Raw genomic sequence first — 57671 nt, 5'->3', positions numbered from 1 at the left:
TGAGCGATGCGATGGTGATCGATCACAGGCCTCGATCGCTTTGGCTCCGGACCTATTACAAGTGTGTGCACAACGTTCCTCAACTCTACCGCGAGCGAGGGACGTCAAGAAGCCGATGCGGCTGCGCTTGACGAGGCTCTTGCTTGAAGTTGCGCAAGCTCGTGCCGAGCTCAAGGTCAGGGGAGAGAACGGTTTACGCCAAGGAATATTAGCGCGGCTGTCCCGTCCCGTCGCCAACTTGCTCTGGGTTGCAGCTTACTGGCCCCGGATAACCAGAAGGGCTGCACAGGAACAGTCGTCGCGAACGTGCTCGTCGTCAGCGGAGCAGAACATGAGTGGAGGAAGGTCAGCTCGACCACGCTCTGACCCGGTTGTCTTCCTGACGCATAAGGTCCCCAAGAGCCTTAACGAAGCCAAACCCATCTGGCAGTAGAGGTGAAAGCGCCTTATTGCTTGGTCGACGGCGCCAGTTCAGCCCGCAAGTTGCGTATCGCCTCGTTTGCCAGATTCAAAGTATTCCGTTCGCCGTTTCTTATCGAACACTCAAGAAAAGTACGCAACCGGCTATGAAGGACCGTTTTGAGATTGTGCGCCAGCAACGGATCCTTCTCGACAAAGCGCCAAGCCTTATCAAATGCGACGCTCACGATAGCATCTGGCGCCTGCACTTGCTCGGATAAGAACTGATCCATCTCAACACTCCTCGACGTCCTGATACAAGGAAGTACCTTGCCAAAAGCGAACCGAGAGTCTGTGGCCTGTCCTAGCAAGTAAGACATTAGGCCCCAGCCCGCTTGCGTGTCGAGCTGCTCTCGGCGTTTCAATGAAGTCTATATAGATGTTTGTTGAAGTTCCGATGACCGAACGTCGTATTGCCAGGCGCAATTCGAATAATGCTGAAACGGTTGAAACGAGCACGCGTTGTTCGCGCGATTCGTAGCCCAAGTGCTCTTGTTGCTTGGCATCGGTCAATCGTTGTGGCTCTTCTTCCTGCAATCGGAAGATCGGCGCCATGCCAATCGCGACTAAAGCCGAACATGACGAAAATGGACCGTTCAGCTCCTTTCGAAGTCTCAAGCTAACAAGCGCTCTAATCGCAACTTCTTGTCATGTCGTTTCTGGAATCCTGTGGCGTTTTCCGAACGGGTGCTTGTTTGCTATCTGACATGTGTTCGTGGCTGGTCGTCCTCTTGTTTGACCCTGCGCGTGGCCTCCTGGTCAGGTGAGTCGCACTAGAGAAGGGAGCGAGATGCAGCGGCAATTGCGATGCTCTCCTGCCGAATTCACTGTCGCCCAGCAAAGGAATGTGGGTGCCCTTCGTTGCGCGTTTGTAGGAGACAATGCCGCAACAGGGTCGAACGCATTGAGGGATCACAAGCGGCGATAGCCGTGCGATGTCTCGCACGCATGTGTTGGGTTGCGCGTCCCCGCTATCAGGCCTTGGAGTTGGCCGCAGGCGTTTAAGATACCATAGGTATCAGGTACTCGAAGAACAGCAAGGTCTAGCTGGATCGAATGAAACTGTGCCATGTCCGGCGCGAGCTGGTTTAATGGGGCGAGCCTGCTTTCGAGCATGGTGGCGAACAGTTGCGATATGGAAAAGCCAGCGGAACCGGCGCGCTTACGGGAAGGTGAGCCCATAAACGCCAAGTCGTCGATCCCTGGTGCGTACGGCCGTAGCAGTCAGTCCAGCGATAAACGTTCGATAAGCGCGCCATCAATCGCAGAAAAAGCCAAATGAAATCTCAGTCTGCTGCTGCACGTGACAGAATTAGCTTGGCGATCTTCATTTGGTTGGCGGGAGTTCGCAGCTCTGCCGGTAATGCCGCCACTGCCTGATCGAGAAGGCGTCCCAAAACCTGAAGGTCTTCTGGGTGGTAAACGCCACGGTCTCGCGACAGCCGCGCTGTTCGCCGGTCGCCGGCGCGGCCACCGGTTCTCGTATCGCCGAGTGGGCCGAGCTCCAGTTCCGCCGCAATCATTTGGTTTGTGAGTGCGTTAAGCAGTCGGATCGCTTCGAGCTCGTTGCCTTCTTCGCGTATGAGGGCGGCCACGATGTCAAGTTGCAGGTCGATGCGATCCTCGAGGTCCGGTATGCGTGAATTGGAAGGGTCAAGTTTCACGGTGTTGCTCCAAGTTAAATGCAGGGCAGGCTGAGTAACGGTTGTGTCGTGCTTCCCCGTTCGCGAGACGGCAGACGCGCCGCTAGAACGAATGGCTGCTGCACAAGGCAAGGTGCGCACGCATGGTCGCCGAGGAGAGAGGGGGCAGGCATTCTGCCGCGAAAGCACCGCAAAGGCGGAATCGAGGGTATAGAGCGCTGCGAACAGCGTTGTGGATGGCCCGTCATTTGATTGCACCGTCGAGTCGGTCCAGCGCGTCGAGCAATGGCAGTGACTCCAGCCAGCGGGGACGCCGCTGATAATGGCAACGAGAAGCGGGGGCCCGAACTTCTGTGGGATTGCTTGCCGCGCGTCATAGCGATCCAGACGTGACAAGAGGGATCGCCAGGCAGAGTGCCATACAGAGCGCTCGGCGCTGGACAAAGCTGTCACTGAAGATGCGCCGTGAGGCGCCCGCCGACGAAGACTGAGCACACGAGCGGAGTGAGAATCCACGATCATACGACGTAGGGGGGGCAGTAAGATCGCGAGGCTGGTCTCATCACACGGATCGACATCAGTGCCTCGTCCTGGCCGGAGGATATGTGTCTTGCACTTAGGGTAGCCAGAGAGCTGACGGCAGTGCTTTGCTTGCAGGCCGCGACAGCGACGGATTGACGACGCTGTCCGCCTGGTCAGGGCGACAAGTCCAGCCCGCACCGGTGCAGAGGGCAGTTCGCCTGCCCCAATTCTATGCAGTGCACGCATTTACTCTGGCCAAGCAGTGTGCGTGAGCGCCGATCTTCTTCGAGGCCTCTAGTCTGATGGCAAAGGGGGAGGCGACAATGCGATAAATTGCGCGCCAGACGTTGCGACTGGCCATCCGACCGCTTTTGCGCCGCACGTGCGTCGATTTGAAAGATTGAGGGGTGTCGTTGGGGGAGCAGCCAGGAAAAGCATGAATTGGCCTGCGACTATGCTGAAAGCAAAAAGGATCCATTGTCACACGACATTCGTGAAATGTGCTTTCCGGAAACCGGCGATCGACTTATGGGTATTTAGCTGAAATTGGTAAAATCGAAAGTGTTGATGGGATGCATCCAGTTCGTGAATAGCGCACGTGAGTAATCAGATCGCCTCACATCAAAAGCGGGTAATTAGTTTTTTCCCACCGTCTTGGTTCAGTGAGCTTAAGGGCGTTCAGGCGAGCCTGCTGATCGTTGATGACCGGCCATGATTGAGAAGACAAAAAGGTCGCAGCGTTGACGCTTGGCAAATACCGTTAAATTGGACCCCCAGATGTCACGAAGTTCCAAACTCCTCGATCGCCGCAAGCCGAAGAGAAGGCCATGGAATCTCGACGGCGACTATCCACCAGCTCTCCGGCCTCCCGCAGATGCAGGATGACCCTGAGCAATCGCGGGCCTTCATTGAAACGGCACCCGCTATATCGGAGGTGAGTCCGAACCCGCGCGCGTACTGGTCGCCGGCCATGGTGATGTCTGGTTCATCAATGGGCAGCCGCTGGCTCATCTCGCCGGGCTCATCGCAGACGTGGCGGCACGTCCGCGTTCTGGAGCGCTACCGCTGAGGTTCGGGCTTTCCGCCTTCGTCGTGGCCCGTGAGAGCAGCGAGCAGGCTCATGCCGAGCACGAGCGCCTGTCGGCCCTTTCGGCAAAGGACGCGCCGATGAAGGCGATCCAACGCCAAAATACCGATCCGAAGGTCGATGATGCAGACGAAGAAAGATACGCAAGCCAAATGTCACGGGTAGGCGACCTCAGTGTTGTCTTTTTGCATCGGGAAGCCAATGCTGTGGGTGATCTTCTCGTCCCTTCGGCGACCACCCTCCGCGACAGCCCGTCCCATGAACTGCTTACGGCACGCGAGATCGACAATCTGTACGATTGCAGCGCGGCGGACGATCAATATTGCAATTGGCGCCTGAGGATATCGTGTCCGCCGCTAGGTACTGTCGATCGCGAGAGCCGAGAAATGATGGAGACTGGATTCGTCCCCCGCCCTTGCACTGACCAATCCCGAAGATCGGAAGGTCGTCCTTCTAGGAAGTTGTCCTTGATCGTCTCCCAACCCGCATCCGTTGTCTTTGCAGGAAACGATCATGGACTCGCGATCTTCACGCATGCGAATAAATTCGACGTCGATTTCAACCAGCGTGTCCGTTTCAGAGGCGTCCTCGTGCTTGCGGATATTCTTAAGGACAATCGACTTCGATACGAGAAGCCTTGTCGCCATTGACGGTCCGTCTTGTCATTTTGAGCTCTGTCCGCTTCAAGACATCAATGTCCCAAGGTCGACAGTTGGATGGCAGTATTCCGCGAGCGAGGCGCGAGGCCCATTCTTCCTTCAGGAAGATCTTGCAGGACATCTCTGGCACGCTAGTTGCTAAGAGGCGTCACACCACAATCTCGCTGCCGTGGCTAAGAGTTCAGATGAAACTTGTTCGATTGATCCAGATCAGTGCGATGCTGATGCTGCCGCAGTCCGTGGCACGCGCGGTGTTGCGAGGTTTCTCACATTCTGATGTCGCTTCGATTCCAGGCAATCGATCGGTTCGGCCGGCTGGATCGAGGTTCGCGATGAAGGCAGCGTGCCGGACGCCGCGCGTGAGCAGATAATCGAGCCTTTCCAGCGTCTGAAACAAGATGGGCGGGTGCAGGGTTGGGCCTCGATCTGGTCCGCAAGATCATGGTGTTGCATCACGGGCGGATAGAGTTGGTCTCGGGTGAAACGACCGGCGACTACGTCTGGTTGATCTTCCCATCCCCTGGGTAGCCAAAGGGGGGGCAGATAGACGCCCCTCCCGAACAATCCAGATCACTTTCAACAACAACATCGGGCGGCACGAAGCCGACCTTGAGCCGATGCCGTTCGCCGAGGCTCGCGCAAAGGAGCCTGTTCATGATCGGGTTTAGGAAAGTCGTTATCGCCATTCTCGGCGGAGTGATCGGCGTTTCGTTGGTGTCCTGGCAGCCATGGAAATCAAAAGTGGCGAACGCCGTGCCAACGGGGGTTGTGAAGACCGGCTCCGTTACTGCCACGGTGTCCGCAGTTGGTGTCCTTGAGCCATCGCAGATTGTGCAAGTTGGCGCGCAGGTCAGTCAGTTGAAAGCCGTGCATGTCGCGCTTGGGGGTGAGGTCAGGGCCGGCGACCTCATCGCCGAAATCGACTCGCTCAAGCAGGAAAACGAACTGAAGCTGGCTGAGGCGTCACTCGCCGAGGCAGAAGCGTCCAAGCGTTCCCGCGAGATTCGGCTCCTGAAGGCCAACCGGATCTTCGCACGTCAGCAAGGACTCTACGAAAAGAATGCCGGCTCCGGTGCCGACCTTATGGAGGCTGAGGCCGACGCGAAGACAGCGCGCGCCGAGTTCGATTTGGCTTCCGCAACAGTCCAGAAAACCCGGCTCGCCGTGCGGAAGGCCAGAACCGATCTTGGCTATACCCGTATCGTTGCTCCTATCGATGGCCGAGTCATCGCTCTCGTGGCCAAGCCGGGTCAGACCCTCAATGCTGCGCAAATCACGCCCGTGATCGCGGTCATCGCCAATACTGACCTGATGAGGATCAAGGCTCAGGTTTCCGAAGCCGATATGGGCCAAATTCAAGTAGGGCAAAAAGTTCGCTTCACGACCTTCGGTGACAGGAAAACGGTGCGAGAAAGCGTGCTGCGTGAGGTCGAGCCAGCGCCGACATCAATCTTAACTTCCGGTCAACCCGAACAGCAGCGCAGCTCCACTACATCGCAGGCTGTCTACTACAACGCCCTGTTTGACGCACCGAACGAGGACGGGCGCCTGCTGTCTCAGATGACTGCACAAGTCACCTTCATCGTTGCCAAGGCGGAGAACGTCCTGCTCGTGCCCTTCCAGGCACTACAGGCGACTGACAAGGACGATACATTCGCAGTCGCCGTCAGAATGCCGGACGGCTCCACAAAATCCAGAAAGGTTACAATCGGCGTAACCGACCGGATCAATGCCGAAGTCTTGTCGGGTCTGGTCGAGGGCGATCAGATCATGTTGCACATGAGCGGCGCGGCCGAGGTGACCCAATGAGGGCCGTTTCGCTGCAAATCGATGGTATCAGCCGATATTTCCGCAATGGCGACGAAACAACCGCGGCTCTTGCGAACGTCCATCTCATCATCGAACCCGGCGAATTGGTGGCTATCGTAGGCACATCCGGCTCGGGCAAGTCCACCTTGATGAATGTACTCGGCTGTCTCGACAAGCCCAGCATGGGCACCTATCGGGTGGGCGGCGTCGATGTCTCGACCCTTAATGACGATGAGCTTGCCCGTCTGCGTCGCGAGAATTTCGGCTTCATCTTTCAGCACTACCATCTCATCAACACACTGACCACGCTCGGCAACATCGAACTGCCCGGCCTTTACACCGGCATTTCTGCCGAGGAGCGCAGCAAACGCGCGCAGGGCTTTGCGGAACGGCTCGGCCTGTCGGAGCGCCTGGAACACCGCCCAATGCAGCTTTCCGGCGGACAGCAGCAGCGCGTGGCGATTTCCCGAGCGTTGATGAACGACGCAGGCATCATATTAGCCGACGAACCGACCGGAGCACTCGACAGTCAGACCGGCGCAAGCGTCCTGCATTTGCTGAAGGAGCTTCATTCGCAGGGACACACGGTCATCATGGTGACGCACGACAGGGATGTCGCCGCCAATGCCGAGCGCATCATCGAAATTGCCGATGGTCGCATCGTTTCCGACAGCCGCGCGACGGGGATCGCTCAATCTGCGTTCGCTGGCAAGACAACGCAGCCTTCCAGTGGTTCGTCGGCGACCTTCTGGTCCGGCGTAGGCAACTCGGTTGCCATGTCCTTGCGCTCAATGACGGCCCACAAGATGCGAACCTTTCTGACCCTGCTCGGGATTGTGATCGGCGTCGTCTCGGTGGTGGCCGTTCTGGGTCTCGGCGAGGGCGCGCAGCGCCAAGTGACAGGTGAGCTCGACCAACTCGGAACGAGGGTCGTCAGCGTATTTCCCGGTCAGGGGTTTGACGATCCGAACGCATCCAAGATCACCACGCTCTCATCGGCCGACGCCGATGCTCTCGCCGCCCAACCCTATGTGGAAAGCGCCGCGCCGGAGAGGACTACGAGGTTGTCCGCTCGCCATGGTGCGTCGGTCGCTGATGTTCAGGTTACGGGTGTCGGGCGGGGTTTCTCTCGCACCGCGGGTCGGAGTGTCATCTCCGGCCGGTTTCTCCTCGATGACGAGATCGAGAACGGATACGCATTCACTGTTCTCGGACAACAGACGGCTCTCACCCTTTTCAAGGGCGATGATTCTGTCGGGAAAACCATTCTGCTCGGCAACGCCCTCTTCACGGTCGTAGGGGTCATCGCCGCTAACGCATCAGATGGCAGAACACTCGCAGCTTATGTGAGCATTGAGGCCACGAGCGTGCGTCTTGTCGGAAACGCACCGCTCGGCAGCATATCCATTCGGGTCAAGGATGGTTTTGACACCGCCGCTGCCGAGCAGGCCATAGCGGGTCTTCTGGAAAACCGACATGGCGTGAAGGATTTCCATATCTTCAACAGCGACCAGGTCCGAAAATCGGTCGAGCGGGCGCTGGCGACCCTGCGCCTTCTCATCTCAGCACTCGCAGGTGTCGCACTTGTCGTCGGTGGAATCGGTGTGATGAACATCATGCTGATCTCCGTCACCGAGCGGACACGCGAGATAGGCCTGCGCATGGCGATTGGCGCGCGCCGCTCCGACATTATGACTCAATTCGTGATCGAAGCCATTTCAGTCTGCCTGATTGGTGGAGTCATCGGGATATTGATTGCCGCTGGAGCAGCAGCGCTCTCCAATCTTATGGGCCTCCCCATCCAGATAATCATTACTTTCAGCGCCGTTACGCTTGGAACCGCCTCAACAACACTGATCGGCCTGGTGTTCGGCCACATCCCTGCACGCAAGGCCGCCCACCTCGATCCGGTGGAGGCTCTTTCAAGTGAATAATATCCTCTTCAAAACCTCCGTGCCGTTGGCAATCGCATTGATGCTTGCGGGCTGCGTCACTCCCGCATCTTTTACGCGACCGGATTTACCGTCAGATATCGACTGGCAGGTTGATGCCGCAGCTATACGCAATCCATCTACCATCGAGCCATGGTGGCAATCATTTGGCGATCCGAGCCTCGACAAGCTCATCCCGGTTGTTCTTGCTTCAAACAACGACCTTCTCGCGGCCAGTCTTCGTGCCCGGCGGGCTATGCTCGAGGCCGACATCATATCTGACAGGCACCAGCCGAAGTTTTCTGGTGATTTCGGTGCCTCACGAACCGATCAGCTCGAAGGCGGGCAGGCATCTTCCGGGCGATCGTCCATCAACCCCAAGGTTTCCTACGAACTCGATCTTTGGGGCAGGCTAGCCGCGCAGCGCGACGTAGGCGCGCTGAAAGCAAATGCAACGATCGAGGACATTGAGGCTGCCAGACTGACGGTTATCGCAAGACGTAACCTCAGCCTGGTGGCGCCTTGCCCATACGAACCAGCGGATTGCCAACACTGAAAGAGCCTTGGCGTCATCACGGCGGATCGGGCGGATCATACAGGCAATGCGCGCGGCTGAAACCGTGACGGACCTGGAGACGCTTGAGATCACGGCTACGATTCAGGGCCATCTTGCGAACCTCGAAAGGCTGAAGAGCGAGCGGGAGACGCATCGGGCCGTACTCAAGGTTCTTCTCAACGGCACACCCATGCCCGTTGCAGAGCCGACCCGCTTGTCTGGGCGCGCGCTGCCACAGATTGCGGCAGGCCTACCCGCAAGCGTGATCGGCCGCAGGCCGGATATGAAAGCAGCGGAACTTCGGCTTCGTGCCTCCCTGCGCCACACTGACGAACAGCGCGCCAACTTCTATCCGAGTATTACGCTGACGGGCGCGCTGGGGACGAGAGGAGAAGGCCTTGCCGATCTGCTTGCCAATCCGGTCTCCACATTGGGAGCCAACGCAATACTGCCACTCCTCAACTACCGGGAAAATCGCTTGCAGTTGCGCGTCTCCGAGGCGCGCTACGAGGAAGCTGTCGTTGATTTCCGAGGCAAGATGCTGACGGCTCTGACCGAAGTCTCGAACGGTCTTTCGTTGCGTCAAGCACTAGCCGCTGAACGCGTCCGCATTCAGGCCACCCTGGATGCGCGTCGAAAAGTTGAAATTCTCTACGAAGCGCAGCTCCAGGCAGGCACGATTCCGTTGCGAACACTGATCGAAGCCCAGGAGCGATCGCTTAGTCAAGAAGACGCGCTGATAGACAACCAGCTCAAGCGGCTACTTAACGAGGCAACTCTCTATCGCGCCCTCGGAGGATCACCAAACGCTGAAATTGGCAACTAACAGTCGTATGTAAGACCGCGTTTTAAGGGGGATGACATGCGGCGGCGGATTGGGAAGCCGAAGGACGTCGAAACAATATCCTCGCGGAATGGACGAATCCCCATGACGACTGTGGTGCAGACTCTGGCTGTTGCCGAGGATCTCAGCTTCCATCGCGCCGCTCTGGCGCTCGGCACGAGCCGGTCGAGTGTCAGCTCACGGATCAAGGCACTTGAGAATGACCTTGGAATCAGCCTCTTTGACCGCAATACGCGCGGCGTCCGCCTGACCGAAGCTGGACCCCGCTTCGTCGATCAGGTCCATGACGCCATCGGCATTCTCGACCGCGCAATCAAAGCAGCCGGGATGCAGGCGCGCGGCGAGGAAGGCGAGCTTCGGATCGGGGTCCATGCCCTTACGGCAGCTGCTTCCGCAACCGCCTGTTGGCACGGCTCCGTCGGCAGCATCCGGGCGTTCGCCTTCACATCACCGAAGGAACCGCGCGGGATGCGCAACTGATGCTGCGCGAAGGCAAGCTCGATGCCGCATTCATGGTCGGGGCTCACGAAATTCCCGACCTCAATTCCCGCGTGATCTGGCGCGACCGCCTGATGGTGGCGTTATCGGCGCGGCATCCGTTGACGGCCCGGCAAGATGTCCAATGGCGGCAACTTGCAGAGGAAACCTTCCTCGTCCGCCATGGTGGCACCGGCCCGCAGGTTCATGACTTGATCGTGGCGCGTTCAGCCGGAGATGGCTGACACCAGCAATCCAGCGCGTCGACGTCGAACGCTGCACGTTGATATCGATGATTGCCGCCTGACGCGGCATTCTCGCTTTTCGTCGAGGAAGGAGCGGCAGCAGGGATAACGGATGTCGCTTTCCTGCTGATCCGCGAGGAGCCTGAAACCATCCCATTTTCGGCCGTCTGGTCGCCGCGAAATCGCGATCCCACACTTTTAAGCCTGCTGAGGCTGGCGAGGAAAATGGCCCCCCACAATCGAGCGTCAGGCTCCATCTGCTGTCTGCCGGTACTTGAGTGAAGCGTACCGCCGGTTGGCGCATATAGGTTGACAGTCTCCTTCATCCGACCGCCTTTCTCGATGTAGTTGCCACTATAGCGAAGGCTTCCAGCGTCGATTCCGACAATCTTGCCGTTGCCGACGTAGACGGCACCGCCGCCAGTTCCGGCCATGCCGACAAAGTTCATTGCGTAAAGCGCGCTCGCAATGAAGAATTCCCTTCAAAAGCAGAGTTTCATGTGTGTCCAAGTAAGAAGAACCACAATCAAAAGAATTGAATGCTTGATCGCTGCCATTGGGCTGACGATTGCCTCCCAGACAAACGACCGCCAATATCGCAACCAGCTTCGGATAGAAGCTGGGTGCGCCGGTCTAGCTTGCCAAGTATATGAGTCCCCAATGTAGACATTATCCGCCAAAGCTATCGAGAATTTCAGTTTTGATTGCGGCTGCGGTGTACAGCGAAATCTCCAGCGGAAGGTTTCCGAATGCAAGTTGGCAAAGCAAGTAGTTGGCACCTGCCTCTTCCATCTGGTTAAGAAGGAGCTGTCGGACGGAAGCTGGCGTTCCGACGACGCACAATTCGCTCTCAAGTGCTGCATCGAAGGTCAGCGGAAGGGCGGGCGGTGTCGGAATGGCATTCAGCTCGTAAACAAACTTGAAACTCTCCAGCCATCGTCCGTACGCAGTTTCGGCCGCCGCATGAGCGTCCTGGTCAGACTTCGCAATCACGACCATGCGGGTCAACCCGAGAAACGGCTCGCGGCCGTGTGCGGTTATATTGTGGTCTCGATGGGAGCGGTAGGCATCCGTAACTTTCCGGACAACAGAGGCGGGGCCTATGCACGCCAGATTGGCGCCATTTGCAGCGGCCCACTGGGCCGACTCGGCCCGATTGCTCGCGATCCAGGTCGGCGGATATGGACGTTGATGAGGCCTCAAGGTTAAAGGTATTTCGCTCAGCTCAAAGTGGTGCCCCTGATAAGATAGCGTATGTCCCTTCAGCGCAATATTCAGGATTTCGCCGGCTTCCGTATAACGGCCTGGCGCGGCGTCTGCACTGATGCCGAAGTAGCCCCATTCAATCGGCTGGGAGCCGCGGCCGATCCCGAGCTCGAGCCTGCCGCCGCTCAGTTGGTCAAGCATGCAGATCTCTTCGAATGCGCGCAATGGATGATAAAGGTTGAGCAACAGGACGAGCGGACCAAAGCGCAATCGCCGGGTGCGCTGCGCGACGCTTGATAGAAACAGGTTTGGCGAGGGCCCTCTGCCATGAGGTGTGCAGTGGTGTTCGGCCAGGTGATAAGCGTAGAAGCCGAGAGAATCGCAGACCTCCGTCAGCTTGAGACGATCTTCATATTGTCGTGCGGCATCGCGGCCGTCGTCATCCAAATGGTCGAAAATGCCGCACGTTAGTCTTAAAGGAAGGCCACTCTTCACTCGATCAATCTCCGATTATGGGCCAGGTGGCGAGTCCTGGCTGCTTTGCGCCGTCGCGCTCAAAGAGGTCTCGTTCGTCATTTGACCGGTTAGAGCGTTTCTCTTTGGGGGCGTGGATTTGTGATTGGGTCACGAGAATGCGCAGATGGCGGTCCGGCCGTTGCTTGGACAGCAGCTGGCGAAGCGCCTCTACACCGAGCATGTGCTCGACCAGAAGCATCGTCAGCTTCGCGCTCTCCTCTTCGCAGGGCCTTCAACCGCTTGGCCGCAGAAACGTCCATGCCGCCAAACCTAGTACAATTGTAGATGGCCGCCTCAGAGGTCCTGTGCCTGCCAGCCAGATCAGCTCCGCACGGCTACTATTTGTCTATTGTCAGACGTAACGTCTCCTTCAGGTCGACATCGGGTAGCTCTGCGAGCGCCGCAGCGAACGCGAAAAACGCTCCGAAAGCTGCAAGTATAAGAGAGCTTGCGAGTATCGCTGCTCCAACGACCTCAGGGCGTCTCATCATCCATGTCACTTTGGTTTGGCCAGACGGCGTTGATGCCAATCAGTTCTGCTCGACAGTTTCAACACGGCCGTCGCGCCAGCGGTAAACCAGAAAACCAGGAGCCGCGTTGTCTCCCTTTGTATCAAACCGGACTGGGCCAATCACGGTATCGATCGGCCGTGAACGTAGTGCACTGGCGATGCGCGCAGCATTGAGGGAGCCGGTCAGCTTCACCGCCTCTGCCCAAGCTTGCACGGCTGCATAGGCGTAAAGCGTGTAGCCTTCAGCGGACAGGTTGGAGGCTTTGAGTCCGGCTACCACGTCGGCCGCATTGGCATTCCTGGCGGGGTCCCGCATGAAGGTAAACAATGTGTCATTCCCAGCGCTGCTGGTAATGGCCCAGAATTCAGAGGTCATCAACGGATCGTTCGCCATGACGATGAGTCCCGCTTCTGCTTCTGATGCCTGGCGTACGAACAATCCTATTTCGGTATGATAGCCGCCGATATAGACGACGCGCACCCGATCCTTCTTCATTCTTGAGACCAGCGCCCTGTAATCCTTTTCACCGGCTACATAGCTTTGCCGAATGACTGGTTTACCGAATCTTTGAAGCTGTGCCTCCACCACGTCGGCAATACCCTTGCCTGCGGTGCTCTTGTCGTCGAGCACCGCGATCTTGTCGTTAGGGTAGTTCGTGTGAAGGTACTCAGCGGCAACGGTGCCCTGTTGGTCATCGCGGCCGCAGATCCGAAAGACGGTCTCAAGGCCGCGTTCTGTTAGCTGAGGATTGGACGAGCCGGGTGACAGCTGAACGATGCCTGCTTCGGCGTAGATGTCGGAGGCCGGGATCGACGAAGAGGAACAGAAATGGCCAACGACCAACCGGACCCGCTCTGTTGTGAGCTTATTCGCGACTGCGACAGCTTGCTTCGGATCGCAGGCGTCGTCGGCGACACTCAATCTCACCTTGGTATCGGGAAGTAGGCCCGAAGCGTTCAACGCCTCGACCGCCGCAGCCGCACCATCGCGCATTTGCGCGCCGAACGCAGCGCTGCTTCCGCTCATTGGGCCAGCCACGGCAATATTGACCTCGGAGCCGCGCGCAGCCGAGGCGAGGGCGCAGAAGAGAAGTGCCGCACTCGCAGCAGAAGCGTAACGCCCATTTAACATTGTAGAGCTCCCAATGCTCACCTGAAGTGGACCGCCGGCAGCTGTGATCAGACGTGCCTGCAGGTCGAGGCTACCTGTCAAGCAAAGCGTGCGTTAGGTCGGCCAGATGGTGACCACGGTAGAGCCTACAATTTGACGTTACGTGCGGTTCAAGCCCTTTTGAAGGGAGCCTCGATCAATGCGTCAGGAAGCGCGGATCGGTGAGACGCTGACGATCTGTCCGGTTGAGTGCGTAAAACTGTCGGCCCGCATCAGAGCCGCCGATCACCAAGCGTCATCGCGTTTTCACCTTGCCAAGGCCGATCGGCAATCCTGTGCGGAGCCGGCCATGAAGGCGTCAGTATGGCTGATCCTCCAACCCGCCAAGGGCGAGATCGAGATATTGCATGAGGCAGGGATCCCAGCCAGCCAGACTACGGGGGGCGCTTAATCGTGCAAGTACCTTCAGGATCATCGAAACGCGTGAATCGGCCCCGGCGATTTCGCTGATCAGCAAGCGCGCTGCAGCTGCGACAGCCTTTGCCCGCTCGCCGCAAGGGTGCTCGCCCCGATCCATACAATCACGCAGGTCGTCGCGGATCCGCCGCCACCGCTCCTCGCGATCTGCAGCTAACTTGCAGGTGCATCGGGACGTCTGACTACGAGTCTCGACCCGCGACATGGCATTCAGGGTGGCAGGCAGCTCATCCACACTTACCTGGATCTCGCTGTCGATGGTCATGTTGCGCAAACGGTCTCGCAACAGAGTTGCTCGAGCGACTTGAAGTTCTATCCGCTCTAGATGTTTGCGCAGCAGGTCGGTGAGTGAGGTCGTACCCTCCATAGCTTTACGAATCTCGACAAGCGAGAAGCCAAGCTCACGTAGCGCGCGAATCTGGTGAACCCGTTGCACGCTTTCGCGGTCGTACATCCGGTGGCCGCCGTCAGTACGCTCTGAGGCCGCTAGGAGGCCCGTGTGTTCATAATGATGCAGCGTGCGCACCGTTACTCCGGTCGCCTCTGCAAGTTCGCCAATGCGCCATCGACGCCTTCGTGGTGTAGCTTTGCTCATGTTGTTCAATTTCAAAGCCTACAACCTGACGTCACGTATGGTTCAAGCTATTTAAAAGCTCTAGCTAGATCGTCTTCCGTTCCAGCGCGAGAATGGTGACTATCCTCAGAACGGCGGGGGATCAACCCTGAGAGGAAATGGTGGTCAATAAGTTCGTCAGGCTGGCCAGTTGAGCCTCGCCAGCCGCTGTACGCTCCAGGATGAGTTTGGCGATTGCTGTGCGATTTTCCGGATTTCGCATCGATGGGGGTAGCGCGGCGACCGCGCCATCATAAAGTCTTCCCAAGACGGAAAGCTCCTCCGGATCGAACACCCCGGTGCATTGCTCCAACGTTTAGCTCCTTGTTTGTCATTGCGTCAGGGCGGCGCACGTGGTCAAGACGTTTGGCTGCGGTAGGGCCAAAAGAAGTCAGACCGGCGGCGCAGAGGGACGAAGACGCGATGTACTCCAGGGTGATGCGACAGGGCAACACGCATGGTCGCTTCGACAGCGCAAGAGATCATGGTCATATGCAATGATCGATGATCACCACGCTGACTCTGCGTGGTGGTAGGACCCCGAAGAAGCCGAATCGTCTCCGCTCATCGGGAGCCACTACTGATTCGGGGAGTTGACGACGACAGCCCCGTGCCGAACCTGCTATTTTGAGGCAGGTGCGCCCGGCGGCCGGGGTTGCACCGTAAAGGCTGGCTTGGCAGCGAGCGGGTCACTCCGTCCTTGTCGCTAAAACCAGCCAATAGTCTGAGCCGCCGCTCGCATGGTCGAGCCTAATGCCAACATGCGAAAGAGCTACACAACGTCATGATAGCCGTCCGCTGCGAGGATTGTTATCCGGCGACAATGAGTTCGAGCGAGGCGAGCCTGAACTGTATGCGTCGAGACATGCGTTGGGAGTTCGCAGAATTTGCGAACGTCCTTCGACAACGGCGAGACAGATCACGCGAAATCTCCAACAGTATCGGCTTGTTCCGAAGCGCAGATGATGGAGGGCTCTTGTGCAGCTGCCATGCGGTTAGCCTCCTGCAACAATATCTCTCGCATCCAGAGGCTTTCCGGGTCGCTGTTGTGAAGCACGGGCCATTGGACCGCCTCAGTGAAGGTGGGGAATGGCTGCGGAAGCTCGGCAATCCGAAGGGGCGTCGTTCTTTGGAAATGCTTCACGAGCCCTAATGGCATCGCCCCTATGCGGTTCGTGCCTACCAGCAGGGGCGGGATCATGCTGAAGCTCTGCACGAGAATGTCGATGCGCCGATTGAGGCCGAGATCGAGTAAAAAGGATTCCTCGACCGGCGTCTTGCGCGCACCGCCGAGCTTAACCGCAACGTGGCGCATCGACATATACCGTTCAAATGTAAGCCGCCGTTGTAGGTGACTGTTCGTGGGGCAGCCTACGCAGACGAGTCTCTCCTCGAATAGGGCCGCCCTGGGGTGCGCGCTGGACATGAATAATTCCGGCAGGATAACAAAATCGACTTCGCCGCGGCGCAGAAGCTCATCGTGCTCATCGGTGAGCGCCACCAGTTCGAAGCTGACGGCGGGTGCTTCTCGCGCGACGCGCTCCACGACATTTCGGAAGAATACGACTGTTATAAAATCAGAAAGGCCGATCCTGAATCGCCGGTTCGATCGAGCCGGGTCGAACACGTCGCGCGCGATAATGGAGAGCTCAATGTGCGTTAGAGCCTCGCGCACAGGAACCGCGAGTCCTTCCGCGCATGAGGTCGGGACAAGTTCCCGCCCCCTCATCCCAAACAGTTCATCACGGAAATAGGAGCGCAGCCGGGCAACGGCTGCGCTCATGGCCGGCTGACTAAGGTTAATTTTGCGGGCCGCTGCGGTGAGGTTGCGCTCGGTCATTAGAGCATCCAGCGCGACGAGAAGATTTAGATCCAGGCCTTTGAAACGCATGTCTTCTTATCCGGCACAAACGTGATTGCGGCGCATACAAACGAGCGACGCGGCGCGTCTGAAGCGGTCCTATGGGCTCGCCCGAATGGAGATCGGTTCCATCGCGCGATCGCGAAAAGACGCTCGCGAAATGACCGCAAGAATGCAGAGCAAGGCGGTAGGCCGACCAGCCACGGCCGGAAACCGTCAGGAGTCCCGAAGCTGATCAGTCTCGCCGCTTCCGGCGAGCCACCCGGTCAGTTCGTTAATGCAACCCGGTGTCGGGCCAGCGCCGTGAGTTCGCCAAAGCGCCCCGTCGACGGCTGCGTAGCCCAGCATCAGCCACGGCGGTCAACCTACAACCTGACGCAGTGTGCGGTTCAAGCGATTTTATCGGGGAAGCTAAACATTATTGTACTGGAGGAGGCGTGTTCTGCCGCGTAGTGCCGGGCCTCATCTGTTTGCAGTGCAAGCGCGTCAAACCACACCTGCGAGATCACCACGCTCACCACCCGGCAAGTCTTCGCAACCGATTGCCGACTCCCTGCGGCCTCTAGCAGCTTCGCCTCCGAGACGTTGAAATGATAAACCGGCCGAGCACATCGAAGGATTGAATAGCGTATCTGGAACGTGCCGAGCGGCTTGGTGACCCTAGCAGCGCCTGCGAGTTGGAGGCTCCTGATGCCCAGATGCCATGTTGGATGCCTCCTCCAGCAATATCCGCCTCATCCAGATGCTCGCCGGGTCGGTATTGTGGAACGCAGGCCACTGCACAGCCTCAGTGAATGTGGGCAGGGGAAGCGGTGGTTCGACGATCCGCAGTGGCATCCGCTTTTCAAAGTGTCTGGCGAGCCGTAACGGCATTGTGCCGATACGGCCCGTGTCTAACAATATCGGCGGAATCAGGCTAAAGCCCTGCACAACGACCTCAATGCGTCTCTTGAGGCCGTGCTCAAGCAAAAACCATTCCTCTAGGTTTGGCCTCAGCGCCCGTCCGAACTTGGCCGCAACGTGCCCCATCGAACTGTATTTCTCGAACGTAAGCTGCCGCGATAACTGCTTATTCGCGCGGCATCCCACACATACGAGGGTCTCGTCGAACAGCGTCGCCTTAGGGTGCGCGCTCGACATGAACAATTCCGGCAGAATGAGAAAGTCGACCTCGCCGCGGCGGAGCAGCTCATCGGGTTCATCGGAAAATGGCAGCAATTCGAAGCGCACCCCGGGAGCTTCCTGTGCCATACGGTCCACAATTCTGCGAAAAAAGACGATTGTCATGAAATCGGAGAGAATGACCCTGAAGCGTCGGCTCGACTGAGTCGGGTCGAAGGTGTCCCGTGATATGATCGAGAGTTGGATGTGCAGCAGGGCCTCGCGAACCGGACCTGCAAGCGTCTCTGCGCCAGGTGTAGGGACGAGCTCGCGACCTCTCATGGTGAATAGTTCATCGCGGAAATAGGTGCGCAGCCGCGCGATCGCAGCGCTCATAGCGGGCTGGCTCAGGTTAATTTTACGCGCCGCCGCTGTGAGGTTGCGCTCCGTCATCAGAGCATCGAGCGCAACGAGAAGATTTAGATCAAGTCCCTTGAACCGCATGTTGTGAGTCTATCCATCGTGTGGATGTGTTCTATCGAAACAATCGATTTTACCAAATCGCGGGATGTTGGATAGCAAACATCAGTTTGGAAAAGTAATCAGGCATACCACGATGACTGCTGGTCGTTCGCGCGGGCTCAGAGAAAAACTCCTGGACGTGCGAGCCCCCCGCCGCATCCGTTTCGAGGGCGGCTATGGCCGCGCCGTGCGAGCCGCGTCGCTTCTTCTCAGTGCCAAGCTCGCTCGATCGGACGCAAGGCGGATTCCGATAAACCTCCGTATGCGTATTTCATCCGTTTCCATACTGGAGGTTTACCCGCGTACACTTGAGAGCGCGTTCAGCCTCATTCTAGTGTCGCGAAATAGCGGCAGGCGCAGATTGCGGATGTCAAGCATTTCAGGCGAGCCTTCAAATGGCTTGCCTGTCCACCGCATTCAGGGCGTGTCGAAGATGTATAAATACCAGTTTGATCTGATGCCGCTTCGATGCGCCATCGATGAGGCCCGGCGCATCGATGGCGTGCCCTCAGACGTCAAAACGTCGACAGCGATGCTGGACGAGGCCGAAGAGCTCCATGGTGCAGACAGGTTCTGGCTAGTCCAATCGCCTCGTCGGCATCTTCCGGCATGTCTCGCGCAGCGCCTTGGCCGGATGACGAGCGCGAACCATGCGATCGCTTCGTCGCGAGCGAAAGTGCGAGGCGCGGAGCAGGTGAGGGGTGCCGGGCTACGACGGGGCATGGCAGTGCATTTCACTGTTGACCAGCGCTTCGGCGGGTAGCGAGTTCACGTGACCATCTCCGCTCTTAATTCCACTGGCGCAAGGAAGCCCGCCATGAACATTGCCGTATCCCGGACTGTGGAAGCTCCGTCTGCACGCGCTCAAGTGCAGTGGAGTCGTCGCTGGGAAAACGAATTGCAGCTCACCGATCATGCCGAACTCGCCGAGTTCTTTCGCAAGAGTTACGGGCCGACCGGTGCGTTCAATGCGCAGCCATTTGAGGGCAACCGAAGTTGGGCCGGGGCGAGGCCTGAGGTCCGCATTATCGGTTACGACGCACGTGGGGTAGCGGCTCACGTCGGGCTACTACGCCGCTTCATCAAGATTGGTGGGGTCGATCTACTCGTTGCCGAACTAGGGTTGTATGCGGTGCGTCCGGATCTCGAAGGCCTGGGCATCAGCCACGCAATGCGCGTGACGTATCCGATACTGCAGGAGCTTGGGGTTCCATTCGGCTTTGGTACGGTTCGGCCTGCGCTTGAGAAACATATGACCCGACTGGTCCAAAGGCAGGGGCTCGCCACCCTCATGTCTGGCATTCGCGTCCGCTCCACGCATGCGGATGTCTATCCCAATTTATCGCCGATCCGCATCGAAGACGTGATCGTGGTGGTTTTCCCGGTTGGACGCTCGATAAGCGAGTGGCCTGCCGGGACGATCATCGATCGGAACGGGCCTGAGCTGTGAAAGAGCTTGTACCCCTCTCTGCTGTCCGTTGCGACTACGCTGACGTGAGCGGAAGTCGCCCTGTCTATTTGACCTTTGACGATGGGCCAAATCCATTTTGCACGCCAGAGGTGCTCGATGTGCTGGCCAAACATCGGGTTCCGGCGACGTTCTTCGTGATCGGCGCGTACGCGGCCGATAACCCTGAACTCATCCGACGAATGATTGCAGAAGGGCACGAGGTTGCGAACCACACGATGACGCATCCGGATCTATCCAGATGCGGACCTGCGGAGGTACACGATGAAGTGCTGATGGCGAGTGAGGCGATCCGTTTGGCGTGCGCGCAGGCCTCGCCCAGGCACATGCGAGCACCTTACGGCATATGGACACAACAGGTGCTCGCTACGTCAGCGAGCGCTGGTCTCACAGCTGTGCACTGGTCGGTAGATCCGAGAGATTGGTCCCGCCCCGGGGTTGATAGAATTGTGAATTCAGTACTGGCGAGCGTTCGCCCGGGTGCAATTGTGCTCCTGCACGACGGATATCCTCCTGATGAGGAGAGGCTGTGCACAGCTGCCACGCTGCGTGATCAGACCACGATCGCGCTGTCTTATCTGATTCCGGCATTACAACGGCGCGGGTTTGTAATCCGTCCACTCCCTCAAATTCACTGAAAAAAACTGACACCCTATGGACCTGCTCGCTACAACCAGTGCTGTCGCCGTTTCGTCTTATGCGCTGCTCTCGACTATCTACAAGAGCGCGCAAGCGCTTTATGCCCAGCCGGCGATTACCTCATCGTTGCAGGACAACCTGGGACAATCCGAGGTGATCCTTCCCACTGTGGACGTCATAGTGCCGTGCTTCAACGAGGATCCAAACACGCTCGCCGAATGTCTGGAGTCCCTTGCAAGTCAAGACTACGCCGGAAAGCTACAGGTCTATGTGGTCGACGACGGATCTACAAATCGCGACGTTGTCGCCCCTGTACACAAGATCTATGCGAACGATCCGAGATTCAGCATCATCTTGCTGGCGAACAACGTTGGAAAGCGCAAGGCGCAGATCGCTGCAATACGCAGCTCATCCGGGGACCTTGTCCTCAACGTCGACTCCGATACGATACTTGCTGCTGACGTTGTGACGAAGCTTGTATTGAAGATGCATGACCCGGCAATCGGTGCGGCCATGGGTCAGTTAATAGCGAGCAATCGCAGCGAAACTTGGCTGACCAGGCTGATCGATATGGAATACTGGTTGGCGTGCAACGAAGAGCGGGCGGCACAGGCTCGTTTCGGTGCCGTCATGTGCTGCTGCGGCCCATGTGCCATGTATCGTCGCTCCGCGCTCGCCTTGCTTCTTGATCAATACGAGGCGCAATTCTTTCGTGGCAAGCCGAGCGATTTCGGCGAAGATCGCCATCTAACGATCCTCATGCTCAAGGCGGGGTTTCGAACCGAATACGTCGCGGACGCGATCGCAGCAACAGTCGTGCCGGACAGTCTTGGGCCATATCTGCGTCAGCAACTCCGCTGGGCGCGCAGTACCTTTCGGGACACGTTTCTTGCATTACGCCTACTACCGGAGCTCGATGGCTATCTGACGCTAGACGTTATCGGGCAAAATCTCGGCCCGTTGCTTCTCGCCCTTTCATCACTGGCGGCGCTCGCACAGCTCCTAATCGGCGGCTCTGTACCCTGGTGGACGGGATTGACGATTGCAGCAATGACAATGGTCCGGTGCAGTGTGGCAGCCCTTCGTGCTCGCGAACTGCGGTTTCTCGGCTTCTCGCTCCACACACCGATCAATATCTTTCTCTTACTTCCGTTGAAGGCCTATGCGCTTTTTACATTGAGCAACAGCGATTGGCTGTCGCGCAAGGTCGCCAATGTGCCGGCCGAAGGGAAAAAGCAGTCTGTCATCCTGCACCCGAACGATGGACGAAGTGCTGCAAGTATAGGGGGAATGTCTAGTACAATTCGTGAGGCGGGGTTATCGCACCGTCCATCGAGCCTGGTGGCGACGGAGAGTGTTTGCGGTCGCGATCGTTCGACTTCCTACAAATAGGTGGTTGGCTCATGACGCTGGAAACGAACCATCAGTTATTAGAGCGAGAGTTGGCTGTCGACGATCCATGGCGCCTCGAAGGCAGTTCGTTCGAGCAGGAGCGATACGCGCAAATGCTCCGGATGTCGCGTTGCAACGGAAATGTTTCGGATGCCCTCGAAGTAGGATGTGCAGCCGGTGCATTCACAGACATGCTGGCGCCGCTATGTGAGCGACTCACCGTCGTCGATGTCATGCCGCAGGCGATCGAGCGAGCGCGACTACGGACCAGGAAGTGGTCACATATCACGTGGGTGACCTGCGACATTCAGCGGTTCTCGACCACTGAGCAGTTCGATTTGATTGTCGTGGCTGAGGTTCTTTACTACCTCAGGGATATTGTCGAAATGCATGCGGCTATCCGCAACCTAGTGAGTATGCTTGCGCCGAATGGAACTCTGATTTTCGGGTCCGCACGTGATGCCACATGTCAGCGCTGGGGTCATGCTGCTGGTGCCGAAACGGTGATCGCCCTCTTCAATGAGAGCCTATCGGAGGTCGAGCGTCTGCACTGCCACACCGAGTCGGTCAACGAAGATTGCTTGATCGTTCGGTTCCGGAAGCCGGGTCACTCGTCAGAACAATCAAACGTCGGTCACTAGGCCAGGGGGGCGTATGCGCATCTGCGGCATCAAGTTAACACATGACGGGGCAATTGCTGTCGTCGAGGACGGGCGGCTTGTCTTTTGCACCGAGCAAGAGAAGCGCGGCAACAGTCCACGCTATCAATCCGTCGACAATCTCGATGCAGTCGTGCTCGCCTTGGCGGAGCATGGCCTGGATCCGAGGGACATCGATCAGTTTGTCATTGACGGCTGGGATGGGGAGATTGAGTCGCAGTTCCAGGTCCTAAGTGGAGCTGTGCCGATCGCGCTTAAAGGGGCGCCATATGTCGAGCGCCATGCTGAGGGCCTTCTTGATTCCGTCGACGGCTTTGGGCTTATCCTCGGCGGCAAGGTGTTTCCTTATATAAGCTACCCGCATGTTACGGGCCACGTCGCGTCAGCATATTGCACCAGTCCCTTTGCCAGCGCGGGAAAACCCGCTTTCTGTCTGGTATGGGACGGCTGCATCTTTCCACGTCTCTACTATGTCGAACCTCGGGGGGCACGGCTCATTGGGTCCCTGTTTCCGATGATCGGCCATGCCTATGCTGCCGCGGGCCTTCACTTCGGGCCTTACAGGCAGCCGAACTGCTCCGGTTGGGATTTGGGCATCGCCGGCAAGCTGATGGCCTACATCGCGCTTGGCTCTGTCGACGAGAGCATCGTGGCAGTGTTTCAGGAGCTCTATGAAAAGCGCTTCGCGGCCGACACGGAGCAGGCTCGGCGCTACCGCGCGGACATCAACAATGCGGAATCCTCTCTTGCAGCTATGCACGACTTCTTCGAGGCAAGCGCATTGCGCCTGACGGCCAAGCGAGCGGAGGACGTGCTTGCGTCGTTTCATGTGTTCCTGGAACGTCTTCTTGTCAAGGAAATCGCGATGGTTCTGCTGCGGCACTCGTCGCTTCCGGGAGCACGAAATCTATGTGTCGCCGGAGGTTGCGGTCTCAATATCAAGTGGAACAGCGCGCTTCGTGCGACGGGACTGTTCGACGATGTCTGGGTGCCGCCGTTTCCGAACGACAGCGGCTCGGCCATCGGCGCTGCTTGCGGTGCGATGGCGGCGCAAAATGGCTTCGGGCCATTGGAATGGTCAGTCTACAGTGGTCCGTCCCTGCAGGACAGCGAGCTTCCGCCGGACTGGGAGGCCGCGCCGTGCAGTCTGCGTGAACTTGCGGCGATTCTCGCCGACAACAAGCCGATTATCTTCCTTTCCGGGCGCGCGGAGCTGGGGCCGCGGGCGTTGGGCGGCAGAAGCATTCTTGCAGCCCCGTCCTCCCCTGCAATGAAGGATCATCTCAACGACATTAAGCGTCGCGAGCACTTCCGACCGGTGGCGCCGATTTGTCTGGAGGATCGGGCCCCAGAGATCTTCAGCCCAGGTACACCAGATCCTTACATGCTGTTCGATCATCAGACCCGGGCGGAATGGCGCGACAAGATCCCCGCTGTCGTCCATCTGGACGGTTCGGCTCGGCTGCAGACAATCTCCCGCAACTCTCCGCACAAAATCGCCGAGCTTCTCGTCGAATTTGAACAACTCACCGGCATTCCGCTGCTCTGTAATACGAGTGCCAACCTCCACGGACGTGGATTCTTCCCCGATGCTGCCGCGGCCTGCCAGTGGGGACGCGTTGAGCATGTGTGGTGCGACGGCCTGCTCTGGACCAAAACGGTCGTAAAGAAGCCATCGTCGGCGGAGCGACTTCTGTCAGCCTGAGAGTGACCATGTCCACCGTAGCAATCGACCTTGCCGGCGTAAGAAAATCATTTGGCGACAAAGCCATCGTCAATGAGCTGTCGTTCTCGGTTGCGCGCGGAGAATGCTTTGGCCTTCTCGGGCCGAATGGAGCTGGCAAGAGCACAATTACACGCATGCTGCTCGGCATGATCTCGCCGGACGCAGGCAAGATTACGGTCCTCAATGAGCCTGTGCCTGCACGCGCTCGTGTCGCACGTGTGCGTATCGGCGTGGTGCCACAATTCGATAATCTTGAACTCGAGTTCACCGTACGAGAGAATCTGCTCGTGTTTGGCCGCTACTTCGGCATGAGCGCTCGCAATATCAAGGCGGTCGCCCCCTCGCTGCTCGAGTTTGCACGCCTCGAAAGCAAGGCGGACACGCGCGTTGCCGAGCTGTCCGGTGGCATGAAACGGCGGCTGACGCTGGCGCGGGCGCTAATCAATGACCCGCATCTGCTCGTGATGGACGAGCCGACGACTGGTTTGGATCCGCATGCCCGTCACCTGATTTGGGAGCGTTTGCGAGTTCTGCTTGGGCGGGGCAAGACGATTCTCTTGACCACTCACTTCATGGAAGAGGCCGAACGCCTGTGCGATCGGCTGTGTGTCCTCGAGCATGGACGCAAGATCGCCGAAGGCAAGCCAGACGCCCTGATCGATGAGCATATTGGCTGCAACGTCGTTGAAATCTATGGGGAGGATCCACATCAGCTCTGCGAACTGGTCAGGCCGTATGCTCGGCACATCGAAGTGAGTGGAGAGACTCTCTTCTGTTATGCGCCACATCCGGAGCAGGTACGCGTGAAACTGCGAGGGCGAGCGGGCCTTCGTATTCTGCAGCGCCCGCCGAATCTCGAAGACGTGTTTTTGCGGCTCACCGGGCGCGAGATGGAGAAGTGAGCGATGGGTGAAAGCTATGCGGCGGTAATGCCCGCTAACGCGTACAACTGGATCGCGGTGTGGCGTCGGAACTTTCTAGCATGGAAGAAAGCCGCACTTGCATCGATTCTCGGCAATCTCGCAGATCCTATAACCAATCTGCTTGGCCTCGGCTTTGGCCTTGGGCTTATCGTGGGGCGCGTTGAGGGGACGTCGTACATCGCGTTTCTGGCGGCGGGCATGGTCGCGACCAGTGCCATGACGTCTGCGACCTTTGAAACCATGTATGCAGCCTTTGCGCGCATGGATGCAAAGCGCACCTGGGAAGCGATCCTCTCTACTCAGCTCACGCTCGGCGATATCGTTCTGGGTGAACTGGTGTGGGCGGCCAGTAAGTCCGTTCTGGCGGGAACAGCGATCGGGATCGTCGCTGCCACGCTGGGTTATGCATCCTGGCCATCCATTCTGTATGCGATGCCAACAATCGCCCTTACTGGCCTTGTCTTCGCCAGCCTGGCGATGGTCGTCATATCTCTTGCGCCAAGTTACGATTACTTCGTGTTTTACCAGACACTTATCCTCACTCCTATGGTGTTTCTGTGTGGCGCGGTCTTTCCGATGAGCCAACTGCCCGGCTCATTTCAGCACTTCGCCGGCTTGTTGCCGCTCGCACATTCGGTCGACCTTATTCGCCCGGCGATGCTTGAGCGCGGCGCCGACAGTGTTGCCCTCCACGTCGGTGCGCTTTGCGTTTACGCGGTATTGCCCTTTTTCGTGTCGACAGCACTTTTTCGGCGCCGCCTGCTTCGTTGACGTGAGTTGAGCGATAACGGAGAAAGTCAAATCGATGCAGGCTCACCATGCTTTCTGCGGTAGCTCGGGAAGACCTGGTCTGTCGCGGCAGTTGCTGAATGGCCTTACGAGCGCCGCGATCGAGCCAGGTCTACGGCCGCCTGTTCAGTCGATTGGTGCGGACGCCAGCACCGTTATTTTCTGAGCGCCTGTCGCTAGCCGCCGAGACGGATTGTGGAAGATCCTGGTTGTCCTGTCTGGCCCGTGCAGCCGACGGAGCGTGACTGTACAGATAGATGGAACGGCAGTTGGCCTTCCCGTCATCATCGAATGGAGAATGAGATGTTGTGCCTGGGAATTAGTGGCGGTCTTGACCGAATCTATGAAAGCTCGCCGGAGCTGCCGAATACATTTCTTCACGATGGCGCTGCGGTCCTTGTGCGCGATGGACGCGTGATCGCCGCTGTCGAAGAGGAACGCCTCAATCGCGTCAAGCACTCCAACAAGCTCCCGAGCAATTCGATCCGATACTGCCTTTCCACCGCAGGAGTTGAGCTCGGCGAGATTGACCGTATCGCGTTCTACGCGACTGAAGCCTACTGCAATACCATGCTCGAGCGTCTTTCTGTTTCTCAGCCCGTTCCGCTGGACGCCAAACTGTTGCTGCGGCAGCTGCTGGCACGGGAGTTCGGCGCCGAGATCGATCCGTCCCGGCTTTCCTTCGTGAATCACCACGAGGCGCATGCCGTGAGCGCGTTTGCCATGTCTGGGTTCGAGCAAAGTCTCATTTTTACGATCGACGGCGGGGGCGATTTTCTCTCAGGCTTATTGGCGGTGGGGTCTGGCGCCGAAATTACGCAACTTGCAACCTTCCCGGAACATAACTCCCTGGGACTGTTCTATCTCGAGACGATCCGGTATCTCGGCTACGGGTTATTCGACGAGTACAAAGTGATGGGGCTTGCCCCGTACGGTGATCCCGCTCCCTATCGCGAGCTCTTCGCGCGGTTCTACGAGTTGTTGGACAACGGTGGCTATCGCGTTCATTTGGATCGAATCGGTCCGGCCCTAGTCCGCAACATCGAGGTTCGGCGAAAAGGAATGCCATTCACCCAACAGCATCGAGATGTCAGCGCTTCGCTGCAGGAAGCGCTGGAGCGGATCGTGTTTCACGTCCTGCGCCACTATCGCGAAGCGACGGGTATAACTCGCTTGTGCCTGGCTGGGGGTGTAGCCCATAATTGCACGCTGAACGGTAAGCTGCTTTATTCCGGGCTATTTGACGACATCTTTGTTCAACCCGCGGCGCACGACGCCGGTTGCGCACTCGGCGCTGCATTGATGATGTCAAACGAGCTGGGCAGGCCAGCGCCGCGCGAGCGACTGCCGGACGTTTATTGGGGGCCCGATCTCGGGACCGAGCAAGCCGTAGAGCATGAGCTCAACGCATGGTCAGGCCACCTCGACATTCAACGAAGTGATGACATAGCATCCAGTGCGGCAGAATGGATGGCAAATGGCGCTGTAATCGGCTGGGTTCAGGGCCGCTCTGAGTTCGGCCCACGTGCGCTTGGTAACCGCAGCATTCTTGCGGATCCGCGGCCTGCGGAAAACAAGCACCGCATCAACGCGATGGTCAAGAAGCGCGAGGGCTATCGCCCGTTTGCGCCATCTGTACTGGAGGAGGATGCGAGCGAGTTCTTTGAGCTCCCGGACGGCGCGCGGCAGCTCCCCTTCATGAACTTCGTGGTTCGTGTGCGTGAAGCCAAGCGTAAGGTGCTCGGTGCGATCACGCACGTTGATGGGACCGCTCGGCTGCAGACAGTATCGCGCAAGACAAACCCCACCTATTGGGATGTAATTAATGCGTTCAAGCGGCGAACCGGCATCCCGGTTCTTCTAAATACGTCATTTAACAACAATGCCGAGCCGATCGTGGAGTCCGTTTCAGATGCGATCACCACGTTCTTGACGACTGACCTGGACGGACTTGTTGTTGGGCCGTTCCTCGTCAGGAAGCGGGCAGCATCACTGCAGGATTGGAGTGCACTGGGCGTTTCATTGCCGCCGTATGCATCCCTTCATCGCGTTCGCTCCCAGACGGGGCCAGATCGTCAGGAAACGGTCTGCGAGATCCGCACGGGACATTCCGGCCGCGACAGGATGCGTATATCATATGAGCTTTTCGAGATCTTGATGCGGATCGAGGGCGAGACGTCGCTCGGCTCGCTTCTCGACGCAACCATGCTGGGCCAGGGCAAGCGTGAGGATCTCGTGAAGGAATTGCGGCTCGTGTGGGAGCTGCGGGGCGTTCGCCTGCATCCGCCGCGCGCTTGCGGCCGCAATAAACTGCAAAGCGAAACATAGCCGGAGCTCAGAGCATGGCCATGCTTATGCCTGCATGTGAGGAGGCCAGGCCATCCGACGCACAGCGGTCATCGGCGATCCGACTGAAATCGGCGCGCCGACGCAACACCGCTGAAGAAAGACAGAAAGTGGTGAGAGAACGCGGCCCATCACGAAAAGCGCTGCTATGAAGTTCTACCGACGCAGCTCGCCGGCACCGCGATTTCAGACCATGACGCCGGACAAGATGATACGTGAGATGACGACGTCTTTCCAACCAGGAGCCCGGGAAGAGGCAATGCAGATGCTTAGCGGTTCGAGGAATGATCGGTTCGTAGTTTCCCGGCGCCGTACGGGGTTCGGCGACTGCCTGTGGTCACTGGCGGCTGCCTGGCGTTTCGCAAAGCAGACAGGACGGACGCTAGCCATTGATTGGCGGGGATCTTGTTATCTCGATGAGCCATTCACCAATGCCTTTCCAGTCTTCTTCGAACCGGTTCAAGACATTGCTGGCGTGCGGGTGATTTGCGACGACAAGATCAATCAGTGTTCATTTCCGGGACCGTTCTTTCCGGCATGGTGGAACAAGCCACCCATCGATTGTGTCTATCGCCCGGACGAGCAGATTTTCCGTGAACGCGACGAGCTCGATCAACTGTTGCAAAGTCAGCAAGATAGTGACGCTAACACAGTTGTGTGCGACGCGTGCCTGATGTGGCGCTGCGATCAGGAGGCCGAACGAGAAATCTTTCGGAGCATCAAGCCACGACCTGAAATTCAGGCTCGAATTGATGCTATCTACCGCGAGCACTTTGAGCCGTACAGCGTAATCGGCATTCACGTCCGACATGGCAACGGCGAGGATATCATGGGGCATGCACCCTATTGGGCCGACCCGGAGCGCGCCTTGCGACAGGTCTGTAATGCCATTGATAAGGCTCGGAGGTTACCCCACCCAAAAACCGTGAGGGCTTTCCTGTGTACGGACAGCGCGCTCGTCCTTGAGAAGGTTTCGACTATATTTCCCGATCTGTTCACGATCCCCAAACGGTTCCAGGCGCCGCAGGCCGGCCCATTGCACAGCGCCGCGCTCGGAGCCGAGGGCGGCTTTTCCGCCCTGATCGAAATGTATCTCCTTGCGCGCTGCGACACCGTGATCCGTTTTCCCCCGACGAGCGCTTTCACGCGCTATGCGCGTCTCTTTGCGCCACGCGTTATAGAATTCGATTTGAACGATCCGAGCCGATTGATCCTGATTGAAGAAACCTCCCAAGAGCTCGTGGCTTCATGAAAGTCGTAGCCCGCTTGATCGATCTGATTGCCGCTCTCTGCATCCAGCAGTACTGGCAGTTCTTTTTGAGGCGGCAATTGGCTTCCCAAAGTGATGCTCTGCCGCGAACTTCCACCGGAGAACAGAACGATGCAGCGGCCGAATGCCTTCCGTTGAAGCTCGACGTCGACAACAATGGCCTTAACGTGCTGCCGCCGCGTTAAACAGGTGGAACACGTTTTCGTCTTCGCCTCGGGCGGACCGCAAGTGGTAGCTAATCGGTGGTCGATCGAGGATGAACATATCGAAAAGTTCTCCGTTCAGCCGGCGACTGCCGTCGTGGCCGTCGGGCACTCGCTGGTGCAGACCGGCGCTCTCGAGATCCACTGTTTCGGGCTGAACATTCAGCACGCCAGGTCGTAGTCCGGGATCAATCCGCCACCAGCGCTGGACACAGCAGAGCAGGGGGGCGATGAAGTCAGCATCAGTTGCAGACGAATCTAACGTGCGAAGCTGGTAACGTCAGTTTTCCAGTTGACGCGGCTACTGGCCGCGGTCCGCTATCCTGATCGATCGTTGCTTCGACGAGAGGCGCTGGCCATCCGCAGGCTCTTCCGGTTGTGCGATCAGGAAAGAGAGCGCGGCTCGTAGTCTTGTCTTGACGCAGGCGAGTGTGCTCGCGACATTAGGTAGCTGATGCACCATGGCTGTCACAAAGCACACACACAGTGTCTTGAATCCGCCAAGCATTCCGCGTGCGCGACATTAGGACGCAAAACGGAAGCGAATTTACGTGCGTCGCAGTGGCACAAATCCTGCTACGCGTGCGCCGGCGCAACAGGAGAGGAGGCGGGCGTGGGTCTCGATCTGGCAAATGACGATCTGATCAGAGGCCCGCTGCCCGAAACACATTCGGGCTGCCTCTTTCAGGCCGATAAAGCCCCTGTTCATCGCGGAGAACAGAAGGCGATGTTGCTGACCGGCGCATCGCGCGGAATTGGTCATGCCACTGCTAAGCTGTTCTCGGAGGCGGGCTGGCGCATCATTTCTTGCGCGCGCCAACCGTTCGACCGCGAGCGATGCCCCTGGGAGACAGGGAATGAGGACCACGTCGAGATCGACCTCAGCAATCATCGAATGCTGCCGCGCGCGATCACCGAGGTCAAGAAACGCTTGGCCGGTGCACCTTTGCACGCGCTGGTGAATAATGCCGGTGTCTCGCCGAAAACGCCCACTGGCGATCGGATGACGTCGTTGACCACATCAACCGAGACCTGGATGAGGGTGTTCCATCTCAATCTGGTGGCCCCGATCCTGCTGGCGCAGGGTTTATTTGACGAGCTCAGAGCCGCGTCAGGATCGATCGTGAATGTGACTTCGATCGCGGGCTCGCGGGTGCACCCGTTTGCCGGCAGCGCCTATGCGACCTCGAAAGCTGCGCTTGCAAGCCTCACACGCGAGATGGCCCATGATTATGCACCGCATGGCATTCGCGTGAATGCGATCGCGCCCGGAGAAATCAGCACGGACATGTTGTCGCCCGACACAGAAGCGCGTCTCGTGCCAAGGATCCCGCTGCGCAGAGTGGGAACCCCGGATGAGGTGGCCAAGGTCATCTTCTTCCTGTGCTCGGATGCGGCGAGCTATGTCACCGGGGCCGAGGTGCCGATCAATGGTGGGCAGCATCTGTGAGTCGGCCAACCTTGGCGACGCAGCTGACTTGAGCTGCAGCAGCGGTATTTATGTTCTCCGCTGACGACGCGCACACATTCCGCAAAAATTGAAATGAAGGCACACTGTAATTTTACCGTGGTGCCATGAAAAGGTGTTACGGTTCTATGTCATCTCGTCAACACTTGACGCTAGGTCGAGAGTGACATGCAAAACGAAGCTCGCCAACCCGAACAAGGTACCAGGGAGGATGATCGAGACAACGGAGACCGCATCATGCTGCATATCCCTTCCTCACACGAAAGGCCTGCCTCGCAACCTGAGCCGGAGCGTAAGCTCTCGGGGGAGCCGTTGCGTGAGAGCGCGCTGACCGGTATCTTCGAAATATCGAAAATACTTGCCGCTCCTTCCCGGCTCGAAGTCACGTTGGCCAACGTTGTTGATCTTCTGCAATCCTTTGTGCAGATGCGACATGGCATCGTTTCATTGTTCGACGATGACGGCATGCCGGACATTACAGTGGGCGCCGGCTGGAGCGAAGGCAGCGACGAACGTTACCGGATGCGCTTGCCGCGGAAGGTAATCGACCAGATCGTCGCGACGGACACGCCGCTTGTCGCCGAGAACGTGGCCGCCGAGCCGGCATTCAGCGCTGCCGACCTGGAAGTGCTCGGCGCCTCCGATAATATGCCAGTGTCGTTCATCGGGGTACCGATTCGTATTGATCCGAAGGTCGTGGGTACGCTGACGATCGACCGTATCCGGGACGATAGGTCAAGTCTCCGGCTCGATTACGATGCGCGGCTGCTCGCCATGATCGCCAACCTGGTGGGACAAACAGTGAAGTTACATCGCTTGTTCGCCTGCGATCGCGAACGACTGATGGCGGAGAAAGACCGTTTACAAAAGCAGATATTTGAGCTCAGGCAGCCCGCTCGGGAGCGCAAGAAGCTACACGTCCATGGGATCATTGGCGACAGTCCGGCGCTGCGCGGGCTGCTCGAGAAGATTGCGATTGTAGCCAAATCGAACAGCACGGTTCTGCTGCGTGGCGAATCCGGTACGGGGAAGGAACTCGTGGCCAAGGCCATTCACGAATCGTCGTCGCGCGCCAAGCGGCCGTTCGTTAAGCTGAATTGCGCGGCGCTTCCTGAGACCGTCCTAGAATCCGAACTATTTGGCCATGAGAAAGGTGCCTTTACCGGTGCGTTCAGCTCGCGAAAGGGACGCTTCGAACTTGCTGACAAAGGAACGCTATTTCTCGACGAGATCGGCGAGATCTCAGCTCCGTTCCAGGCGAAGTTGCTGCGCGTTCTGCAAGAGCAGGAGTTCGAGCGCGTCGGCAGCAACCAGACTATTAAGGTCGATGTTCGAGTCATAGCTGCGACCAACAAGAACCTTGAAGAGGCCGTGGCAAAGAGCGAGTTCCGGGCGGATCTCTACTATCGCATCAGCGTAGTGCCCTTGCTGTTGCCACCGCTGCGCGAAAGACGCAGTGATATTCCGCTGCTTGCCAACGAGTTCCTCAGAAATTTCAACAACGAGAACGGCCGTACGCTGACCTTGGAGGCGAGTGCGATCGATGTACTGATGAACTGCGGCTTTCCGGGAAATGTCCGCGAGCTCGAAAATTGCATCGAGCGGACAGCGACGCTGTGCGCCGGATCATCGATCGTGAGAAGTGACTTTGCATGCTGCCATGGCCAGTGCCTTTCCGCGATGCTCTGGAAAAGTACATCGGACGAGATGACAGTCCAGACGCCACCCATCCCGCCGGTGCCTGCAAAGTCCATCACTCCGGCAGCTGAAGCGCCCGAGCCGGTCCCGTCTGTCGGCAGCGAACTGGCCTCACTGGCGCCTCCCGGCACAGCCCTCGTAAGTGGCGCGAGGATAGCCGATCGCGAACGGGTCATTGCGGCCATGGAAAAATCTGGCTGGGTGCAGGCCAAGGCAGCGCGCCTGCTCGGGCTAACGCCGCGCCAGATTGGCTACGCGCTGAGGAAATACGGAATCGAGATAAAGCGGTTCTGAACGACAAGATGGACTTACGCGGCACGAGATACAGAGCGTCACCTGCGGGCTATGCAAGCGTTCTTGGCGAATGGTCGGTTGCTCGACATCAAACGCGCTATCAAGCGTATCCGTCGATCAAGCTCGCACTAGTGAGCGGCAACGCTCATTGACCGTCAACCGGTCCGCCGCCCGCTCGTGTTTAGCGGCGGTGATCTGTCGCAAGCTGTCCTGGCCTCACTCAGCTGACGTGCGCTGCGGAACAGCGTTGTCGCAGCCCCGACTTGTGTCGGCATTCCTTCTTCAGGAAGAGCGGGCCAGAGGGGCGCATCAGCCGCTCTAAGCCTCTGTGATGGCAAGCCGATCCAAAAAGGGGACGATGGTACAGCATTTGCTGTTCTCTTCGCAGCTGTCGCAACTTTTGGAGCAACACCGTGCACAATGTCGTCTGCATCAAGCAGGTTCCGGATTCGGCGCAGATCCGCGTCCACCCCGTGACGAATACAATCATGCGTCAGGGAGTGCCAACCATCATCAACCCATATGACCTCTTCGCACTCGAGGCCGCGCTGGAGCTACGCGATAGGTTCGGCGGCGAAATTACCGTGCTTACAATGGGACCGCCATCGGCGGAAGATTCCTTGCGAAAGGCGCTGACTTATGGCGCCGACCGCGCCGTCCTACTCACCGATCGCTGCTTTGCGGGCTCCGACACCCTGGCCACAACGTATGCACTTGCAACAGCCATCCGAAAAATTGGTAAGGAATATGGCCCGACAAACCTCATCTTCACGGGAAAGCAGACCATCGACGGCGATACGGCGCAGGTTGGGCCCGGCATCGCAAAGCGGCTGGGCGTACTGCAGCTAACTTACGTTGCGAAGGTCAGATCCCTAGATCTCGCCGCCCATACAATTGAAGCGGAACGACGCTCCGAAGGTGGTGTCCAGGTGCTGCGCACCAGGCTGCCCTGTCTCATCACCATGCTGGAGGCAACGAATCAGATTCGGCGCGGCGCGATGGCGGATGCCTTGCGCGCCGCGCGTGCCCCAATCGTGAAATGGAGCGCGCACGATGCCGGTATCGAAGACGTCTCCAAATGCGGCCTCAAGGGATCGCCGACCGTCGTCAAGCGAGTGTTCGCTCCCTCTGCGCGGGCTGAGAAGGCGGCGCTGGTCGAGGCCGCCGAGCAACCGGCGCAGGCGCTGATAGACGCTATTTTCAAGCATCAACCGAAGCTCGAAACCGATCTTGCGGCACTTGTCCGTGGCGATTGATCTGGAGAGTCTTGGCAGACGCCAAGAGGCACCCGCGTCCAGTGAGCGCGCAAGATGTAGCTAGACATCTCAGCCCCTGCGCATTCTGGTCCATGGCCTTCTTTCGATTGCTCGCGATCACCTGGGAAACGCATGTCCGGAGACTACATTGGCTTCGATCGATGCCCGGAGTTTGGCCGCGATTGTCAGGCACATCGACAAAGGGGTACGTTGCTACCAGATCCTACTGTATGGTCGTGTTCGACGGCGTTGAGGCCAGTGCTTCGCGTATAGTTGTCACAAGCGCAGCGACCGGGATCACCATGCTAGCGCGATGCCGCTTGCAGGCTCAAAGCGCCGTCGTGCCGTTCAGGGCACGAAGCCCACCTATGTGGCACCTTTGGACCAATCTCCGCGATTCAGCAACCCTATCCCCGTTGCGAGTGGCGGCTGGCTCTTCGCTGTTCGATTTCTGACGGCGGAGCAAAGCCTGTCAGATTCAATACACTTGCAGTGAGGAGTCGGTCACGAGCGTTGTGTCAACGTATTCAGAATCTTATGCAGTGAGTGCACGAGTTGGCACGGTGATTGCTGTAAACGTGCAAGAAGACAGTGTGGCGGCGCTCGCGAACGCGAAACCTAGCGGCGCTCTCTTTGAGAAACTCGTGCCGGCCAGCAGCCGGCATTTCGCGCAGCTTGCGGACGAAGGCCCCAAGAGCCGGGTAGATGCGGATAGTGCTTGCAATGCTGTATGAAGCTCATAGTGGTTCGATCAACTGGCAGAAGCAGCAACCGCGACGGCTTGAACCATTCACGACAGATCGCGAAAGCTGCAAGCGACCAGACACGCCACTCGCGAATGTGACGTTAGCCTCCCGATGGCGAGCGCGGTGCAATATCTCACCATGACTCTGCAAGCAAATCCTGGCTGCGCCGAGCATTCGCGGCATCGGACTGCTCGGGGACCAAAATCCGACTGGATCGCCGCCGCTCGATTAATGGACGTGTTCCCATCGATGCGCGTGAGCAAGGCTGAGCATGCCGCTGTCTGCTACCGCGAAAGTGGGCACGAAGAAGTTCGCCTGGATGGTGAACGCGATCATAGGCGCGCCGAACCAACGAACTCGCGATCTCGCGACGGCCAATAGAACCCAAATCTTGATAGAGCATCCGGCATCCCATGCGGATCAAAGCGCGTGCTTCGTCAAGGACCGTTCTCTCCTCATCGCCAGGGGTCAAATGACATCTCAAGCGTCTCGATTTACACTCGATCAGCCTCCGCAGATATCTTGCGAGTATTTGACGGAGCAAGCGCGAGCCCTGTTCGGCCCTCACCCGTTCGCTGCGGAGATGTCCGAAGACCGGGTCGCTAGCTTGCTGCCTGAATACCTGGCGATGTCACAGGCGTTCCCCTACCTGCAGGCGGGGTCGCAAGGGGATCTGATATTCGATGCAATGCATCACAATCGAGATCTTGCGCGGGACGTTGAACTGACCAGCGTGGTCGCAAATTTCATCTGTTGGGATGAGACGGGTGGTTATGGCCGAATTCTCCAGGGCGGCAAGGCGGCGCTACCCGATATTCTCGCGACTGAAAACTTCCACTCAAACCTGTTTAGAAAGGATGCCTCGCAACTACTCGGCAGAGCAATACGGCCCAACTACAGCGCCACGACGAAGCGTTACCTGCATTCTCTCTATGCCGGATTGTCATCGAACGACCCCTTAGTGCGTTGCGCCTACATGGTCGCGTTTGAGCTACATGCTGCGGACATGATCCAGTCGCTATGGACCACTCTGGTCAAAACCTTCAAGGCCCGGTCTGACGATCTTGAGTACTTCCGCAGCCACGTCGGCGGAGAAGATCCCGCGGAGAAGTATCACGGAGAAATGACCAGCCGGCTGATTGGCGAACTTGTCCCAGCTGACCGTAATGGCCGGTTTTTGGATGAATTCGATCGAGCCTATCGGCTCAGCTTACAGTGGTGCAGCGATCTGCTCCGAATTGTCCCGCTTGGGGGAGATGGTCACTCGGAGATCGAACACCATGGCCGTTGTCATTGTGGTTCTGTCAAATTCTACGTCCGAGCGCCGCGAGAGCTCTCTGCAGTTCGATGCAATTGCTCAATCTGCCAAATGTCTGGATTTCTGCACTTGCTCGTACCTGGGGATAAGCTCGTCATTGAGTGCGGCGAAGAATTCCTCACCGCGTACCAATTCAACAAGAACATCGCTCGGCACACGTTTTGCCGGCTTTGTGGCGTAAAGCCATTTTATAGGCCGCGGTCGAATCCCTCCGGATTCAGCGTAAATATTCGATGTCTGGATAAAAGGACCATCGAAGGCATAAGAATAAGCGACTTCGACGGCGAGCATTGGGAGCAAGCAATCTGCTCGATGCACCAGGACCTGCCGTCCTGCGTCGAACATCAAAACCTCGGAGTGAACTCGAATGGCGCGCGCAATGAATGATAAATCCCGTCTGCTTTCAGAAGAAGCTCTGACAAAGTACCGCATAGAGCTGTTGGTGAAGGGGACGGTCGTGATCGGCCCCCAGATTTTGTTCACCCAAGCTGACTTGGACAAGATCGATCAGCTGCAGGCTGAGATTCCCGAAGTAGAAGTGCGGGAGGGAGATGCCGGCGACTCGCACAATGTCTTTGTCAAACGGGTGAGGGTAGACCCGCCCGGCCGCGCTCCTAGCAACGTGAGTGGTGCAGCTCCAGGGCAGATCATGGAGCTACTTGAAAGGAAGGACCGCAGCTTTGCGCTAAAAAAGATCTTGGGAGCCACGTCAGATTACGTGATTCGCAGATGCCAAATGCATCGGATGCCTCCTGGTTCCTTTGTTGGCATCCATCTGGATGCTGCGAGCGACCCGGATTTCGAGTACTCGGTGATTGTGCAGCTCGCGAGAGATTTCGAGGGGGGTGAGTTCGTGGTATATCCAAGCGAGTACGAACAGCAGGTATTCCGACCGCCACTTGGTGCGGTGCTTGTCACCACATGTAAGCTCCGGCATGAGGTGAAGCCTGTGCTGACCGGGGAGCGCCGATCGCTGGTCTACTTCTGTTCAAAGCGCAGCGGCGTGAACCGCCGGATCGTCGAAAGCTCTACCGGGGCCCTTTGACTGAGGTGGCTGAAATGGCTTGCGAATGACTTCGGTCACAGGTGAACTCCAGGTTGCTCAGGGTAGTTGTGGCAAGTCATCATCGTTGCCTCGAACCGGGAGCCGCGTCGGCGCGTACGCGACGGTGTAATCGCGCTCCGCGGAGGGAACCCTTGTTTCGTCAGGTTCTCGACAGCTACCACACTAGCAAAACAGCCAACTGCTCGGGGTGATTTAGGAGGGCATGTGCGCGAACTGGGGCTTTGCAGGGTCCATCAGAAGAGAAGCCTGATCTGAAGCCTCTGATCGCGCGCGGTCTTTTGCTCGATCGTCCTGCATCAGCCGAGTCCAAAGTATTCATTTCGAAAGTGAGAAACCATGGACTTTACCTCAACTCGCCGGGGGCTCCAGCAGTCGGGCAGCGCGGGCCCGCAGGAGAACTTGTCGACTTCCCCGTCGGCAGACGCCCGGCCGACTATGCGCTCGTGGAAGAAGAGTTGCACAGGAACGATCCGGATCTCGCCGCCCAGACCAGATTCGTTCAACCCCGCAAGCCCAGCTGCTGCGCTTGATCCCGAGCCAGAGCGATCGCGTACAAACCTTCCGTCAGATCATCGGCGATCAGGATGGCAAAGATACCGGCAACTTCCTGTCGTGCCCGTGAACGACGGTGGCGTTACTGGCGGCGGCGTCCACTGGTCGCTTCTGCTGGTTAATCGTCGCGTGCCCACCGCGCCGGTTTGGCTATCACTATGACTCCGCCGGGTCTCTCAACAGCACCGTTGCAGAACAGCTCGCAGCGCGTCTGGGCTCCCGTCCCGCAACCCTCCCGCATGGCCCGGCAGCAGAACGGCCATGATTGCGGAGTCTATGTTGTAGACGCGACGCGAGCGCTGATTGGACGTGTGGCGCAGGGCGAGCGGCCAGACAATGAGCCGCTGCACCTCGAGCACCTCATCGCTGATCGGCCGGCACTCAAGGAGCGACTTAACGGTGGTCGCGATTGGGGCTGACAGAGCTCGAGCGAGACGAAGCAGACATTCACGTCACCTCGTCAGGTATCGGTTTCAGCGCGCGATATCGACAGCACGGCAAGTTCGGATGAATTGAGCGGTTGAAGATATGGACGCTGGGATCTCAATCAAACCATTCTCAGTAGCCGGTGCTGCAGATCGCGGGCCGCGGGCCTGTCGCGCGCAATCACAAGGCACTCCACAGTGCCAGCCTCTTCATCGGCGGCAAGCGGGATCACGCCCTCCTTGCGTGTGCGGTCGAACAGAAATCCTTCCTTGACGAAACGATCATGCGCTGTTTGGAGGGATCGTGATCGAACATTTCTCGCGGATAAAATAACGTTGCAACCGGAATAGTCGAAGCCCAGCAGCCGGACGGCAATGCTGTGTAACACCGAGCCGCCACCCCAGCGACCGTTCGCTTCATTAAACAGCAACCGTCCGTCATCCGCGAAAATGGCGTCAATGTTGATCATTCCGCGATATCCCAGGTCTCGCGCAAGCGCCACAAATCGGTAGGCATGCGCCTGGGCAGTCAACCATTGCTCGTTCCCCAGGTCGCTTGGAAGCTCAAGTCCTGTCCAGATCAGAGCTCTTTCCGATCGATCCGTGCTTTTACGCAGACGTATGTTTCCACTGTTCATGAAAACGATTGAACCATCATCACCGATCTCATACTCGAGATAGAACAAAGACCCCGCGAGGTGGTACGATTCCACGACCAGCGTCTTACACGATGCTGTCGTCATCTCAGACCAAAGCGCGTCAGGATCGAACGACGGCCATGAAATTCGTCGGGTATCTCTTGCCCCAGGTAGTGGATCGCTTTCATTGCCGGTCAGAATGACATTTCCGACTCCACCGGCTCCATTGTCCAGCTTTACAATGACGCTGCCGGTCTCGGATCTGAGGGAAGCGACCGCTCTGAATAGTTCGTTTGAGTCCGTCGTGACAGATCCATTGGGCAGCGGAAGTGCGACGCTTGTCGCCAATTGACGGAAGTGGCTCTTGCGGTTCAACAGATCAGGCCCTCGCTGCAGAGCGAAGTCGTCGCCGGTCTGCGGTATGCCCAGCATGGCCGCCAGGCGTGCGACGCCTTCAGTAGAGTAGCAGGGATACAATCGCCAGGTTGATTTCTGACGAATATGTCTGTTGATTCGCTCAACGACAGTCTTGGACAGCAGTGTGCAATCATCAAGGACCGGCGATTGGCGGCCGCCTTCAGGTACAAGCAGACAAAGGCTCGATGCGTCGAAATCGAGCGTCGCGCCAATGAAGGATAGCAGATTCGTCGGGATGACGACCGGGGAGACTATCAGGTCGCCCTCCTGAGCAAACCACGCCGAACGGTATGCCGAGTTGGCGGCCAGCGAAAGTTGAGCTGGCGTCAGATCGGCGCCCGACATTTGAGCCGTACCGGCATTCATGATCAAGATCCGCGGCATCCGCGACCTCCGGGCATTTGGGCGCGATCAGACAGGGATCGTCATGCCAACAATGGTGAACTTGCTGCGCCGTGGTGAGGCACTGAGCGAAGTTTGATTTGGCGCCGTCTCGACGTCACCTGCGATGTAGCGGGAGAGCACGGCCCGCCTCCAATCTGCCGATCTCAATTGATCGCTCCTTTCGGGCTTGATCGCGCGGCGATTTCCTTCAGCAAAAAATGCTGGATCTTGCCCAACGCGGTTTTCGGTAGTTCTTGTGTGAAAATGATTTCGCGCGGCACCTTAAAACGGGCGAGCTGTGATTGGGCATGTGCTGTCAGCGCTTCCGCCTCGATCCGGGACCCCGGTCGCTTGATCACATAAGCGATCGGTACTTCTTCCCAGCGTGGATCGGGTCGACCGACCACGGCGCATTCCGCGACATCCGGATGCTCCGTAAGCACGCGCTCTACTTCTGCCGGATAGATATTCTCTCCGCCCGAAATGATCAGGTTTTTCTTGCGGTCGTGGACCCAAATATATCCATCTGCGTCGCACCGGCCAATGTCCCCAGTGCGATACCAACCATTGCTAAGAGCCTCACGCGTTGCCTGTTGATTGCCCCAATATCCGCAGAAAACGTTGGGCCCACGGACCGCGATCTCGCCTGAGGTACCGGGCGGCAACCTGCTGCCCGAATCATCGATGATCGCCGCTTCGCAGCAGAGACCTGCCAGGCCGCTTGAGCCCTCAGGCACGAGATTTCCGCCCAGCTTCGTATACACAGCGATTGGGCAGGTCTCCGTTGAACCGTAAACCTGCAGGACTGGCACGCCGCGCGCGACAAAGCGCTCGACAAGATGCTGAGGCACCATCGTCGATCCGGTACAGATTGCTCTGAGCGAGGATACGTCGGTGCTTTCCCATCGACCATTGCTGGCCAGGGCTTGCATCATGGCTGGCACCAGGGCTGCCAAGGTCGGCCGGTCACGCTCGAACGCCTGAAGCATGGTCTCCGCCGTAAAGCGGTTGTGGATAGTCACAGTCGCACCGTGATGCAAACTCGGCGTCGTCTGGATGTTCAAGCCACCGACGTGGAAGAACGGCAAAACAGCCAGCGCGTGATCGGCCGAGGTGAGGTCATGCATGTGCTGACTCATGATGCCGTTCCACAGCAACGCTTCCTGACGCAGCACGGCGCCTTTCGGTCGCCCTGTGGTGCCCGAAGTATAGACGATCAGAAGCGGGCAAGACGGGTCCGCGCGTGGATTGCGTCCGTCACCACAGTCTCCGTCCAGGAGATCGTCCAACCTGCTGCCGCCGAGAGGCGTAAAGTCCAACCCGACAACAGCGGCATGGGGCACTTGCTTCGTGAGGGCAGGCAAAGCTGCATCGAACGACTGCTCAAGAACGAGCGCTTTTGCCCCGGAGTCTGACAAAATGAAAAGGTGCTCGGCGGCCGCAAGGCGCCAGTTCAATGGTACGAGGATTGCGCCGAGCCTCGCGCAGGCATAGAGCAGCGCCAGATAATCAGGCCTGTTGAGGCTGAGGATCGCGATCCGGTCTCCCCTCTGGACGCCGAGCTGGCTCTTGAAGGCGCGAGCGATCCGCTCGATCCGTCGATTGAGGCTAGCGTAGCTGAGAGTCTGCCCCTCGAAATGGATCGCGGTTTTGTCGGGAGTATACGCAGCGTTTCGCTCGATCAGGCTGCAGAGATCCAACTTGTTATCCATGCGCCGCAGGCCCGCACTGTAGGTTTGTCCCGATGCGCTTCAGCCGCAACCCGCAATCGCTTGGCGAGGCCCCGATCACATGCTTGGGTTGGCCTTTGTACAGGCTATGATCACACGGCCTAGGCAGGACCCGGTTCTTGATGGTTGTCATGGGTTGGGAACAATGGATATTGCTTGAGGGATCTCGGGCGAATGATCACTCACTCTGTCCTGCTGGGCAGCGGTCGTGTGCATCTGTCGATAGTGATAGGCACACCACGAAGACAGTTTCTTGCCGCGTCTTTGATACACAGGCTCGCCGCACATATAGGCCGCTCTGGCATCTCCATCTTTGAAGCCGATAATGCAACGGCATTGGCCTTCAATATGGTCGATTAACAGGACCTTCTTGACGCCGTCGGGCTCTTTCAACTTTCTGCTCCAGAATGCCAAGCAATATCTTCTGATGCCGCGCTGGTCACGCGGAGCGACACTTGCAGCTCAGGCTCTTTGAAAAACTGCGCCGTTCTGAGGCCCGCCGTCTGTCGCACCTTTGCGCGATGGAAAAGCCTTGCCAACCAGGGGAAAGCAGTTTGAACAGAGCGGAAAATCGGTTCGGCGAACTGATTTTGGCGCGGCGTCGCGCCAGAGGAGGGGCTTGTTTCAGATTCGGCAAGCCGCGCTCCCCCGTAGGGGCTTCGGATGGAGGTCTACGTCGATCAATTCTGACCTCATCGGCTCTCTGGTGGTCCGGCCCAGGACAGCCACGTAGCCTCGCTTCCGGAATGCCGAACCATTCAAAGCTGCGTGCGAGCCATCGGGCCGCAATCGGGACTCGCTGCATAGTCCTTTCGGCCGACCCGCCACCGGGGATGAGGATCATGACCGACCATCGGGGCGCGGTGGATCTGACCAGCTGAGACATTCGCAATCCTTCACAATCCCGGCGGAAGACCAAGATCCAACCTCAAGACCGTACAACTTAACGTTACGTCCGATTCAAGCTCTTTTGGGCAGCCTGTGTGAACGTGGCCAAGCTCTCAGGCTGCCGGAAACGGGCCGCCGGCCGGTCTCACGCATTCAGCGCTGCGATTTGCGTCAGGAAAGTTCGCCATCCCGTTGAGATCAAGGTCGCTGCCGATGAGCCCATTATCGGAAACGCTCGCCCTTCCGCGGCCAAGTCCTCGCTGCCCTTGCAGCCGATTGCGCGCCTGATGTCCGCTGCGTCGTCATTGAATAGCTGTCACTTCTATCCGGCGCTGACCAAGTGCGGCATTCGACCGATAGTTTTCGATCAGGTCGGCCTGCTTGGGGCGTAGCCTGTAGCCCTTGGGCGCTCGAGGAACGATCGCGCGAATGTTCCGGCGGCCGTCATCCAACGCACGTCGCGATCGCTGACTTCGCCTGGTGCCGGGATTATCGCAGCGTCTGATAGAGGCGGTACAGCAGTCGCGCGCGAGGTTCAATCGACGAGATGTAGAGTTGCTCATAATGCGTATGCGCGCCCTTGCCATCGACGCCTAGGCCGTCAAGAGTCGCGGTATGCGGCGCGGTGAAATTGCCATCGGAGCCGCCGCCGCTGAACGCGTCGAGCAGCTCGAATCCAAGCTCGGCAGCAAGCTTTTTGGCGTGTGCGTAAAGCGCGGCGCCGGCGCTAGTCTTCTCATATGGCGGACGGTTCAATTCGCCTGATACCTTCACCCTGACGCCTTCGGTGCGCGAGCTGATGCCCAGAATCTTCGGCACCAGCTCGTCGGCATGGGCCATGGTCGGGACGCGCATGTCAACTTGCGCATAGGCCAGTTCCGCGATCACGTTTGGCCTGGTGCCGCCGCGGACGACGCCGACATTGACGGTGATACCGCGTGTGAGATCGTTCATCGCCTCCAGCGTCTGGATCACATAGCTGAGTTCGCGGATCGCGCTGCGGCCGTCCTCGGGGCGCGTGCCGGCATGCGCGGGCGCGCCCTTGATGAATACCTCGAAGCGCGCAACGCCCTTCCGCCCGGTGACGACCTTGCCGCCGTCGCGCGCCGGCTCGGTCACCAGCACGTATTTGGCCTTGCGGCCCTCGGCCTCGATCAGCGCGCGCGAGGTTGGGCTGCCGATCTCTTCGTCCGAGATGTAGAGATGGGTGATGCCGAGCGGCGGGCGTGCGTCATCGGCGCAGATTTGCCGGAATGCGTGATAGGCGAGGTAGGCGCCACCCTTCATATCGTAGATGCCGGGGCCAAACGCACTTTCGCCGTCGATCTTGAATGGGAGCCGTGCGATGGATCCCATCGGATGAACCGTGTCGAGGTGGCTCAACACCAGAATGCCCGGTACGCCCTGCCCCCAAGAAGAGCGGGTGACCAAATGATCACCGCAGCCCTCACGCCCCGCAACGCGCTCGACGCTGGCTGGCAGGTCGCGATAGCCTGCCGCGACGACATCGGCCAGTTTGTTGATCTGATCCGGCCGCTCCGTCGGAGATTCGATCACGACCCAGCGGCGAATGCCCTCGAGAATCGGGGCGATTTTGAACGCGTTGCTGGACATAGTTGTCTGGCGCCTTTGAATTCGATTGTCATCGCTTCTGCAAGATCATGACATCACCCCATGTACTCACATCAGAATCGAGGCCGAACATCTAGAAAGTCGCTAACCGTTGTGACCCAGGCGTGCCTCTGGATCCGATCTTGCTGCGGCAACGATGTACGCGCCTGTAGATTTTAACGGAGCTACCAAAGCTGGTAGTTTTCGAGGGGATTATGCGGCCCCAAGAAGAAGGCCGTTCTGGCTTGCCGTTCTGGTGAGCTGTAGTTATTCTGATCAGGACATTCCTGCGACATCCGCGCTAATCGCGTTGTCTTGACCAGATGAGCCCCACGCGTGTTAACGCGGGAGGTCGCCGGTCCGCGCCAGCATAGCACGAGCGGCGAAGCGCCGAAATCGCCAGAGCTGAGGGGACCGTTCAATACGAGCTCTAGTCTGTGAAACCAGTTGCAGTCGATTGTTCGATGACTGTCCGCTGGAAGCGACGAGGGATTGAGGCCATCCACCGTTCTGCTCTCCGGACGGCATCTGCGCAACCCGCACTCAGTCAAGCAGTAAGGTTCGAAGCGCGCCCCGGAAGTTGATCAATGGATTGCCACCACCTTGTCGGGTCGCGATAATTCGTCCGATAAAGATGGTATGTGTGCCAAGCACCTTGTGGTCATACAAAGCGCATTCGAGCGCGCAAAATGCGTTCGGCAATAGCGGTACATCGAGGACGCCCTGATTCCACGGCGCGGTATCGAAGCGCTGAACGCCTTTCGCCCCCTGCCGACCGCCAAAACGCAGGGCAAGGTCCTCCTGGTCACTGCGGAGAAGACTGACTCCAAAGCTGCCGCTGGCAAGGATCTCATCATGTGCCTCGGAGCAGGCATTGATGACAACGACCAGGCACGGCGGCTCCATGCAGATGGACGTCACGGAACTCACCGTCAGTCCACGTCGTCCGGCTGCCGTTCCGGTTGTCACGATGGCGACACCGCTTGCCAGATTTCGCATGGCCCGACGGAACTCTGCCAGTTGGATAGACGGCATTTCCGGAATCGCAGGAGAGAACTGGTGGCTCATGATCTGGCTCTGGAGTTGTACCCACTTCTATTGTCTCCACCCCCAGAGACGACTTTGATCCCTATGGGCCTGTAATGGGGTACCAGGTGTGGGGAGTAAGCTCAGACTGAGACCGGATGTCCTCTGGATCAGCTACAATCATGACCGGACGGACGTGCAATATCTCGGCGCGTTACGCCGGATCGGCGATCGCAGCGGCAGAGCTGAGAATTGCCGTCGTCACGCCATCAGTAGGATCCTCTTCAAGCAGAAAACCGCGCTGAGCGGCCGGCGATGGGCCAGTAAACATGGGGTCGTCGTCGCGATCCGACCAGCTGGGCTGGAACCTCGCTGGGCCGCCCCGTGCGGACGGGAATGATGCCGATTGCGGTACCGGCGCGCGCCTGCCAGAGTCTCTCCGCAAGTAGACGGCATCGCCGCACCTAATGCGCTCTTAGGAGAACACGTTTTTTTGCCTCGAGAAGATGCTCATCGAGCGTCGCGTGCAGCGCACCCCGCAGCTCCGGCGGGATCGAGCTATCTGTATCGATCAATTCCCGAAACTTCCGAATGATGTGTTCTATCGTTGCAATAGATCCGAGTGTTTCAATCTTCTGCCAGGACATCATGGATTGTCTCCTTTGGCGCGCCGCGCGCGCTTCGTCGCGGGTCCTCACCTCGGCAACCCGGGCTGCAGCAGGCTCTGGTCGACAAAAAAAGGTGGCTCTCGGGCGACGTGCTCAGCGCGAATCGTTTTGATCAGGGCGAGAGCAGGCGGCGCACGCTCATTGAAATCCCGCAGATGTGACGCGCATTCGCGGCTGCAATATTTTCGCGCTCGTGAGCAGCAGTCTTGGTCGGAATACTGGAACATCGGCCAGCTCGGCTATCACGCATTCGAAACCGCGATCAGGCGCTTCAGTCGAGCGGCTGCGGCGCCGCGATCAAGTGATTCTTGTCCAAGTGCTACGCCTTCCTGCAGGTTCGAGGCCCGCCCGGCCACGACCAATGCCGCCGCCGCGTTCAAAAGCGCGGCGTCGCGAAGTCGACCTTGTTCGCCATCAAGCACATTTTGCAAAGCAACCGCATTAGCCTCGGCATCGCTGCTCTCCAGCGCGCCGTTGCGGCAGCGGGGGAGCCCGGCTTCTTCCGGCGTCACTTCGAAGTTGCGGACTATACCCGCCTCAAGCGCAGCAACAAAGGTTGGACCGGTGAGAGTTATTTCGTCGAGCCCGTCCGAGCCATGGACAACCCATACCGATTGGGCACCAAGGTTCTTCAAGACGTGCGCCAGAGGCTGGACCCATTCGGGAGAGAATACCCCAACGATCTGCCGCTTGGCCCTGGCCGGATTGGACAGAGGCTCGATCAGATTAAACATCGTGCGGGCTCCAAGTGCGCTCCGGATCTGGCCCACGCGCTGCATCGCCGGATAATGGGCTGACGCAAACATGAAGCCGATGTCGGCTTCGTGCACACAACGTGCAATAGCTTCAGGCTTGAGATCGACCTTCACGCCGAGGCGCGCCAACACGTCTGCGGCGCTTGAACCCGAAGACGCAGCGCGTTTGACATGCTTGGCGACAGGAATGCCGACCCCGGCGACAATGAAGGAAGCGCACGTCGACACGTTGATCGAATACGTAAGAGTGTCGCTCGTGCCAGCGATATCGATGGGGTCGCATGCCGCCTCGACCCGTGGCATTCTATTCCGCATCGCGGAGGCGGCGCCGGTGACTTCTTCGACCGTTTCGCCCCGGACCCGCATCCCCATCAATAAGCCACCGATTTGCGAGGGAGTCGCGTGACCCGACATCATGCTGTCGAACGCTGACGCGGTTTCCTCACGTGTCAGAGTGGCGCCGGTGGCAACTTTGCTGATGATCGATTTAAGCGCTTCCATCGAACTTTGCACGTTCCTTGTCCAAACCTCGGGCTCTTCCGTTCAACCAGGCATGGGTGAAGAGACCTGGCACCGGCTGCCTGATGCAGTTGACCGCCCCATCCGCACGTGCCATGGCCTCGTTGATAGTCGAGGCGGCAGTCGGTTGGGGGGCACCCTTGGCGAGGCTACAACCTGACGCTACGTGAGGGTCAAGCTCTCCATTTCGTAGTGCCGTCGAGAGGAGATCGTCGGCCTGTTAGAACACGATAGTTGCCTGACGCCAGGACCGATGGCACTGTCTCGCGCCCGCTTGCCGCGTCCGCAGCGGCCTCTTTACCGCGGTGTTCCGGCCGGATCACCGCATCCTTCAAAGCCTTTCAGCATTCCGGCGTCGCCGTCGTGGAGCGTTGAACAAGCGGCTACCGGCTTCGAGGCTATCGGTGCTAGGTAGATCGAGCCCGATCTCGGCTGGCTCTACAAAATACCCCACCTGATTGTAAATGAAGGTGCGCAGGACGGCCTTCAGCGATGGACGCTCCCGTTGATCCGCCCGCGTGAGGCGGTGAGCCGCCCGTGCTCGGTCCTGCCTTACAGTCGGAATACGCCGTACTGCGGCGCGTCGATTGGCGCATTGAGCGAAGCGCTCAATGCGATTGCGAGGGCAGTTCTGGTGTCGACAGGATCAAGAATGCCGTCGTCCCAGATTTCCGAGGTCGCATAATAGGCACTTGACCGCTCGCGATATTCTTCAAGAATTGGCGCTCGAATGGCTGCCAATTCCTGGTCGGAGAGGCGCCCTCCGGCCCGAGCCAATTGTCTCGCCTTGACGTGGGTGAGAACTCCGGCGGCCTGCTCGGCGCCCATCGCAGATATCTGAGAATTCGGCCAGCTGAAAACGAATCGAGGATCAAACGCGCGTCCCGACATAGCGTAAGTTCCTGCGCCGTGCGAGCTATTACAAATAATAGTAAACTTCGGCACAGACGCTCCGGACACTGCCATGATCAGCTTGGCGCCGTCCTTGGTGATCCCACGTCGTTCATATTCGCGCCCAACCATAAAGCCAGTTACGTTCTGCAGGAAGAGCAGGGGCGTCCGGTTCTTGTCGCACAGTTGAATGAAATGAGCCCCCTTCAGCGCGCTGTCGCCGAACAGCACGCCATTATTGGCAAGAATCCCGATTTGATATCCATGAAGCCGCGCAAAGCCGCACACGAGTGATGTCGCATAGCGCGGCTGGTATTCTTGAAATCGGCTACCATCGACCAGACGAGCGATGATCTCCCGCATGTCGAACTGCGCTCGCGCGTCCTTTGGAATGATACCGTAGAGTTCGGATGCACTATAGGCGGGCGGCTCGGGGGCCACTCGATCGATCGATGTCTTCGCCGGTTGGCGGAAGCGAGCAACGACGTCGCGGGCAATCGCAATCGCATGGATTTCGGAGCTTGCGAAGTAGTCACTGGTGCCCGACACGCTGGTATGCATGAGGGCGCCGCCAAGTTCATCGGCGGACACTTGTTCGCCGGTGGCAGCCTTCACGACCGGAGGGCCGCCGAGAAAAATCGCTCCAGTACCTTCGACGATAATGTTGTACTCACTAAGCGCCGGGACGTAGGCCCCTGCCGCGGTGCAGTGGCCCATGACGATGGCGACCTGCGGCACTCCCACCTTCGAGAGAACGGATTGATTGCGGAGAATTCGACCGGCATGGTAGCGATCAGCAAAGAATTCCGCCTGCAAAGGCAGGAATCCGCCGGCGCAGTCGCACAGGTGAACCACCGGCAGACGGTTTTCGATGGCTATATCCAGTGCCCGCACGATCTTCTTGACCGAGAGCGGATACCATGCGCCGCTCTTCACGCTGGGATCGTCGGCGTGAACAATAACCTCTCGCCCCGCGACAATGCCGATGCCGACGACCTGGGCGGCGCCGGGCACCTCGCCGTCGTATGCCTTGTTAGCCGCCAGCGTCGAAAGCTCTAGGAACGGAGTTTCCGGATCGAGCAAGGCCGCGAGCCGCTCACGAACAAACAGTTTATTCTGCCGACGCAGCCGCTCGAAATCCCGCTCGGGCCGGTGGAAGCGGGCAATTCGTTGGCGCTCCTTCAATTCGGCGGAAAGTTGTCTGTTGTGCAGGTCGTTGCGACGAAATTCCTGCGAGTTCACGTCCGCCACGCAACCGATCCGCTGCATTTCAGCGCCCTTCCTTAGAGAGCGTGACCAGCACAGCATCGTGCTCGAAGCTCTCACCTTCCTTGACGTGAATTCGATCGACGATGCCATCCTGTGGTGAGCGTATGATCGTTTCCAGCTTCATGCTTTCAATCAGCATCAGTGCCATTCCCGCCGAGACCAATTGACCAGGCGAAACTGTGATCGCAACAACAAAGCCAGGCATCGGCGCCCGGGCCACCAGAGCGTGAGTCTCGTTATTCCCGGAAGCGCACGCTCGCAACGGGTCATTGTAGCGCAAAATGCGCGTCCTGCCGCGGATGTGGAGGTGAATGAGCTCGCCCTCGATGGCGAACCTGACCGGCTCGCTCTGGCCCGCAATGGTCAAGATGCCGCTAGTGTCGCTGCAATGGGTGAACGCGACAGGGGAAATCACCTGGTCTCGGAGATGGAGCCGGTAGCCCTGCTGGCTGGGTGAAAGCCACAATTCATGATATATGCCGTCGACCTCGAATGAGTGATACAAGTCAATTTCTCCAATTGCCGAGTGCTGCGTGAAGCTCGGGCACGGCATCGGCCGACTCGCGGACTGGTGTCGTCAGGAGAGCCGCAGATGCCAGGAACGCAGACATTCCGCCAGCAAAGTTGCCCGCTGCGAGCTGTGGGTTTTCTTCCAGGTAACCCGTATGGATCTGGCCACCGAGAAATGCCTCGTCGCAAAGAATTCGGGCGAGCAAGCTCGCGTTGGTCTCGCACCCAAGTAGAACCAGTTCGCGAACGGCGCGATGGGCTTTCAGAGCAGCCTCTATACGGCTTGGTGAATGCACGATGATCTTGGCGAGCATGGGATCGAACGACGGCGTGATGTGCTGGCCTTGCATGATGCCGCTGTCAATTCGTACGCCACCCGGATACTCGAGAAGAAGTACTTTGCCGGTGGTCGGGACGTATCCGCGGTCGGGGGCCTCCGCGCAAAGCCTGAGCTCGATTGCATGCCCATTTGAAACAATGTCGGACTGCGAAAGTGCAAGTTCGCGACCCGCTGCCGCATAGATCTGTTCGGCGATCAGATCGACGCCGGTGATCATCTCAGTCACCGGATGTTCGACCTGAAGGCGTGTATTCATTTCCAGAAAGTAGAACTCTCCGCCGCTGAAAATGAACTCGACCGTTCCTGCATTCTGATAGTTCGCTGCACGGGCGATACCGACGGCGGCCTCGCAAATCCGGGTCCGCAATTCTGGTGATAGCGCTGGCGCGGGCGCTTCCTCGATGATCTTCTGGAAACGGCGCTGGACCGAACATTCGCGCTCGAAGAGATGAACCAGGTTACCGAAGGAGTCACCGAGCACCTGTACTTCAATATGTCGCGGGCTTTCGATATATCGTTCAACATAAAGTCGGCCATCTCCAAAGTAGCGACGCGCTTCGCTGCTCGCCTGCTCAATGGCTACCTCCAACGTAGCAAGGTCGCGTACAATCCGCAGTCCCTTGCCGCCACCGCCCCCTGAGGGCTTCACGAGCAAAGGAACTCCAACAGCCCGCGCTCTCGAAACGAATGTCGCCGGATCATCTTCCTCGATGGCGCAGGGTGCGACTGGAAAGCCGTTGCGCTGAACGAAATTACGGGCGCGAATCTTGTCGCCCATTAGTTCGATAGTTTCTGGAGGGGGGCCGATGTAAGCAATACCGGCCTTTATCACTGTCCTGGCGAATTCCGCGTTCTCGGAAAGCATTCCATAGCCCGGATGTATTGCGCCGGCGTTCGCCTTGTGGGCGGCAGCGATGATCTGCGGGATGTCCAGATAGCTTGCGATCGGCGTGCGGCTGCTGATTGGAATAGCCAGGTCGGCCATTGAGACGGCCGGGGTTCCCGCGTCAATCTCATGGTAGGCAATTGCAGAACGAAGCCCAAGCTTGTTCAAGGTTTTGATGATACGTGCGGCTATCTCACCTCTATTGGCGATCAGAACGGTATCGAAGGGTAATTTATGCATTCGCCTATCCAGACAAGCGCGATGAACCAGAGCGTCGGTCAATTATAGGCGGCCATGCTCGTCACCTGACCTCGAGTGACCATCCTGCAGGTCACGCTGGACCACTTCTGTGGATGAAGCATACGAACAGGCCGCCACATCTTCACTTCGAGTCGCTGCTTTTCTTGCCAGTGTCTCGCACGGAGATCACGTAGCGACATTGCGGACTGAGGCTCGCTTGCCTGGATCTGAGGCAGGCAGTGATAGCGGTGCGATCTGGTATGTGGCTGCTACAAAGGCGGAACACGTCCTCCATGCAAGCCTCTTTCTCCTCCGCGGTCGGCGCTTGGTCGCGCGCGTTGACCGCCGCGGGCATTCCAGCTGTCATTGCGACGGCAAGAGCGATGGCGTAGTAGATCTTGAGGCGCGAAGCCAACTGAGTTCGTTGATTTTGAGTCATGATATCCCTTCAAGTCGGTGGGGCTGCGGTATTGTTCTTCCTGCGCGAAACGCAACATGACCTGGCAACCGGGAAACAGGCCGGAAACTGCTTAAGTATGGTGCCGGCAAGCTCGTTCTTCCGCATTGCGGTCCTGACTGTCCGGTGCTGGTCATCTGTCCGCCAGGACAGAACGACACCTGCCGTAGTGGCGGAGCCCCGCGAGCGGAAGCACTGGCGGCTGAGCTGGCCGAGCAAATGATCATTTTGGAGCTTCCGGTGATTGTGCGGTCGATGCATGCCTGAATGTCGCGAGGCATTGCTTGGGCGTGACATGTGCTTAGGTACTCTGGCTCAGCCTAACCGTCAGCCGACTCATGACGCCGTAGCCGCGCGACGCCGGGTCGAAGGGGCCGGGCCAGCTATCGAGACAGAGAGATCAGGCAAAGCCAGGTGCGCTCAAGCCATTGTTGATCATGCATTCGGTCGTGCAGAGCGAACCATGTGGCGCGAGCCGAGACCATGTTTGGTGTAATCGCGCCTGTGTTCCACCCTATGTGAAGACGTCGGGTGGGGCATCTGGGATGGAGCCTTCGTCTTGCGTCCGTTCCGGTGAGGCTACGGTGATGGGAGCGCCTGCCGTGCAGATCTCGAAACGCGGAATTTCGTCCAGCCGCGACAGCAACAGCCTGCGATGAAGCGCGGACAAGCGTGCATCTTGAGGATCTTGTAGTCCTTATTGGGTCGTGCCACGTGAGTTTAGATTTTTGAGACATTCGCAATTCTCTCATGGCCCGTCAGGGAGCGTCTGGATTGTCGGAGGTGGGTCCGACTTGTTCAGGATCGTACAATCTAACGCTACGTGCGATTCAAGCCCCTTCGTACGTCCGATCGTCTGAGGATGTCGGAGGGGTGCATTCTTCGTAAGGAGCCTCGGCTGCAACGCGCACCTTGGTGCTTCTGAACAGCGGCTGTGCATGGCGAATCCGCTTCGGCCCGGGGCCTCGAGCGTCGCTGTTACGTGATTATACGGAGAGCCGGTGTCGCATTTCTTTGATCTGCGAATTGCATGCTCGCGGCATGAATCCGAAAAGTAAACTCTACCAGCCCGAGCACTGGCGAAGCCGTGCGGAAGCAACGCGAAAGAAAGCAGAAGCGCTCACTGACGGCAAACCCAAGGACAGGCTGCTTAAAATTGCCATGGAATACGACAAGCTGGCTCGGCGTGCCCAAGTGTGGCAGACGCGCAAAAACGAGGACGATACGTGGCCTGAGCAAGAGCTGTAAGTCGCTCCGGTTCGATAAAACGGCCCAGCCTGTTGATCGCTACCCGACCCAATGGCTAGGCAAATGTTGCTCAGCAGGCAAGTCACCGGCGCTTGGCGGGACGTTGAGGCGGCGCCGTATGGCGAGGCCCGGCGGTCCTGTGCCGCGCTCCAGATCGCGACACGTAGGTCGAGGGCGGAGCAGGCCGCCTGCCCAACGGCCACTTCAGGTCTACTCGTTTCGTCAGCTTCTCGAAAGCTAATCCTCTTATCATGAGGATGCTGGAACCCTAGACCTTGCAGTCAATCCGTCGCGCTGAACGTAGAAGGCCGGATGCCATCGGCACGCAGCCCGTGTTGAGCTGTGACAGGTCAGTGTTTGGCACTTCGTCGCGGCTGCAATCCAAGCCGGCAAGCTGGCGGCATATCAGGTTTGCCAATTCGAGACATCTGCGTCATGCCTCAGTATTTCGTTTGCGTTGGTCGGAGGGGCGGATTTTATATCCAGGTAGCGGCGCCAAGTGTGGACTTGAACCAAGTCCGTGAAAGAGGTCTCCACGTGCGATTGATGGTGCGCATACGTTGCAGCCGCATGCGAGAGGCGTCCGAAGATCCTCGCGCCTTTGCTATCGGTGATATTATTTCAGAAGATCGCTCTGATGATCCAGTAGAGACCAACCCAAAGCAGCGCATTTATGAGGAGTGCGGCCAGCGGCCACAGGTTCCACCGCCTTTGCGCCTGCCGGGAGCGACAATCGGCGCCGTAACGCTTGATCGTTGGGTGCTTTGGTGCGCGCCAATGCGTCATTTCATCAGACGCCGCGCTGGTCCACGGAAAAATGCCAGGCTTTTCATGCCTCGTATCACTCATAAGTTCGCAGTCCTCTCGCGAGTATCAGAATCCTTGTTGTTGCGCGGCGAGCATCCGGCCGATGATATGCTCGCGCATCGTCGATACAGGGAGGTCGCGTTCCGTCACCACAGCAATCTGCATGCCACGACGGAGAAGTGCCGGCATCGCTTTGATAGAAGAAAAAGAGCGTCTGTCGGCGTTGGCGACACGGAGTCGCTATCCGTGGTCGGATTCGCGACGTCGACGTCTGAAAGACAACACCCGCATTAGCAGCAAAAGGGTGTGCGCTTCGCTAGCGCCATACCGGAAACAATGCGTTAGGAGTTGCATTGTAGTGACGTGGGAAGATCGGCCGACGGTCGCAGTTGCAGTCGATGAGATCGAGTAATCATTGTCTCTGAGCGTTAGCTTACAAGGAGGCACCGATGGCAGGCGACCCGCTGTATGTTATCAGCTCGAAGACAGTTCATGCCAAGCGTCCGCGGCTCTGGTGCGAGCCCGTTCGATTTGGCCCCCATACAACTCAATCGTGGTCACATAGATGACCGCATTGGCACTGGTTCAGACCCGGCGAGAAGGTTGCGAATGATCAAGTACGACCTCACGAAGCAGCAATATTTCCGCGAAGCGTCACCTGGTGCCGCCACTGGTTTTGCGAGCCATCATGGAATGTAGATGTCAAAGGCCATTATAGGGAGCATGCCATCATGACGATCGATTCATTGAAGACGAGGTGACGGGCCAAGAGACGCCGATTTCATGTGCTCCCAGATCGCCATGAGACATGGATGGGCACGGGCAGGAACGCTTTGCTTGAAGCGCGAAAGCTCGATGGCAGACATTACTGTTGCTGATGCGCGCGCTCTGTTCGGCGATGTGCGGCCAGCACTGGCTGGCATCGATGAGAAGATGCTTCGCATGGAGGGGCTTGATGACGGAGTTGTCCCGTGAGCGAGCCCGTCGGACCACCATGAGCGGGAAGGTGCAATCTGCGGCTGAGTCGCCATCGCGCATATCGTGCACGGCTCGTAGTCAGGCAATCAGCGGCCCTTGAGAGCGTTAGTCGGCCGCAATGCGAGCGTTAGAGGGCTAATAAGAGGAGAACGAGTGATGATGGACATCTGCGGCTTTCTCGGATGGTTCGCCGAAGACTGGTATAGGAACGCTGGGCCGAGGACCGAGCCGGTTGATGAGTCGCGAGACAACGTCATCTACGTCGACTTCAAGGCCATCCGAGAGGCAAAGGAGGGAGTGTGCGAGCGCAAATCATAGAGAAGCTGGAGGCCGGCCGCGTGCAATACGGCCAGTTCGCTACCTTTCCTGGATCCGGTCCTTGCGGCCTGTTCTTTGTGCAGGGGCCTTGCGGGTGTGAACTCAAGATAAGTGGATTTGTCCGTCCCGGCTGGGAGCACGTCGCTGTCTCGACGCCGCGGCGCTGTCCGAACTGGGAAGAGATGTGCTTTGTCAAAGACCTGTTCTGGGATGAAGAGGAGTGCGTCATGCAGCTGCATCCGCCACATTCGCAGTATGTGAATAACAGCCGATATTGCCTGCACCTGTGGAGACCCACTCATCGGGACATCCCAATGCCGCCGCCAAGCTTTGTAGGCATCGTTGGGCTAGGGCCATCAGAAGCGGCAATGTTGTTTGCGCGGATTAGCGCGACAGCATGATGGGCTGAGTTAACGATATCCGAGCGGAAGATGAGGCCGAGCGGGTGCAGAAGACCAGTTGGGCACCGCCGGAATGAGGCGTCGCAAGCGGAAATATGTCAGGGCCGATCGCCTGTTGCAGTGTGCAGGGGTGGGCTGAGCTGAATTCGCTGCCGTCAAGAAGGAGCCGCTGACAGTGCACTGATCCGGTTCAAGAGATTTCTCGTATGTCCAGGCCCCGCCTCGGCCACGAGGCGGGGGCGCCGTTACCCTGACTGCATCCTGGAATTGCTCAAGCGAGGCCTGCCGGTCGCTGTTGCAAGAGCGGTTAGCTCGTCGGCCACCACCCCGCATCTGGAGCGGGGCTGGTGAGCAGAGACGGTCGAGTCACGAAATAGCCAGCTGGGCGGTAGCTTCGTCAAGCTTATCTGGTAGTCAGCTCGTCGTCAGCTTGCCGCAACATCATTCGCAGGCAGGGCGTAAACAGCCCACGCTCGCTCTGACGAAACGTACGCTGAAGAGGCAGGCGAACCGGCATGTATAATCGAGTTAGTGCCCAATCCACGCGCTCTAATCAAACTGACGAACCGAGTCAGTCGGCAGACAGTAGCGAATTTGCGCTAACACTGACGGATCTCGCTCAACGGCAGAGCCCGCCATCCGGGGAATTGTCCGACGGAATGGGGCTCTGCTGCAGCAAGCCACATACCTCAGATGCAAACATTTACATTCCAAGCACCTCGTCCCCCAGCACACCCTCTCTATCCTCCAGCTCAAATCCATCCTCTCCAGCGAGGCCTATCCGTCCTCTGTTTGAATACAGGACTGCTGAATTGCCCGGGGCCAATGTCAACGGCATCTGCGTTGGATTGGCAGCGGAGTGGCTCCTCAATCTCCCAAGCAGCCCTTCATCCCGGATGAGGGTGCTGCGCCCGGGTACTCAAAATCACAGCTCAGCGGCAGTGCGGCAGCAGCGGTATGAAGAACTCAAGAGTCTGTTGCGAAGCGATAGGGCGGAAGGTTCTCACAACCTTCAGGCAAAAAGCACGATGTTACGCGAAGCCGGCCTAGAGCCGTCCGCCAAACAGACGCGATATAGATTTGGTACATCTTCGCGCATTGACCAGATCGTGAACGAGGTCACCGACGATCCATCGATCTATTTGGTCAGCTTGCGTTTCGCTGCAGGTGGCGCCCACACAATCGCAACGTCGACATCGAATGGAATGACGACCCTCTTTGATCCGAACTATGGAGAATTTACTGTTCGGTCAGATCAGATGGGTGAGTTGTTCAAAAGTCTTGACGACCGTTACAGCAACCTGAACGGATATGATATATCGACTGTCGTCACACAAAGGATGACGTGAGTGTTTCGGAGATTCCAGCGGACCCTGCCGATGCCCACGCGCGGATCCTTTCGCGATCGATACCGGAACAGCCGCATCGCCTCGACAGTGCAACACCACGGCCGGGAACACGGATTTTGCCGCCCTGAACGTGCGCCCGACGTCATACCGGAGCTCACCGCGGCCCTTCAGATGTTGGAACGGTACGCTCGACGGAGAAGCTCTCGGAAAGTAGTGCAGCGAGGGATCGAATGTTCAGAGATAGAGGCTGGCCGATCACTCAGGTTGATGAGCTCGTGCCCTCGCGCGTCAAAGCCTGAATGGCCTGCGCTTGCACTCAAGCGGGACCGACGGCTGCCCGTTAGAGCTTGCCTGAAATCGGGCTAGGCTCCTCGTGTGGGTTTCAATGCCTTACACGCCCTTTGCGCTCAGGGCTAAGAGCGCGCACCAGGCATCCACCACAGCCGGCACAAGCTGTAGTTCGTCTGCTTCGGAATCATCGCAGGCCTCTTCTCTGCTGACGTCGCCAGCCAAACAGCTGCTGCGGCGGCAATGCATGCGTCGCACCACTGAACAAACCGAGTCGACGCTCGCCACGAGCTCCGCAACAATCTGCGCCTTGTCCTCGTCGCTGCACTTCCGCTGATGTCCAGTTCTGGTGAAGTCCTCAAGCCTCGAACCGACACGAAGCAGCGCGGGCGCGACTCGGCGCTGGTCGGGCTGGGATGGATCAGACGCTGTCCCTGCCACGCCCGCACTACCGATTGAAGTTAGCAGAAACGTGACTCGGCGCCCAAAAGCCCCACGCATACACAGGGCAAGCGCTGTCCCTACCACGCGCCTCTAACTTCAACGGCGTTGTACGCGGACTGGCTTTCCGAAAGCTGACGAAACCCGACGCGATTCACAAAACGAAAAGCGGCCGGTGTGGGTCGATGCCCTCTGTCTGGAACCCGCCAATCTGGCCAGCGGAT

Annotated in this window: 49 protein-coding genes and 1 pseudogene; 27 read left to right on the top strand and 23 right to left on the bottom strand. The window is 58.2% G+C overall.

Going from position 1 to position 57671, the window contains the following annotated elements:
• Window positions 1–446 precede the first annotated feature (446 nt).
• The 4 genes from P6U29_RS32660 to P6U29_RS32645 form a co-directional block, all read right to left on the bottom strand.
• Window positions 447–692, bottom strand: coding sequence for a hypothetical protein (locus P6U29_RS32660; protein WP_091886352.1), 246 nt, complete (start codon window positions 690–692; stop codon window positions 447–449).
• A gap of 1 nt (window position 693) precedes the next feature.
• Window positions 694–1014: a hypothetical protein gene (locus tag P6U29_RS32655; protein ID WP_407114426.1), complete on the bottom strand. Its 321-nt coding sequence runs from the start codon at window positions 1012–1014 to the stop codon at window positions 694–696.
• Between the two features lie 357 nt (window positions 1015–1371).
• Entirely contained in the window at window positions 1372–1650 is a 279-nt protein-coding gene (locus P6U29_RS32650) for a hypothetical protein (protein WP_407114425.1), read from the bottom strand.
• Window positions 1651–1745: 95 nt separating this feature from the next.
• Window positions 1746–2123 (bottom strand): NolY, encoded by a 378-nt coding sequence (locus tag P6U29_RS32645; protein WP_407114424.1) that lies wholly within the window; start codon window positions 2121–2123, stop codon window positions 1746–1748.
• Window positions 2124–3548: 1425 nt separating this feature from the next.
• On the opposite strand from P6U29_RS32645, the pseudogene P6U29_RS32640 reads away from it, so the two are divergent.
• Window positions 3549–3830 (top strand): annotated as a pseudogene (locus P6U29_RS32640) (LLM class flavin-dependent oxidoreductase); the annotation flags it as partial.
• 721 nt (window positions 3831–4551) lie between these two features.
• Here P6U29_RS32640 and P6U29_RS32635 read toward each other — a convergent pair.
• Entirely contained in the window at window positions 4552–4767 is a 216-nt protein-coding gene (locus tag P6U29_RS32635; RefSeq protein WP_407114423.1) for a hypothetical protein, read from the bottom strand.
• Between the two features lie 257 nt (window positions 4768–5024).
• On the opposite strand from P6U29_RS32635, the gene P6U29_RS32630 reads away from it, so the two are divergent.
• From P6U29_RS32630 to P6U29_RS32605, 6 genes are all read left to right on the top strand, one after another.
• Window positions 5025–6179, top strand: a complete 1155-nt coding sequence (locus P6U29_RS32630; RefSeq protein WP_407114422.1) for an efflux RND transporter periplasmic adaptor subunit — start codon at window positions 5025–5027, stop codon at window positions 6177–6179.
• A complete protein-coding gene (locus P6U29_RS32625; RefSeq protein WP_407114421.1) occupies window positions 6176–8113 on the top strand; it encodes an ABC transporter permease in 1938 nt (645 codons plus the stop codon). The genes P6U29_RS32630 and P6U29_RS32625 overlap by 4 nt, the downstream gene beginning before the upstream one ends.
• Window positions 8106–8666 carry a hypothetical protein gene (locus P6U29_RS32620; RefSeq protein WP_407114420.1) on the top strand — a complete coding sequence of 187 codons (561 nt, stop codon included), beginning with the start codon at window positions 8106–8108 and terminating at the stop codon, window positions 8664–8666. Before P6U29_RS32625 ends, P6U29_RS32620 begins: the two co-directional genes overlap by 8 nt.
• 46 nt (window positions 8667–8712) lie before the next feature.
• On the top strand, window positions 8713–9492 hold the full coding sequence (locus tag P6U29_RS32615) for a TolC family protein (RefSeq protein WP_407114419.1): 780 nt from the start codon (window positions 8713–8715) through the stop codon (window positions 9490–9492).
• Window positions 9493–9594: 102 nt separating this feature from the next.
• Window positions 9595–9990 carry a LysR family transcriptional regulator gene (locus tag P6U29_RS32610; RefSeq protein ID WP_407114418.1) on the top strand — a complete coding sequence of 132 codons (396 nt, stop codon included), beginning with the start codon at window positions 9595–9597 and terminating at the stop codon, window positions 9988–9990.
• Window positions 9915–10232 (top strand): LysR family substrate-binding domain-containing protein, encoded by a 318-nt coding sequence (locus P6U29_RS32605; RefSeq protein ID WP_407114417.1) that lies wholly within the window; start codon window positions 9915–9917, stop codon window positions 10230–10232. Before P6U29_RS32610 ends, P6U29_RS32605 begins: the two co-directional genes overlap by 76 nt.
• On the opposite strand, the gene P6U29_RS32600 is transcribed toward P6U29_RS32605, so the two are convergent.
• The 8 genes from P6U29_RS32600 to nodD1 form a co-directional block, all read right to left on the bottom strand.
• The gene (locus P6U29_RS32600; protein ID WP_407114416.1) at window positions 10193–10681 is read right to left on the bottom strand and encodes a hypothetical protein; all 489 of its coding nucleotides are present in this window, start codon (window positions 10679–10681) and stop codon (window positions 10193–10195) included. The genes P6U29_RS32605 and P6U29_RS32600 overlap by 40 nt on opposite strands.
• A gap of 220 nt (window positions 10682–10901) precedes the next feature.
• Entirely contained in the window at window positions 10902–11933 is a 1032-nt protein-coding gene (locus P6U29_RS32595; protein ID WP_407114415.1) for an LLM class flavin-dependent oxidoreductase, read from the bottom strand.
• Between the two features lie 4 nt (window positions 11934–11937).
• Window positions 11938–12153, bottom strand: a complete 216-nt coding sequence (locus P6U29_RS32590) for a hypothetical protein (protein WP_407114414.1) — start codon at window positions 12151–12153, stop codon at window positions 11938–11940.
• A gap of 331 nt (window positions 12154–12484) precedes the next feature.
• Window positions 12485–13597: a branched-chain amino acid ABC transporter substrate-binding protein gene (locus P6U29_RS32585; RefSeq protein WP_407114413.1), complete on the bottom strand. Its 1113-nt coding sequence runs from the start codon at window positions 13595–13597 to the stop codon at window positions 12485–12487.
• Window positions 13598–13934: 337 nt separating this feature from the next.
• Window positions 13935–14648, bottom strand: a complete 714-nt coding sequence (locus P6U29_RS32580; RefSeq protein ID WP_407114412.1) for a MerR family transcriptional regulator — start codon at window positions 14646–14648, stop codon at window positions 13935–13937.
• A 121-nt stretch (window positions 14649–14769) separates the two neighbouring features.
• Complete coding sequence (locus P6U29_RS32575; RefSeq protein WP_407114411.1) at window positions 14770–14979, bottom strand: hypothetical protein; 210 nt, start codon at window positions 14977–14979, stop codon at window positions 14770–14772.
• A 606-nt stretch (window positions 14980–15585) separates the two neighbouring features.
• A complete protein-coding gene (nodD2, locus tag P6U29_RS32570) occupies window positions 15586–16557 on the bottom strand; it encodes a transcriptional regulator NodD2 (RefSeq protein WP_407114410.1) in 972 nt (323 codons plus the stop codon).
• Window positions 16558–17187: 630 nt separating this feature from the next.
• Entirely contained in the window at window positions 17188–18132 is a 945-nt protein-coding gene (nodD1, locus tag P6U29_RS32565; protein ID WP_407114409.1) for a transcriptional regulator NodD1, read from the bottom strand.
• Window positions 18133–18517: 385 nt separating this feature from the next.
• Between nodD1 and P6U29_RS32560 the strand changes: the two genes are divergently transcribed.
• The 16 genes from P6U29_RS32560 to P6U29_RS32485 all read left to right on the top strand — a co-directional run bounded on the left by P6U29_RS32560 (window position 18518) and on the right by P6U29_RS32485 (window position 37390).
• Window positions 18518–18913, top strand: coding sequence for a hypothetical protein (locus tag P6U29_RS32560; protein ID WP_407114408.1), 396 nt, complete (start codon window positions 18518–18520; stop codon window positions 18911–18913).
• Window positions 18914–18967: 54 nt separating this feature from the next.
• Entirely contained in the window at window positions 18968–19600 is a 633-nt protein-coding gene (locus P6U29_RS32555; protein ID WP_407114407.1) for a NodA family N-acyltransferase, read from the top strand.
• Window positions 19597–20256, top strand: a complete 660-nt coding sequence (nodB, locus tag P6U29_RS32550; protein ID WP_407114406.1) for a chitooligosaccharide deacetylase NodB — start codon at window positions 19597–19599, stop codon at window positions 20254–20256. Before P6U29_RS32555 ends, nodB begins: the two co-directional genes overlap by 4 nt.
• A gap of 16 nt (window positions 20257–20272) precedes the next feature.
• Window positions 20273–21649 carry a chitooligosaccharide synthase NodC gene (gene nodC, locus P6U29_RS32545; protein WP_407114405.1) on the top strand — a complete coding sequence of 459 codons (1377 nt, stop codon included), beginning with the start codon at window positions 20273–20275 and terminating at the stop codon, window positions 21647–21649.
• A gap of 11 nt (window positions 21650–21660) precedes the next feature.
• Window positions 21661–22290: a nodulation methyltransferase NodS gene (gene nodS / locus P6U29_RS32540; protein WP_407114404.1), complete on the top strand. Its 630-nt coding sequence runs from the start codon at window positions 21661–21663 to the stop codon at window positions 22288–22290.
• A gap of 13 nt (window positions 22291–22303) precedes the next feature.
• A complete protein-coding gene (gene nodU / locus P6U29_RS32535; protein WP_407114403.1) occupies window positions 22304–24013 on the top strand; it encodes a nodulation protein NodU in 1710 nt (569 codons plus the stop codon).
• 8 nt (window positions 24014–24021) lie between these two features.
• The gene (nodI, locus tag P6U29_RS32530; protein WP_407114402.1) at window positions 24022–24936 is read left to right on the top strand and encodes a nodulation factor ABC transporter ATP-binding protein NodI; all 915 of its coding nucleotides are present in this window, start codon (window positions 24022–24024) and stop codon (window positions 24934–24936) included.
• 3 nt (window positions 24937–24939) lie between these two features.
• Window positions 24940–25728: an ABC transporter permease gene (locus tag P6U29_RS32525; protein ID WP_407114401.1), complete on the top strand. Its 789-nt coding sequence runs from the start codon at window positions 24940–24942 to the stop codon at window positions 25726–25728.
• 321 nt (window positions 25729–26049) lie between these two features.
• Window positions 26050–28074 carry a carbamoyltransferase gene (locus tag P6U29_RS32520; RefSeq protein WP_407114400.1) on the top strand — a complete coding sequence of 675 codons (2025 nt, stop codon included), beginning with the start codon at window positions 26050–26052 and terminating at the stop codon, window positions 28072–28074.
• A 166-nt stretch (window positions 28075–28240) separates the two neighbouring features.
• Window positions 28241–29344 carry a nodulation protein NodZ gene (locus tag P6U29_RS32515; RefSeq protein ID WP_407114399.1) on the top strand — a complete coding sequence of 368 codons (1104 nt, stop codon included), beginning with the start codon at window positions 28241–28243 and terminating at the stop codon, window positions 29342–29344.
• Window positions 29341–29547, top strand: coding sequence for a hypothetical protein (locus P6U29_RS32510; RefSeq protein ID WP_407114398.1), 207 nt, complete (start codon window positions 29341–29343; stop codon window positions 29545–29547). The genes P6U29_RS32515 and P6U29_RS32510 overlap by 4 nt, the downstream gene beginning before the upstream one ends.
• Before the next feature lie 631 nt (window positions 29548–30178).
• A complete protein-coding gene (locus P6U29_RS32505; protein ID WP_407114397.1) occupies window positions 30179–31015 on the top strand; it encodes an SDR family NAD(P)-dependent oxidoreductase in 837 nt (278 codons plus the stop codon).
• A gap of 186 nt (window positions 31016–31201) precedes the next feature.
• Entirely contained in the window at window positions 31202–33025 is a 1824-nt protein-coding gene (gene nifA / locus P6U29_RS32500; protein ID WP_407114396.1) for a nif-specific transcriptional activator NifA, read from the top strand.
• A gap of 413 nt (window positions 33026–33438) precedes the next feature.
• Window positions 33439–34281, top strand: a complete 843-nt coding sequence (locus P6U29_RS32495; protein ID WP_407114395.1) for an electron transfer flavoprotein subunit beta/FixA family protein — start codon at window positions 33439–33441, stop codon at window positions 34279–34281.
• 1017 nt (window positions 34282–35298) lie between these two features.
• Complete coding sequence (locus P6U29_RS32490) at window positions 35299–36732, top strand: GFA family protein (RefSeq protein ID WP_407114394.1); 1434 nt, start codon at window positions 35299–35301, stop codon at window positions 36730–36732.
• Entirely contained in the window at window positions 36725–37390 is a 666-nt protein-coding gene (locus P6U29_RS32485) for a 2OG-Fe(II) oxygenase (protein ID WP_407114393.1), read from the top strand. Before P6U29_RS32490 ends, P6U29_RS32485 begins: the two co-directional genes overlap by 8 nt.
• A gap of 1120 nt (window positions 37391–38510) precedes the next feature.
• Here P6U29_RS32485 and P6U29_RS32480 read toward each other — a convergent pair.
• The 10 genes from P6U29_RS32480 to P6U29_RS32435 form a co-directional block, all read right to left on the bottom strand.
• Window positions 38511–39827 carry a peptide ligase PGM1-related protein gene (locus P6U29_RS32480; protein ID WP_407114392.1) on the bottom strand — a complete coding sequence of 439 codons (1317 nt, stop codon included), beginning with the start codon at window positions 39825–39827 and terminating at the stop codon, window positions 38511–38513.
• Between the two features lie 164 nt (window positions 39828–39991).
• Complete coding sequence (locus P6U29_RS32475) at window positions 39992–41527, bottom strand: class I adenylate-forming enzyme family protein (protein WP_407119468.1); 1536 nt, start codon at window positions 41525–41527, stop codon at window positions 39992–39994.
• Window positions 41528–41686: 159 nt separating this feature from the next.
• A complete protein-coding gene (locus P6U29_RS32470; RefSeq protein ID WP_407114391.1) occupies window positions 41687–41950 on the bottom strand; it encodes a hypothetical protein in 264 nt (87 codons plus the stop codon).
• Window positions 41951–42934: 984 nt separating this feature from the next.
• Entirely contained in the window at window positions 42935–44059 is a 1125-nt protein-coding gene (locus P6U29_RS32465) for a M20 family metallopeptidase (protein WP_407114390.1), read from the bottom strand.
• Window positions 44060–44599: 540 nt separating this feature from the next.
• Window positions 44600–45124: a flavin reductase family protein gene (locus P6U29_RS32460; RefSeq protein ID WP_407114389.1), complete on the bottom strand. Its 525-nt coding sequence runs from the start codon at window positions 45122–45124 to the stop codon at window positions 44600–44602.
• A 422-nt stretch (window positions 45125–45546) separates the two neighbouring features.
• A complete protein-coding gene (locus tag P6U29_RS32455) occupies window positions 45547–45732 on the bottom strand; it encodes a hypothetical protein (RefSeq protein WP_407114388.1) in 186 nt (61 codons plus the stop codon).
• 260 nt (window positions 45733–45992) lie between these two features.
• Complete coding sequence (trpD, locus tag P6U29_RS32450; protein ID WP_407114387.1) at window positions 45993–47006, bottom strand: anthranilate phosphoribosyltransferase; 1014 nt, start codon at window positions 47004–47006, stop codon at window positions 45993–45995.
• Window positions 47007–47576: 570 nt separating this feature from the next.
• Entirely contained in the window at window positions 47577–49184 is a 1608-nt protein-coding gene (locus tag P6U29_RS32445; RefSeq protein ID WP_407114386.1) for an acyl-CoA carboxylase subunit beta, read from the bottom strand.
• Window position 49185: 1 nt separating this feature from the next.
• Entirely contained in the window at window positions 49186–49689 is a 504-nt protein-coding gene (locus P6U29_RS32440; RefSeq protein ID WP_407114385.1) for a biotin/lipoyl-containing protein, read from the bottom strand.
• 1 nt (window position 49690) lies between these two features.
• A complete protein-coding gene (locus P6U29_RS32435) occupies window positions 49691–51160 on the bottom strand; it encodes an acetyl/propionyl/methylcrotonyl-CoA carboxylase subunit alpha (protein ID WP_407114384.1) in 1470 nt (489 codons plus the stop codon).
• A 1498-nt stretch (window positions 51161–52658) separates the two neighbouring features.
• Between P6U29_RS32435 and P6U29_RS32430 the strand changes: the two genes are divergently transcribed.
• From P6U29_RS32430 to P6U29_RS32415, 4 genes are all read left to right on the top strand, one after another.
• Window positions 52659–52865 (top strand): hypothetical protein, encoded by a 207-nt coding sequence (locus P6U29_RS32430; RefSeq protein ID WP_407114383.1) that lies wholly within the window; start codon window positions 52659–52661, stop codon window positions 52863–52865.
• A gap of 1644 nt (window positions 52866–54509) precedes the next feature.
• Entirely contained in the window at window positions 54510–54647 is a 138-nt protein-coding gene (locus P6U29_RS32425; protein ID WP_407114382.1) for a hypothetical protein, read from the top strand.
• Between the two features lie 159 nt (window positions 54648–54806).
• Complete coding sequence (locus tag P6U29_RS32420; RefSeq protein ID WP_407114381.1) at window positions 54807–54968, top strand: hypothetical protein; 162 nt, start codon at window positions 54807–54809, stop codon at window positions 54966–54968.
• A 1213-nt stretch (window positions 54969–56181) separates the two neighbouring features.
• On the top strand, window positions 56182–56718 hold the full coding sequence (locus P6U29_RS32415; protein ID WP_407114380.1) for a YopT-type cysteine protease domain-containing protein: 537 nt from the start codon (window positions 56182–56184) through the stop codon (window positions 56716–56718).
• Window positions 56719–57671: the final 953 nt, after the last annotated feature.

This window comes from Bradyrhizobium sp. LMG 9283 (assembly GCF_045571415.1).
Classification (GTDB): Bacteria; Pseudomonadota; Alphaproteobacteria; order Rhizobiales; family Xanthobacteraceae; genus Bradyrhizobium.
This window is presented reverse-complemented; position numbering and strand designations above follow the sequence as displayed.

Bases quoted from the DNA above. Each gene is read 5' to 3' on its own strand.
- P6U29_RS32660 (WP_091886352.1), bottom strand. From the start codon at position 692: ATGGATCAGTTCTTATCCGAGCAAGTGCAGGCGCCAGATGCTATCGTG.
- P6U29_RS32655 (WP_407114426.1), bottom strand. From the start codon at position 1,014: ATGGCGCCGATCTTCCGATTGCAGGAAGAAGAGCCACAACGATTGACC.
- P6U29_RS32630 (WP_407114422.1), top strand. From the start codon at position 5,025: ATGATCGGGTTTAGGAAAGTCGTTATCGCCATTCTCGGCGGAGTGATC.
- P6U29_RS32625 (WP_407114421.1), top strand. From the start codon at position 6,176: ATGAGGGCCGTTTCGCTGCAAATCGATGGTATCAGCCGATATTTCCGC.
- P6U29_RS32615 (WP_407114419.1), top strand. From the start codon at position 8,713: ATGCGCGCGGCTGAAACCGTGACGGACCTGGAGACGCTTGAGATCACG.
- P6U29_RS32610 (WP_407114418.1), top strand. From the start codon at position 9,595: ATGACGACTGTGGTGCAGACTCTGGCTGTTGCCGAGGATCTCAGCTTC.
- P6U29_RS32600 (WP_407114416.1), bottom strand. From the start codon at position 10,681: ATGAACTTTGTCGGCATGGCCGGAACTGGCGGCGGTGCCGTCTACGTC.
- P6U29_RS32590 (WP_407114414.1), bottom strand. From the start codon at position 12,153: ATGCTTCTGGTCGAGCACATGCTCGGTGTAGAGGCGCTTCGCCAGCTG.
- P6U29_RS32585 (WP_407114413.1), bottom strand. From the start codon at position 13,597: ATGTTAAATGGGCGTTACGCTTCTGCTGCGAGTGCGGCACTTCTCTTC.
- P6U29_RS32580 (WP_407114412.1), bottom strand. From the start codon at position 14,648: ATGAGCAAAGCTACACCACGAAGGCGTCGATGGCGCATTGGCGAACTT.
- nodD2 (WP_407114410.1), bottom strand. From the start codon at position 16,557: ATGCGTTTCAAAGGCCTGGATCTAAATCTTCTCGTCGCGCTGGATGCT.
- nodD1 (WP_407114409.1), bottom strand. From the start codon at position 18,132: ATGCGGTTCAAGGGACTTGATCTAAATCTTCTCGTTGCGCTCGATGCT.
- P6U29_RS32560 (WP_407114408.1), top strand. From the start codon at position 18,518: ATGTCAAGCATTTCAGGCGAGCCTTCAAATGGCTTGCCTGTCCACCGC.
- P6U29_RS32555 (WP_407114407.1), top strand. From the start codon at position 18,968: ATGAACATTGCCGTATCCCGGACTGTGGAAGCTCCGTCTGCACGCGCT.
- nodC (WP_407114405.1), top strand. From the start codon at position 20,273: ATGGACCTGCTCGCTACAACCAGTGCTGTCGCCGTTTCGTCTTATGCG.
- nodS (WP_407114404.1), top strand. From the start codon at position 21,661: ATGACGCTGGAAACGAACCATCAGTTATTAGAGCGAGAGTTGGCTGTC.
- nodU (WP_407114403.1), top strand. From the start codon at position 22,304: ATGCGCATCTGCGGCATCAAGTTAACACATGACGGGGCAATTGCTGTC.
- nodI (WP_407114402.1), top strand. From the start codon at position 24,022: ATGTCCACCGTAGCAATCGACCTTGCCGGCGTAAGAAAATCATTTGGC.
- P6U29_RS32525 (WP_407114401.1), top strand. From the start codon at position 24,940: ATGGGTGAAAGCTATGCGGCGGTAATGCCCGCTAACGCGTACAACTGG.
- P6U29_RS32520 (WP_407114400.1), top strand. From the start codon at position 26,050: ATGTTGTGCCTGGGAATTAGTGGCGGTCTTGACCGAATCTATGAAAGC.
- P6U29_RS32515 (WP_407114399.1), top strand. From the start codon at position 28,241: ATGAAGTTCTACCGACGCAGCTCGCCGGCACCGCGATTTCAGACCATG.
- P6U29_RS32510 (WP_407114398.1), top strand. From the start codon at position 29,341: ATGAAAGTCGTAGCCCGCTTGATCGATCTGATTGCCGCTCTCTGCATC.
- nifA (WP_407114396.1), top strand. From the start codon at position 31,202: ATGCAAAACGAAGCTCGCCAACCCGAACAAGGTACCAGGGAGGATGAT.
- P6U29_RS32490 (WP_407114394.1), top strand. From the start codon at position 35,299: ATGCCGCTGTCTGCTACCGCGAAAGTGGGCACGAAGAAGTTCGCCTGG.
- P6U29_RS32485 (WP_407114393.1), top strand. From the start codon at position 36,725: ATGAATGATAAATCCCGTCTGCTTTCAGAAGAAGCTCTGACAAAGTAC.
- P6U29_RS32480 (WP_407114392.1), bottom strand. From the start codon at position 39,827: ATGCCGCGGATCTTGATCATGAATGCCGGTACGGCTCAAATGTCGGGC.
- P6U29_RS32465 (WP_407114390.1), bottom strand. From the start codon at position 44,059: ATGTCCAGCAACGCGTTCAAAATCGCCCCGATTCTCGAGGGCATTCGC.
- P6U29_RS32460 (WP_407114389.1), bottom strand. From the start codon at position 45,124: ATGAGCCACCAGTTCTCTCCTGCGATTCCGGAAATGCCGTCTATCCAA.
- P6U29_RS32455 (WP_407114388.1), bottom strand. From the start codon at position 45,732: ATGATGTCCTGGCAGAAGATTGAAACACTCGGATCTATTGCAACGATA.
- trpD (WP_407114387.1), bottom strand. From the start codon at position 47,006: ATGGAAGCGCTTAAATCGATCATCAGCAAAGTTGCCACCGGCGCCACT.
- P6U29_RS32445 (WP_407114386.1), bottom strand. From the start codon at position 49,184: ATGCAGCGGATCGGTTGCGTGGCGGACGTGAACTCGCAGGAATTTCGT.
- P6U29_RS32435 (WP_407114384.1), bottom strand. From the start codon at position 51,160: ATGCATAAATTACCCTTCGATACCGTTCTGATCGCCAATAGAGGTGAG.
- P6U29_RS32430 (WP_407114383.1), top strand. From the start codon at position 52,659: ATGAATCCGAAAAGTAAACTCTACCAGCCCGAGCACTGGCGAAGCCGT.
- P6U29_RS32420 (WP_407114381.1), top strand. From the start codon at position 54,807: ATGATGGACATCTGCGGCTTTCTCGGATGGTTCGCCGAAGACTGGTAT.